Below are 56,815 nucleotides of genomic sequence, written 5' to 3' on the forward strand. Positions count from 1 at the left end.
TCCCGATCGGTTTCGTCATCATTGGCAACGCGCGGACGGCGCGGCTGACGCTCTTTGCGTTCAGCACGCTCCGGGCGCTCGGCGCGTTCCGGGCGTTCAGCACGCTCGGGCCGCTCTGCCCGTTCCGCACGCTCGCCCTGGTCCTGACGCGGGTCCTGCCGTGCCGGGCGATCCTGACCGTCCCGATCCCGCCCACGATCGCGGCGCGGGCGCTCGTCCTGATTGCGATTGTCCTGCTGACGGAAGTCCTGATGGCGCGGCGCGAACTCGTCGCCGTCCTCGCTGCCGTCGATCAGCTCGTCATTGTCGAAGCTGCTGTCCTGATCGCCATCGTCGTTGCGACGAAAGCGCCCCTGCTGCTCCTCCTGCCGTGCACGGTTGTCGGCGAGGACGCGAAAATAGTGATCGGCGAACTGCAGATAATATTCCGCGTTCACCCGATCGCCGGACATCTGGGCGTCGCGCGCCAGATTGCGATATTTTTCGAGAAGCTGGGGCGCATTGCCCCGTGCGCGGCTGTCGATCCGGTTGCCCGAATCGCCGTTACCGCGATTGCCTCCGCCCCCTTGGCGCGGGTTATTCCGACCGCGACGGCGACCGGCCTGACGATTATTGATCAAAGGTTCGTCCCTATGCTCTCGACTAAAACCCGGCGTTCCCGATCAATGGCCCCAAGCGCTATACAACACATCGTTGGCGGAACGGTTTTGACACCGCTCTCGCCCCGCGCTTCGGCCAACGGCTCCAATTCCAGAACGCCGCCAAAACTGTGGGAGCAGACCACTCACGCAAGCGCTTCGCGCGTTTGCAACAGTGATCCTGAAACTGGCAGATAGTCGTTCCCGTGCATCAAACCAAGCGAAAATCGTTGGGAGCCGTGAAAAAGCGCAGCCCTATGCCCTGGTGAGCACCAGCGCCCGCGCCCGCCCGGCCAGATCGCGGCGCACCGCGACATGGAAGCCGGCTTCCCGAAACAGTGCGCCGGCCGTCTCCTCCTGGTCGAAACCGATCTCGAAGATCGCTGCGCCTCCTGCGGCGAGGCGGTCGCCCGTCTGCGCGGCGAGCCGCCGATAATCGTCCAGCCCATCGGCTCCTGCGAACAGGGCGCTGGCTGGCTCATGATCGCGCACCTGCCGGGGCAGCATGGCGGACGTGCTGATGTAAGGCGGGTTGCAGAGAATGAGGTCGAAGCACTCCTCGATCCCGTCGGCCCAGTCCCCCGCGCGGATCTCCGCCCGCGCCTCCATCCCGCAAAGCCGGACATTCGCCCGTGCGATCTCGATCGCAGCCGCAGAGGCATCGACGCCGACACCGCTCGCCTCCCGCCAGACATCCAGCGCCGCCAGCAGCAGCGCCCCCGAGCCGGTGCCGAGATCGAGGATGCGACCCGGCGCCCGCCTCCCCTCGAACTGCGCGATCGCCGCCTCGATCAGGGTCTCGCTGTCCGGTCGCGGCACTAGCACGCCCGGCGCGACCTTCAGGGTCAGCGTCCAGAAATCCCGCGTGCCGGTGATGTAGGCGATCGGCTCATGCGCCAGCCGCCGGGCGAGCAGCGCATCGGCGCCCTCGGGGCAGGAGAGCCGGGGCAGGGCAAGGATCATCTCCTCGCGGCTCATCGCTAGCGCATGGGCGGCGAGCAGTTCAGCATCGAGCCGGGGCGTATCGCTGACCGCGCCCAGAGCGGTCGTGGCGGCCCGCAGCCAATCGCCCAGCCCGCTCACAAGCTCGTGCTCCTGCGCAGGCAGGAGCCCAGGGCAAAGCAGCCCCCCGCTCCCGGCTTCATGGTCGACACACTCCCGCCGCTCACGCCGCCATGTCGAGTTGCGCCAGCCGCGCAGCCTCATCCTCGGCGATGAGCGCGGCGATCACCTCGTCCAGCCCGGGGCCTTCCAGAATTTCCGGCAGGCGATGCAGGGTCAGGTTGATGCGGTGATCGGTCACGCGGCCCTGCGGAAAATTATAGGTGCGGATGCGCTCCGAGCGATCGCCTGAGCCGACCATCGCCTTGCGGGCGCCCGCATGTTCCGCCTGCGTCCGCTCGCGTTCGGCTTCATAAAGGCGGGTGCGCAGCACCTTCATGGCCTTGGCCTTGTTCTTGTGCTGGGACTTCTCGTCCTGCTGCGTCACGACGAGACCCGTCGGCAAATGCGTGATCCGCACGGCGCTGTCAGTCGTGTTCACATGCTGCCCGCCCGAGCCGGACGAGCGATAGACGTCGATCCGCAGGTCGGTCGCCTCGTTGATCTGCACGTCGACATCCTCGGCCTCGGGCAGCACGGCCACGGTCGCCGCCGAGGTATGGATGCGCCCGCCGCTCTCCGTCACCGGCACGCGCTGCACGCGATGGACGCCGCTCTCGAACTTCATGCGCGCGAACACCCCAGTGCCGGTCACGCTGGCGATTACTTCCTTGAAACCGCCCGCCTCGGACGCGCTGGCCGAGATGATCTCGACGCGCCAGCCCTGCGTCTCGGCATAGCGCTGATACATGCGGAACAGATCGCCCGCGAACAGCGCGGCTTCATCTCCACCCGTGCCGGCGCGAATCTCCAGCATGGCCGGACGGGCATCCGCCGCATCCTTGGGCAGTAGCGCCACGGCCAGCGCATGTTCGGCCTGCGGAAGCCGCGCGCGCAGGCTCTCCAGTTCCTCCTGCGCCATCGCCTTCATTTCGGGATCGGCGAGCATCGCCTCCAGCTCACCCTGCTCGGCGCGCAACGCCACAACCGCCCGCGCGGCCTGCACCACCGGCTCCAGCTCGGCATAGTCCTTGGAGAGCCGCACGAACTCCGCCGGATCAAGATCCGGCCGCGCCATCTGCGCCTGCACCTCCTCCTGCCGCCGGAGGATCGCAGCGATGCGATCGGGGGAGATTTGCATCAGCACAGTCTCATAAGCCCCTCCCCTTCAGGGGAGGGGGAAGGGGTGGGGCTGCCGCGCAGCGGCACCACCGAAACGCAATGGAGCAGGAACGCGCTCGCGCGCGTCACCCACCCCAACCCCTCCCTTGAAAGGGAGGGGCTAAAATAGAAAATATGGCGATCTGAGCAATCGCACATCATCGTCGATTCCAACTTGGTCGAAGTTTAAACCCGTCGAAAATCCCATGGAGTTTACCCGCCAACTCGGGATCATCACTACGCACCAGCCGCGCGCCTCCTGAGTCATGACCATCGCGCACGTCGTAAGAAATGAGGAGCACCGGCGAGAGCTTTTGCCCCCGATCGTATCTTTTGCGGGGACTACCAGAAACCAACGCCTCGGCTCTGAAGCCCTGTCGGCGGTATTCGGCTGCCAAGGCAACTGCATCTAGTTCACGCGCGGCATTTTCTGCCACGACAACTACGTCCAAAGTACCACTTTGGACGTCACCCAGCAGCATCCCCAGCCGCTCAATCCCCGCCGCCCAACCGACCGCCGGGGTCGCCGGCCCGCCCAGCGTCTCGATCAGCCCGTCATAACGTCCGCCGCCCAGCACCGTCCCCTGCGCGCCCAGCCGATCCGTGACGAACTCGAACGCGGTGTGCCGATAATAATCCAGCCCGCGCACCAGCCGGGCATTGCGGGTCCACGCCACGCCGGCCGCCTTCAGCCCGTCGGTCACCTTCTCGAAGAAGGCCTGCGCCTCCTCGGTCAGATAGGCGTCGATATCCGGCGCGTCCGCCACGATCGCCTGATCGCGCGGGTCCTTGCTGTCGAGGATGCGCATCGGGTTCTTTTCGAGCCGGGTCAGGCTGTCTTCGCTCAGGCTCGCCTTGTGCCCCTCGAAATGCGCGACCAGCGCAGCGCGCCAGGCATCGCGGCTTGCGGCATCGCCCAGCGTGTTGAGCGTCAGCGTCACGCCCTCGCTGATGCCCAGCTCCTTGAGCAACTGATCGGCGAAGATCAGCAGCTCGGCATCGGCCAGCGGCTCGGCCGCGCCGATGATCTCGGCATCGATCTGGTGGAACTGGCGATAGCGCCCCTTTTGCGGCCGCTCATAGCGGAACAGCGGCCCGTGCGTCGCAACCTTCAGCGGCGCATATTGCTGCCAGCCCTCGGTGATATAGGCCCGCGCGATGCCGGCGGTGAACTCCGGACGCAGCGTGAGCGAATCCCCGCCGCGATCCTCGAAGCTGTACATCTCCTTGGAGACGACATCGGTGGTTTCGCCCAGCGAGCGGGAGAAGACCGCCGTCTGTTCGAATACCGGTACTTCGATCCGCCGGAAGCCATAGAGTTTGCGGACTTTCTCGAACGTTTCGACCACATGCGCGAAGCGGTCCGCGCTGTCGCCGATCATATCCTGAGTGCCGCGAACGGGCCGGGGTGTCTCGATTTTCGCCATGGCCGCGCCTCTAGCGGGAATCGCGCTTTAAGGAAACCGGCTTGCAAGGGCAGCTTGTTCTCTTTATGTTCCAAAGCGGACTTGAGGAGACGATGATGAGCGACAGCTTCGAAGGCGGTTGTCAATGCGGCGCGGTGCGTTACCGGGCAACAGGAACGCCCGAGCATGTGGCGCTCTGCCATTGCGCGGACTGCCGCAAATCATCCGGCGCGCCGATGGTGCTCTGGGCCGCCTTTGCGGAAAAGGCGGTGACGGTGCTGACTGGCAATGTCAGCGATTATCATTCCTCCCCGTCCGTGACCCGGAGCTTCTGCCCCGTCTGCGGCACGGGCCTGTTCTTCACAAATCCGGAGGCGCTGCCCGGGCTGATCGACATCCAGGCCGCCACGTTCGACGATCCCGAGGCGCTGCCGCCGCAAGTGCAGATCCAGACCGCCGAGCGGCCGCACTGGATGATCACGCTGGATGCCCTGCCGAGCTTCGCGCGCTTTCCTGGCGAATAAGGTTCGCCCCATCCACTTCACCTGAAGCGCGACGAGGCGGAGGGTTTGACACGGATCAACGCCGCCCCTGCCGAAAGCGGCCATTCACTCGACTTGTTGAGAGATCAATCAAGGAGAGTCGGATGGCCCACTACCCCAATACGCCCGGCATGACAGGCGTGCTGCGCCCGTTGCGCATCGAAGGCGACATTCTGGATATGGAAGTCGAGGGAGAAATCCCCGCGCAACTCAATGGCACCTTCCATCGCGTCCACCCCGATGCGCAATTCCCGCCGATGTTCGAGAACGACCAGTTCTTCAATGGCGACGGCATGGTCAGCCTGTTCCACTTCCATGATGGCAAGGTCGATTTCCGCCAGCGCTACGCGCAGACCGACAAGTGGAAGGCCGAGCGGGCCGCCGGCAAGTCGCTGTTCGGCATGTATCGCAATCCGCTGACCGATGACGAGAGCGTTAAGGGCATGATCCGCGGCACGGCCAACACCAACGTCATGGTCCATGCCGGCAAGCTTTATGCGATGAAGGAGGACAGCCCCTGCCTCATCATGGATCCGCTCAGCCTGGAAACCGAGGGCTACACGAATTTTGACGGCAAGATCAAAAACCAGACCTTCTCCGGCCATGGCAAGATCGACCCCGTCACCGGCAATTTCTGCAACCATGGCTATGCCGCGACCGGCGTGCTGACCGATGATGTCAGCTATTTCGAGATCGACCCGCAGGGCAATGTGCTGTTCGAGACCTTCTTCAAGGTGCCCTATTATTGCATGATGCACGACTTCGGCCTGACGCAGGATTATGTGATCTTCCACATCGTGCCGATCACCGGCAATTGGGATCGGCTGAAGGCCGGCAAGCCGCATTTCGGCTTCGACAAGACGCTCCCGGTCTACCTTGGCGTGCTGAAGCGCGGCGCTGATGGCTCCGACATTCGCTGGTTCAAGCGCGACAACTGTTTCGCCAGCCATGTCATGAACGCCTATCAGGATGGCACCAAGATTCACTTCGACACCTGCGAGGCGAAAGGGAACAGCTTCCCCTTCTTCCCGGATATCCATGACGACAGCTTCGATCCGGTCGCGGCGCGTCCCTTCCTGACCCGCTGGACGGTCGACCTGGCCTCCAACGGTGAAGAATTCGCCAGCATCGAGAAGCTCACCGACTGGATCGACGAATTTCCCCGCATCGACGAGCGCTTCGTCGGCCAGCCCTATCGCCACGGCTGGGGCCTTGTCATGGACCCGGACATGCCGATGGACTTCCTGCGCGGGCGCGCCAGCGGCTTCAAGATGAACAAGATCGGCCATTGGGATCTCGTTGCCCGCACCGAGGACTGCTGGTGGGCGGGGCCGGAATCGATCATCCAGGAACCCTGCTTCGTGCCGCGCTCGGCCGATGCGCCGGAGGGCGATGGCTACATCATCGCGCTCGTGGACAATCTCATCACCAACTATTCCGACCTGGTGGTGCTCGACGCGCTCAACTTGCCCGCCGGGCCGATCGCCCGCGCCAAGCTGCCGATCCGCATCCGCTCGGGCCTGCATGGCAATTGGGCGGACGCCAGCAAGCTGCCGCGCGCAGCCTAAAGACCAAGCGTAGGATATCGACCGAGGGGGTGGACGCGTTGCCACCCCCTTGTCATGCTGGGCGCATCTATTTCCCCGGAGTGCCATGATGCGCCGTTGCCTTTTGCCTGCCCTACTCCTGCTGACCCTGCCCGCGAGCGCCCTTCTCGCCCAGGATGCCGCCGCGCCGCCGCCGCGCTCGGCCCCCGCCGCGCTGCCGATCCTGAGCACCGTGCCGCAAGCGCGGGACATCGCCTGGACCAGCGGCACGCTCAAGCTGGAGGTGGACGCGACGGATGTGGACCGGCGCATCATCACCATTCGCGAGACCATCCCCATGTCAACCGGCGGCCCGCTGACCCTGCTGCTGCCGGAATGGCTGCCGGGCCACCACGCCCCACGCGGGCAGATCGAGAAGATCGCCGGCCTTAGCTTCACGACCGCGGACGGCCGGCCGTTGCGCTGGAAGCGCGACCCGCTCAACGTCTACGCCTTTCACCTCTCCGTGCCGGACGGGGCAGGCGCCGTAATCGCCAACTTCCAGTTTCTGGCGCCCACCGCGGGCAATCAGGGCCGGATCGTGATGACCGACTCGCTGCTCAACCTGCAGTGGGACAGCGTCTCGCTTTATCCGGCCGGCTTCTACACCCGCCGCATCCCGATTCAGGCCAGCGTGACGCTACCGGAAGGCTGGACCGCGGCGACTGCGCTGGCCAGTGAGCGCGACGGCAAGACGGTCCGCTACGAGGAGACCGATTATGAAACGCTGGTCGATTCGCCGATCTTCGCAGGGCTCCACAGCCGCGAGATCGCGCTGGCGCCAGACGTGCGGCTGAGCGTCTTTGCCGATACGCCGGAAGAGCTCAAAGCCACCGAGCCGCAGATCAATCTGCACCGCCGCCTTGTCGATGAAGCCGTCGCGCTGTTCGGCGCGCGCCATTATGATCGCTATAATTTCCTGCTCTCCATCTCGGACAAGCTGGGCGGCATCGGCCTGGAGCATCACCGGCTCAGCGAAAATGGCGTCTCGCTGGGCTACTTCACGCAGTGGGAGGCTGCGCTGGGCGACCGCGACCTGCTCGCGCACGAATTCACCCATAGCTGGAACGGCAAATATCGCCGCCCGGAGATGCTCTGGACCCCCGATTTCGCGACCCCCATGCAGGACGATCTGCTCTGGGTGTATGAAGGACAGACCCAGTTCTGGGGCTATGTGCTCTCCGCCCGCTCGGGACTGCTGAGCAAGGCCGAGACGCTCGATGCGCTGGCCGCCATCGCGGCGCGGCTCGACGCGACCAGAGGCCGCACCTGGCGCCCAGTGATCGACACCACATACGATCCGATCATCGCGGCCCGCCGCCCCAAGGCCTGGACGAGCTGGCAGCGCTCGGAAGATTATTATAATGAAGGCCTGATGATCTGGCTGGAAGTGGACGCCATCATCCGCCGCGAAACCGCTGGCGCGCGCGGCATCGATGATTTCGCCAAGGCCTTCTTCGGCGTGAACGATCGCGACTGGGGCGTGCTGACCTACAATCGCCAGGATGTGATCGACACGCTGAACGGCGTCGTCGCTTATGATTGGGACGGGCTACTGCGCGAGCGGATAGAGCAGACCAATAGCGAGGTCACCAAGGCTGGGTTCGACCTAGGCGGCTACAAGCTGACCTACGGCCTTATCACCAACTCGACGATTCGGGCCGCCGAGACCGTGGGCAAATATGTCGACCAGAGCTTCGGCCCCGGGCTGATCGTCGGGGAAGATGGTGTCGTGCGCTCCGTCATCTGGGATAGCCCCGCCTTCAAGGCCGCCATCGCGGTCGGCGATTCGATCACGGCGGTTGGCGACACCGAGTTTTCCGCCGATGTCTTCCGCGAGGGGGTCCGGGCAACGGCCCAAAAACATCCGCTCGTCCTGACCCTGAGGCGGGACAAAAGATATCGCACGATCACGCTCGATTATTCCGGCGGCCTGCGCTATCCGCGCCTCGAAAAATCACAAGAGGGTTCAACCAGTCTCGACCGACTGCTGACAGCGCGGACCGGCGAGACTTCCGTCAATTAACCTGTGGGTGCGAAAAACCATGAACATCGATATGATTCCTGTCGGCAGCAATCCGCCGGAAAGCCTCAATGTCGTCATCGAGGTGCCGACCGGTGGCGAGCCGGTGAAATATGAGTTCGACAAGGCATCGGGCGCCCTGTTCGTCGATCGCATCCTGCACACGCCGATGCGCTACCCCGCAAATTACGGTTTCGTGCCGCACACGCTCTCGCCCGATGGCGATCCGCTCGATGCGCTGGTCGTGGCCCGCTCGCCCTTCATCCCCGGCTCGGTGGTGCGCGCCCGCCCCATCGCCGTTCTCAATCTCGAGGATGAGCATGGTGGTGACGAGAAGCTGCTCTGCGTTCCCGACGACGCGACCTTCCCTTATTACGCCAATGTGACCGAGAAGGAGCATCTGCCCGACATCGTGTTCAAGCAGGTCGAGCACTTCTTCACGCACTATAAGGATCTTGAGGCCGAGAAGTGGGTGCGTGTCGGCACCTGGGGCAACAGCGCGGAAGCTCGCCAGATCACGCTGGAAGCCATTGAGCGCTACCAGCAGAACAAGGCCGCGAAGAGCGCCGCCTGATCGTTTGGCCCCGTGCACGGGGCCCGCAGATACAAAAGAGGCTCCCAGCGCACCGCCGGGAGCCTCTTTTTTATGATAATCATGTCGGAATGAGTTCAGCTCGCGGTCTTCACCTTCTCATAGGGAACGAACTTGCCCAGGCTGACGAACCCGCGCGGGAAGTGCCCGGCGCGATCCACCAGCCGTACGATATCGACATCGCACAGCTGCGAGCTGCTCGTCTTGGTGACGAGAATATCGTCATCGTCGAGCGACGAGGCGCCGCTCACCGGCCGGTTGACGTAAAGCTTGCCGCCGACTTCATAGATGATCGCCGTCTTGTCGATGATCTGCGTTGAGCGCACGCTGCTCAGGCTGATGCACCGGACCGGCTCTCCGGCGGTGCGCCCTTCCAGCGCCTTGGCGAGCTTGGCGTCAGCCTTGGCCTGCGCCTCTGCTGCGCGAGTCGATTGGGCAGCGGCGGGCACCGTAGCGACCATCGCGACCCCGATAATGCCTGTGAACAGGCGAGACATGAAACGCATCCTGCGTCCTTTCCGGTTTCCCATTTCCCGCGCCCGATTGCCGCTCTACCCTCTTCTGCCTGAATGGGCCATGAGCGCCCCTTCCCGCGCGGTGAAAAAACAGCATTTCGCTTCCGTTCGTCGCCCCCTTTTCCTATAGGCTGGGGCATGACGGACAATAGCAATACGACCCCCGCTCAGAACGCAAATGATTACGGCGCCGACAGCATCAAGGTGCTCAAGGGCCTGGACGCCGTGCGCAAGCGCCCCGGCATGTACATCGGCGATACCGATGACGGCTCCGGCCTGCATCACATGGTCTTCGAGGTGAGCGACAACGCCATTGACGAGGCGCTGGCCGGACATTGCGATCTGGTGCTGATCGAGCTGAACCCGGACGGTTCCGTTTCGGTCGAGGATAATGGTCGCGGCATCCCGACGGACATTCACCGCGAGGAAGGCGTTTCGGCGGCCGAGGTCATCATGACCCAGCTCCACGCCGGCGGGAAGTTCGAGAACACCTCCGACGACAATGCCTATAAAGTGTCCGGCGGCCTGCACGGCGTCGGCGTCTCCGTCGTCAACGCGCTGTCCGAGTGGCTGGAGCTAACCGTGTGGCGCGAAGGCAAGGAGCACTGGATGCGCTTCCGTTATGGCAATGCGGAAGGCCCGCTCGTCGTGCGCGGCGATGCGCCTGTGGTCGACGGCAAGCCCAAAAAGGGCACGCGCGTCACCTTCCTCGCCTCGACCGACACGTTCAAGAACGTCACCGAGTTCGATTTCGACAAGCTGGAACATCGCTATCGCGAGCTTGCCTTCTTGAACTCAGGCGTGCGCATCCTGCTGCGCGACAAGCGCCATGAAGAGGTGAAGGAGCACGACCTGTTCTACGAGGGCGGCATCGCGGCCTTCGTGAAATATCTTGATCGCAACAAGAACGCGCTGATGCCCGACCCCATCGCCATCTCGGCCGACCGGGACGGCATCGGCATCGATGTGGCCCTGGAGTGGAACGACAGCTATTACGAAAACGTCCTCTGCTTCACCAACAACATCCCGCAGCGGGACGGCGGCACTCATCTGGCCGCCTTCCGCGCCGCGCTGACCCGCACGCTCAACAGCTATGGCGACAAGTCCGGCCTGCTCAAGAAGGAGAAGGTCAGTCTTACCGGTGAGGACATGCGCGAGGGGCTGACCGCCATTGTCTCGGTCAAGCTGCCCGATCCCAAGTTCAGCAGCCAGACCAAGGACAAGCTGGTCTCCTCCGAGGTGCGCCAGCCGCTTGAAAGCCTGATGGCCGACAAGATGCAGGAGTGGCTCGAGGAAAATCCCGGCCACGCCAAGTCGATCATCCAGAAGGTCGTCGATGCCGCCGCCGCGCGCGAGGCTGCCAAGAAGGCCCGCGAACTGACTCGCCGCAAGGGCGTGATGGACATCGCCTCCCTGCCCGGCAAGCTCGCCGACTGTCAGGAGCGCGATCCCGCCAAGTCCGAACTGTTCCTCGTCGAGGGCGATTCGGCCGGTGGCTCCGCCAAGCAGGGCCGCGACCGGCATTTCCAGGCGATCCTGCCCCTGCGCGGCAAGATCCTCAATGTCGAGCGGGCCCGGTTCGACCGGATGCTGGCTAGCCGCGAGATCGGCACGCTCATCCAGGCGATGGGCACCGGCATTCGCGACGACTTCAACCTGGAGAAGCTGCGCTACCACAAGATCGTCATCATGACGGACGCCGACGTGGACGGCGCGCACATCCGCACGCTGCTGCTGACCTTCTTCTACCGGCAGATGCCGCAGATCATCGAGGCAGGCCATCTCTACATCGCCCAGCCGCCGCTCTACAAAGCCACGCGCGGGCGCAGCGAAGTCTACCTGAAGGACGAGGCCGCGCTCGACCAGTATCTGGTCGACAATGGCGTCGATACACTGGTGCTGGAGACGGAAACCGGCACCCGCTCGGGTCAGGACCTGCGCGACCTCATCGACCATGCCCGGCGCAGCCGCGCGCTGATGCGCTATGTGCCGCGTCGCTATGACGGTGCGATCGTCGAGGCGCTGGCGCTGGCCGGCGCGCTGGCCTTCGATCTCTCCGACGATGCCCGCGCGCAGGCCCTCGCCCGCGCGGCGGAATGGCTGGACCGGACCGACGAGGAAGGCCGCTGGACCGGCCGCCTCTCGGCCGAGGGCGGCTATCATCTCGAGCGGCTGGTGCGCGGCGTGACCGATCACCACATCATCGAGCCGGCCTTCCTCAATTCCGCCGAAGCCCGCAAACTGGACACGCTGACCAAGGAGCAGGCGAGCCTCTACGCCAGCCCAAGCCATCTGCTCGCCGCACGCGCGGCCGCCGCGCAGGCGCAGGCCGAGAACGAGGCGGAAGACAGCGACGGCGAAGAGACCGCCGCACCCACCGCTGCGCAGGCCCGCGGCGTGCGGATCACCCGCCCGTCCGAGCTACTCGACGCCGTGCTGGCCGCCGGCCGCAAGGGCCTCTCGATCCAGCGCTATAAGGGCCTTGGCGAGATGAACGCCGACCAGCTATGGGAAACCACGCTCGACCCCAATGTGCGCTCGATGCTCCGCGTCGAGATCGAGCAGGCGGACGTCGCCGACGAGATCTTCACGCGCCTGATGGGCGACATCGTCGAACCACGCCGCGAGTTCATCCAGGACAACGCCCTCAACGTCGCCAATCTCGACGTTTGAGGCGCCCTCACTAACCAGCTTGGAATGAGGCACCCTCGGTCCGCTCGATATCGAGTCGGCTGAGGGTGTCAATCAGTGTGCCGCGCCCGGATCGACGGCCCTTTTCGGCCGGGGGGCGAACCATACTGCTGCGGCAGCGAACACGAAGGCGGCTGCGGACAGCAGGAACATGTGGTTGATCGCAACCGTCAGGCTTTCCTGCTGGACGGTCTGCTCGATCACCCCGCGTACCTGATCCAGCGAAAAGCCGGCGCCTTGCAGCGCCTCGCGCGTCGCCTCGCTGTTCATGGCGCCGACCATCTCGCTGCGTGCTGTCACGGCACTATTGGCCCACATGGTCGTCGCGACGGAAGTGCCGATGGCACCCGCCATCGTGCGCAGGAAGCTCATCACGCCCGCCGCCGACGCGGTCTCGTCCGGGTCCACCGCCGAAAGCGCGATGGTGGTGAGCGGAATGAAGAAGAAGGGCATACCAATGCCCTGCATCAGCTGCGGGAAGGCCAGCGTCCAGAAGTCGGCGCCCGACGTCCAGTGCGCCCGCAGCAGCGACGTGAGCCCGAGCCACAGGATGCCGAATGTCACCAAAATGCGCGGATCGACCTTGTTGGTGAGCTTGCCGACAATCGGCGACATGATGACGGCAGCCACGCCCATAAAGGCGGTCACATAGCCCGCATCGGTGGCGGTATAGCCAAGGTCGGTCTGCAGCCACTGGGGGATGAGCACCACCGCCGAGAACATCGTCCCGAAGGCAAGCGACAGGCTGAGCACCGCCGCTGAAAAGCCGCGATGCCGGAACACCCGCAGATTGACGATCGGTTGCGCCTCGGTCAGCTCCCAGGCGAGGAACAGCGCGAAGCCGATCAACGCGATGATCGCCAGGATCACGATCTTGCTGTCCCCAAACCAGTCATGCTCGCGGCCGATGTCGAGGATGATCTGCAGCGCGCCGATCCACAGGATCAGCAGCGCCAGCCCGATCGTGTCGACACGCATCTTCTCGGTTCTGGTCTCCGCGTGGCGCAGGAAGCGGGTCGCGCCATAAGCGCAGAGCGCGGCAACCGGAATATTGATGAAGAAAATCCAGTGCCAGGACCAGCTATCGCTGATGGTTCCGCCCAGGATAGGGCCGAGGATCGGCGCGATAACGGTGGTCATCGCCCACAGGCCCATTGCCTGCCCGCGCAGATGCTTGGGGAAGATGCGCATCAGCAAGGTCTGGCTGAGCGGCATTAGCGGCCCACCGCACAGCCCCTGGCCGATGCGGAAGGCGACCAGCATCCCGAGGCTGCTCGAAAGGCCGCAGAGCACCGAGAAGATGCCAAAGCCAATCATGCCGAAGGTAAAGGTGCGCACGGTGCCGAAGCGCCCCGCAAGCCAGCCGGTCAGCGGCACGCAGATCGCTTCCGCGACCGCATAGGATGTGATGATCCATGTGCCCTGCGAGGCCGAGATGCCGAGCGAGCCGGCAATGTGCGCCACCGAGACATTGGCGATCGTCGTGTCCAGCACGATCATGAAATTGCTGAGCGCGAGCACCGCGCCGGCAATCACCAGCGCAGCGCCCGAGAGCGGCGTGAAATCGTCCGCCTTGCTGGCCATGTCTGTGCCCTTCCTATCCGGTCGCGCTCAACGCGCCGATGTATCGACCTCGGCGGTCATCGAGAGCCCAACCCGCAGCGGATGCGCGGCCAGCTCCTTGGCGTCGAGCGCGACGCGCACCGGCAGGCGCTGCACCACCTTGATCCAGTTGCCGGTCGCATTCTGGGCGGGGATCAGCGCGAAGGCCGATCCGGTGCCACCCGAAAAGCCGACGACGCGGCCATGATATTCGACGTTGCTGCCGTACAGGTCGGAGACCAGCGTCACCGGCTGGCCCGGCTTCACCTTGGTGAGCTGGCTTTCCTTGAAATTGGCATCGACATACACCTGACCGACCGGGACCACGCGCATCACCGTCGCGCCCGGCGCGATGCGCTGGCCCACCTGCACGGTCCGGTTGGCGATGACGCCATCGATGGGTGCGCGGATGACGGTTCGCTCAAGATCGAGCTCGGCCTGACGCACTTTTGCCTTTGCGGCGAGCACATCCGGATTGGTCTCCACGGTGCTGCCCTGGATCAACGCATCATTGGCGGCGAGATTGCCCGCGGCAACCCCGCGCGAGGCGTTGGCCTGCGCCATGGCGGCCTTGGCCTGCTCCAGCGCGGCACGCGCGCTGGCCAGCGCGTTGGTCGCCGCCGTCAGCTCATCACCGGAGACTGCGCCATTGGCGGAGAGCGCCTTGCGCCGGCTATAATCGACCTGCGCCTTCTCGAACGAGGCCTGCGCCGCGACGAGTTGGGCCTGCGTGCTGCGGATGTCCGCGCCCCGGGCGAGAACCTGATCGGACAGCGCGTTACTTGTCGCGCTCGCCTGCCCGAACTGGCGGCGCGCCTTGGCCAATTCGGCCTGCGCGGTCGCGAGGGCAATCTGCGCATCGCGATCATCGAGCCGGACAAGGATGTCGCCCGCCTTCACGCTGTCCGTGTCCGTCTTGAGCACGGCCGCCACCTGTCCGCCGACCATGGGGGTAATCTGCGCGGTATCTGCGCCGACATAGGCATTGTCGGTCTCGACATAGTGGCTGCCGATGGCGGCATACCATCCGCCATAACCGATGCCCGCGAGCAGAACCGCGCCGGCAATCGCCAGCAAAGCCGTCTTGCGCCGACTGCGGGAGGGCGCAGCGTCCGACGTTTGCGTTGCAGTAGCGGCGGGGAAGTGAGGGTCAGCTTCAGCCATGGGTAGCATCCTTGGTGGGCGTCGTTTGGGCAGCCGTGCCCGTATCGGTAAATCCGCCGCCGAGCGCACGGACGAGTGCGACGTCGAGCGTGAAGGCCCGCGCCTGAAGATCGGCCACGGTGCGCTTGGCCTGCAGCGCACGGTCCTGCGCGGTCAGCACATCGAGAAAGGTGGAGAGCCCACCCTCGTAACGCTGCGTGGCAATCGCATAAGCCGCTTCGAAATCCGCGAGCGACTTGCGCGATTGCTCAAGCTGAACGGCAAGCGCGCGCTGGCTGACGACGGCATCTGCGACGGCGCGATAGGCGTCGGTCACTGTCCGGTCGTAGCTCGCCACGGCCTCGTCATAGCCGGCGCGGGCGCCTTTATACTGCCCTTGCAGCGCGCCGCCGCGAAAGATCGGCAGGGTGATCGCCGGACCAACGCTGCCATAGTCGGAGCCGCTCTTGAACAGGTTGGATAGCCCAAGCGACTGAAAGCCGAAGATCGCGGACAGGTTGATAGCGGGATAGAAATCGGCGCGGGCAACCTTGATGCGGCTCGCCTCGGCCTCTACCCGCACCCGCGCGGCGGCAATGTCGGGCCGGCGACCGACCAGATCGGTGGTGACATTCTCGGGAATGCCCCGCGCCGCGATGGTCACCGCCGGCGGCATGATCGCCAGACCGCGATCGGGGCCGGCGCCGAGCAGGGCCGCCAGCCGATTGCGAGCCAGCCCGATCTGCTCATCCGTCGCGGCGAGATCGCTGCGGGCGGCCGGAACGGCAGCGCTGGCCTGCTTGAGCTCTGCCTGGGTATCGAGGCCGGAGGTCACGCGATCGCTCACCAGGCCCTGCGTCTTCTCGCGCACCTCCAGCGCCGTCTGCAGAACCGCCCGCTGCGCGAACAGCCGCGCCAGATCGGCATAGGCATCCGCGACATTGGTGGAGAGCATCAGTGCCGCCTGCTGATAATCGAGCTGCGCCGCCTCGGCATCCGAGCGGGCAGCGGCATAGGCCGCGCGATTGCGACCCCAGAGGTCAAGATCGAAGCCGAGCGCGGCGTGGACATTGCCCGAGCTGTTCCAGCCCTGCGGCACGAAGGCCGGCGGAATGCCGTTATTATAGCTTTGCTTGGCAGCGGAGCCGCCGGCCGACACATCGAGCGAGGGCAAGCGGGCCGCGCCGGACTGCTGGGCGATCGCCTCGGCCCGGCGGACGCGCGCTAACGCGACCGCGAGATCCGGCGATCCGGCCAGCGCCTCCTGAATCAGCCCGTCGAGCTGCGGGTCGCCATAGCTGGTCCACCAATCCGCCTTGACCCAAGGCGCGCCTGGGGCGGTCGGAGTCAGGCTCTGGCTCGCCGCGTAATGGTCGGCCGGCGCGATGGCCGGTGCCGGCCCCATATGGGGGACGGCCGCGCAGCCGGGGAGAGCCAGCATCGCGAGCAGGGCACCAGCGCGTCGGGACAGGAAAGTCGTGGCCATGAGTCGAAAAACCGTACTGTTGGGTACAGTCAGCGCTCTGATCCTCAATGACGGGGTTGTCAACAGAAAACTGTACTGTATAGTACGGTTATGGAGCAGGATACTGAAACACTCGCCGTCACGCGCCGGGAAAGCCGCAAGCAGGACCGCCGGCAGGCCATTGTCGATGCTGCGCGCACCTCATTTCTGGAGCATGGTTATGCCGGCACGTCGATGTCCGGCCTGCTCAAGACGCTTGGCGGCTCCAAAGCGACGTTGTGGGGCTATTTCCGATCCAAGGAAGACCTGTTCGCCGCCGTCGTTGAGGAAGTCAGCCTGCAGTTTCGCGCCGAGATTCAGGATGTGCTGGCAACGAAAGCCGATCTTGAGTGCACGCTCATCGCCTTCTGTCGCGCCTTCCTGCGCAAGATCACGTCACCCGATGGGCAGGCCACCTGGCGGCTGGTCGTTGCGGAGAGTGGGCGCTTTCCCGAGGTCGGCAAGATTTTCCATGAGCGGGCCGCCCGGCCCGTCCAAGGCGCATTGCAGGCTTTCTTTGCCCGGCAAGTCGCCAGCGGCGCGCTGATCGAGGAAGACCCCGCAGTCATGGTCGAAGCCCTGATGGGCCTGTGCATCGGCCAGCACATGCGGGCGATCTGGGGATTCGAGCGACTGAACGACGCCGAGATTGACGTCTATGCGCTGCGCTTCACGCACATCTTCATGCGGGCCTACGCGCGGGGCACCTGAGATCCAGGCGGCGCATCGTCGCCCCCGCGCGGCCCGCCGCCTCATTGTCTCCAACACATCCTCTCCTATGTGCAGAAGACAGGAGAAATTCGATGCGCATCGGGACAGTTAGGGAAATCAAGAACCACGAATATCGTGTCGGTCTCACCCCGGAGAGCGTGCGCGAACTGGTGGCGCATGGCCATGAGGTCTGGGTCGAACAGGCCGCGGGTCTAGGCATCGGCAGCAGCGATGAGGACTATCGCGCCGCCGGAGCGATCATCCAGCCCGATGCGCGGACGGTGTTCGAGCAGTGCGAGATGATCGTCAAGGTCAAGGAGCCGCAGGCGGAGGAGCGCGCAATGCTTCGGCCCGGGCAGATTCTCTACACCTATCTCCATCTCGCCCCCGATGCCGCCCAGACGGCCGATCTCGTTCGCTCCGGTGTGACGGCCATCGCCTATGAAACGGTGACCGGCCCACAGGGCACGCTGCCCTTGCTCAAACCGATGAGCCAGGTGGCCGGGCGGATGAGCATACAGGCCGGCGCGACCGCGCTTGAGAAGGCGCATGGCGGGCGCGGCGTTCTGCTCGGCGGCGTGCCGGGCGTCCTGCCGGCCAAGGTGGTCATTCTCGGAGGCGGCGTGGTCGGCTTCAATGCCGCGCAAATGGCCACAGGATTGGGCGCCGACGTGACGATCCTCGACCGCAATCCGGATGTTCTGGAGCGTCTCGGCACCCACTTCGAGGGGCGCGCGAAGACCCGCTTCTCCGGCCGGGCGGCGCTTGCGGAAAGCCTTGTGGATGCGGATCTGGTGATCGGCGCGGTGCTGGTGCCCGGTGCCACCGCGCCGAAGCTGGTCTCACGCGACATGCTCTCATCCATGAAGAGCGGCGCGGTGCTCGTCGATGTCGCGATCGATCAGGGCGGCTGTTTCGAGACCAGCCGGCCCACCACCCATGCCGAGCCGACCTTCATCGTGGACGGCATCGTGCATTATTGCGTCGCCAACATGCCCGGTGCCGTCGCGCGGACGAGCACCTACGCGCTGAACAACGTCACCCTGCCCCATGCGCTCAGCATCGCCGATCTCGGCTGGCGCGCCGCGCTTGCCCGCGACCCGCATCTGGCCAATGGCCTCAATGTCCATGCCGGCAAGGTCACCTGCCCCGCCGTCGCGGAGGCGCTGGGTTATGAGGTGGAACCGGTGAAAGCCGTGCTCGGGTCCTAAATCCCGGGAACCGCCGGCCCCTCGCCAAAGGGCATCAACGGGCTGACCCCCAGCACATCGGCCAGCGGTCTGCCATCGCTGAGCCGCCGGAACAGCGCATAGGCAGTCCAGCGCGCGCGACTATCGATATTCGGCGCGCCGCGCCCTGCCAGATGATCGCTGATCCGAACAGTGCGCGTCTCCAGCGAGATGCGCGTCAGCCCGGTCCGGTTCTCCACCCCGACATGAGCGTGCTGTGCCGAAAAGGCGATGATCTCGCCCGGCGCGATCAGCACCGGCGTGCCCTGGGCGGCATCGATGGGGACGAGCGGGCGCGGCGCCATGCGCCCGCGATCGGCTGAGGCGCTGCCGGTGCGCCGCCGGGCCATCGCCTCGGAGAGATCGAAATCGACGCTGTCATTGGGGATCGGCCGGTCGAACAATTCGGGCAGAAACGCGAAGGTGCGCCCGCTTGTGATCGGCCAGACCGGCGCCCACCAGTTGACCTGCGCCGCCAGATTGGTGCCCCAACTATCGCGATGAAAGCCGACCGTCGCTGTGCTGCGCGCGCTGTGCGGCTGGTTATCCGGCGGCACGGGCGGCTGGAAGCGCAGCAGCAGCCGATCCCGAGCCACGTCGTCGGCCTGCAATCCCACCGCCTCGAACAGCGCGCGCCATAAGTGCTTGGCTTGCGCGTCATTGGAGAAGGCGCGCTGCACGGCGTCCAGCGTCTCGGCCAGCGCCACCCTGTCCAGCGCCTCGTGAATGCGCTCCGGATCGTGGGGCGCGAGGTGCTGCTCCACGAAGGCGCGAGCATGATCCGCCAGCGCGCGCATCGCCGGCAGCGCCCGGAAACGGACGATATCGCCGCGATAGAGCTGGTCATGCAGCGCATCGACCGATACCGCCGGAGCCGCGTAGATATCCGCCGCAGCGGCCATGCTCAGCTGCGCACCTGCCGGCCTTCGATGGGATAGGCCGGATCGGTATAGCCATGGGTGGAGGCATAACCGGGCGCCACCAGTCCGTCGGCAAAGGCCTCGTCCTCTGGGCCCATCGGCACGCTCAGTGCATCCAGATAGGCATCCCACTGCGCCTCGGTGCGCGGGCCGGCAATTGCGGCGCTGACGAACCGGTTGCGCAGCACCCAAGCCAGCGCGAAGGCGACGGTGCTCACGCCCTTGGCAGCGGCATGGGCATTGACCGCCTCGGCAATGGCCAGCGATTCGGTGCGCCACTCGGTCTGCTTGAGACGGATGTCGCCCCGCGCGGCGCGAGAGTCCGCCGGCGGCGGCCCGTCACCGGCATATTTGCCGCTCAGCACCCCCCGGGCCAGCGGGCTGTAGGGCACCACGCCCAGGCCATAATGGCCAGCGGCGGGCATCTGCTCCACCTCAACGAGGCGATCGACCATATTATAGAGCGGCTGACTGGCAATCGGCCGATCCATGCCAATGGCGTCCGCCGCGCGGCAGATCTCGGCAATGCGCCAGCCGCGAAAGTTCGACACGCCATAATAACGCAGCTTCCCCTGCGCGATCAGATCGTCGATCGCCCGCAGCCCTTCCTCGAAGGGCGCATGAGGATCGGCCTTATGGAAATAAAGGAGGTCGATATAGTCGGTGCCCAGCCGCTTAAGGCTCGCCTCGACATCCTGCACGATCCATTTGCGCGATTGCCCGCCCTCATTCGGCCCCTTCCCGAAGGCATGGCCGAATTTGGTGGCGACGATCCAATGATGCCGATGGTCGCGGATCGCCCGGCCCACCACTTCCTCAGACTGGCCGTCATTATAGCCATCGGCGGTGTCGAGAAAATTGATGCCCTGGTCGCGTGCCTTGTGGATGATCCGCGTCGCCGTGGGCTCGTCGGTCGCGCCGCCGAACATCATGGTGCCGAGGCAAAGCGGCGAGACCTTGAGGGCGCTGCGCCCCAGATAGCGATAGTCCATAGTCCCTCTCCTCTCCCTCCTGACACGATCGTGCGATTGGCAATCGCTACCATGCTAAGCAATCGCCGTCAGCCTTGAGGACAGCGCATCCATTCAAATTTCCACCTTCGGCCATTAGCCTCCGCTCGATGATGCCCGGCAAGGGCGCACAGAACAGAGGGAGAGTGCGATGCGTGATGCAATTATAGCTGCAGGCCTGCTGGCCATGGCCGGACTGAGCGGGGCGAGCCTGGCGGAGACGCCAAAAGCGCCGCTCACCGTCGAGCAACGGCTGCAGCGGGTGGAGGATGAGCTGGCGATCCGGCGCATCATCGTCGATTATGCCGCCACGCAGGATGCCCGCGACTATGCCGCCTATGCAAATCTGTTTGCCACCGACGGCGAATGGGCGAACGGCAAGGCCGTCCACAAGGGGCGCGGGGCAATCCGGCAGTTGCTCATCAACCTCTACGGCACGCCGCCCGCGGGCTTCGTGAACAACGAGAACTATCACCTCACGTCCAATATCCAGATCGACATCGACGGCAACCGGGCGACCGCGCACTCGCGCCACCTGCTCATCTGGCGCGGCCCGAATGGCGAGCCGGTGCCGGCGCTCGCGGGCCGCTATGAGGACGAATTCATCCGCGAGAATGGCGAATGGAAGATCCGGCGCCGCGTCGATTATCCGGTGATGCCCACAGCCGAGGAATGGATGAAGGTCGTCCGCGCGCGTCAGGCCGCGCAATGATCGCGCTGCGCTCCATCGCCGCGATCGCGCTGCTCGCCGGCGCGGCTCTTCCGGCCAGCGCCCAGCGCGACGAAACCGCCGATCGCGCCGCCATCCACGCGCTGCTCGTCGCTTATGGCAGCACGCTCGATGCGCGCGACTTCGCGGGGTTCGGGCGACTGTTCGGTAAGGATGGCGTCTATGCCGCCGGCGGTGGCGCAGAAGCGCGGGGGCAGGCTGCCGGCGAGATGATGCGCAAGGTCTTCGCCGGCAATGCCATGGGCTTTGCAGAGCCGAATTATCACCTGTTCTTCAACGAGGTCGTGACCTTCACCGGCGCGGACAGCGCGAGGGCGACGTCCATGTCGCTCTACGTCGTGCCGGATGAGCGGAACCGGCCCACGCCCATGCTCATGGCCGCCTATGAGGACGATCTGGTGCGGGAGGACGGCCGCTGGGTCTTCGCGCGCCGGTCTGTGAAGGGGCTCATGCCTGCACGCCGACCTTAGCGAAGATTGGGCGGCGCAGGAGGAAGCTGCTGTTCCTCGCGGAAAAGCAAATGTTCATCGCAATCCTATTGTCAATATAATCGATTGAGTTAAGTTGGCGCCTCCGACCCGGCACAACAGGAGGAACGGCCGATGTCCACACCCACGACCCATTCCGCCGCCCAGAGCGGGGACGATCCCCATGGCAGCGCGCTTTCTCTGATTCGGCAGCATCTTGACCGCCTCAAATTCGGCGCCGTGCATTTGACTGTGCACGAAGGCCGCCTCGTCCAGATCGAGGTGACCGAGAAGACCAGGCTGACCGCCTAACCCTTTCCGTCGGGCCGCCTGGCCGCCCGCGCGATAACAGACCCATAGCATGATGCTGACCGGACCACTGGAGGCATCCCTTTTTTTCCGAACAAGGGGATTTCACCATGGTCAACAGACCGCTTCTTTCGCTGAGCGCGCTCGCCGCAGCTCTTCTCTTTCATGGCACCGCGCAAGCGGACGAAACCGCGGGCCCAGCGCCCGCTACCGGCTCCCGCAGCACGGCCGCAGCGCATGAAGACCGCAGCGCCCCGCAGGATATCGTCGTGACGGCGCGCCGGCGCTCCGAAACCTCGCAGGAAATTCCGATTGCCGTCTCCGTGGTCGGCGGCGCCCAGCTCGACAGCACCGGGGCCTTCAACGTCGGCCGTCTCCAGCAGCTTGCGCCAACGCTGCAATTCTATTCCTCGAACCCGCGCAACACGGCCGTGAACATCCGCGGCATCGGCGTGCCGTTCGGCCTCACCAGCGACGGCTTCGAGCAGGGGGTCGGCATCTATGTCGACGACGTTTATTATTCACGTGTCGCCTCGGCCACCTTCGACTTTCTCGACGTTGCGCAGATCGAAGTGCTGCGCGGACCGCAGGGCACGCTTTACGGCAAGAATACCACAGCTGGCGCCATCAACATCACCACCAACCAGCCGACCTTCGACTTTGAGGGCAAGGCGGAGGTCAGCGTGGGCAGCCTGAACTTCAAGCAGGCCAAGGCCGCCATTTCCGGCCCGCTCTCAGATACACTGGCTGCGCGTATCGCCGTCTCCAGCACCAGCCGGCGCGGCACGATCTACAATGTCACGACCGACCGGTGGATTCAGAGCCAGGACAATATCGGCCTGCGCGGGCAATTGCTCTGGAAGCCGACCGACACGTTCAGCGCCACCCTTGTGGGCGACTATAGCGAGCAGGATGCAGCCTGCTGCGGCTCGGTGTTCGTGCGCACCGGCGCCACCCAGCGCCCGCTCAATCGCCAGTTCGCCGCCTTAGCTGCCGCGCAGAACTATGCGCCACCCAGCCTCAATGGCTTTGACCGCCTGACCGATCTCGATGCCAGCCTCAATGCCGGCAACGTCATCGGCGGCGTCGCCCTGCGGCTGAAGTGGGATGTCGGCCCTGGCACGCTGACTTCCGTGACTGCCTGGCGCAGCTGGAACTGGAAACCGGAGAACGACCGCGATTTCACCGGCCTGCCGATCGTCACGCTCTCCCAGAACCCTTCCCAGCAGGATCAGTACACGCAGGAGCTGCGCTATAATTACAGCGGCAAGCAGTTCGATTTCGTTCTGGGCGCCTTTGCCTTCAACCAGCGGATCGACACGCAGGGAACCGAGCAGCATGGCGCGGCATCCAGCCGCTGGACGCTGAACCCGACCAGTGCGCTCGCCAGCAACCCGGCGGTGCTGAATGGGCTGACCGCGCGCAACACGCAATATCTCAAGAGCACCAGCCTGGCGCTGTTCGGCCAGCTGGCCTGGAAGGCCACCGACGCGCTGACTATCCAGCCGGGCCTTCGCCTCAACTATGACAAGAAGGAAGGCTTCTATCAACGCCGCGTCTTCGATGGGCAGGGTGTGGAAATCTTCGCGACGGACACGGGCACTGTGCGTGCGGCGCAGCTCGGTGTCTTCACCCCGCAGCTCAGCGCGCCGGAGGCCAGCGACTGGAACTTCAGCTACGACCTCACAGTGAGCTACCGCGTCGCCCCGGACATCCTGACCTATGCGACCTATGCCAAGACCTTCAAGACGGTCGGCATCAACCAGAACGGCCTGCCAACGGATGCCGCCGGCAACCCGATCCTCGCCGCCGGGCAGATCCGGCCCGAGCAGGTCCAGCATTTCGAGGCCGGCATCAAGGCGCAGTTCTGGGATCGCCGCGCGACGCTCAACCTCTCAGCCTTCCGCACCGACATTAAGGACTATCAGGCCACGGTGAACAACGGCCAGTTCGGGGTGCTGCGCGGTTACCTCGCCAATGCCGACAAGGTCCGCACTCAGGGCGTGGAGGTCGACTTCTCGGTGCGCCCGAGCCAGCGCTTCAATGCCTATGTGAATGGCGCCTACACGGACGCGACCTATCGGCGCTTCGTCGACGCGCCCTGCCCGCCGGAGCTTTCGGGCGGCACGGCGGCCGGGAGCAATGCGCCGAGCGCGCCGAGCGCGCCGGGCACGCCCGGGGGCTTGAGCCCGGCCAATTGCGACATCTCCGGCCAGCGCCTGCCGGGCGTCTCCAAATGGGCGCTCTCCTTCGGCGCGGAAGGCAATGTGCCGGCAACGCTGCTGGGCCAGACCGGCGAGGTGTATCTCGGCTACGACGGCAGCTATCGTTCCAACTTCTCGTCCAACGCCTCGCCCTCGGCCTATACCTGGATCGATGGCTACAGCCTGTCGAACGTCCGGCTGGGCTTCCGGACGGATGCCGGCCTCGACATCTTCGGATGGGTGCGAAATGCCTTTAACGAGAATTATTACGAGCAGCTGTTCGTCGGCCCCGGCAATACCGGCCTGATCGCCGGCCTGCCCGGCGACCCGCGCACCTGGGGGGCGACGGTGAAGGTCTCGTTCTGAAGACATGCGGGCGGGGGACTAAAACCTCCCGCCCTAATGCGCGCCCGTCCCCCGTTCGTGTCGAGCGAAGTCGAGACACCAGAGCGCAGCGCTGGGCGTGTCTCGACTTCAGCCTAACGGCTGAAGTTTATCCTGAGCGCCCGCCCTGCGGGCAGTCGAAGGGCTCGACACGAACGGGGTGTTGGAACGGACGCTTTTAGAGGGAGTGCAACCTCGCCCTCAAATCCCCGCCAGTTGCGCCCCAGTCGACCAGTTCCCATGCAACCCCTGCCGGATGCGCACCGGCAGCTTGGCCCGCGCGATCGGTCCTTCGTCGACATGCTGGGCATCGAAGAAGCACAGCTCCGAATAATTGGTCACATGATTGTCGACCAGCGCGATGACATAGCCCTCGCCTTCCGGCGCATCCGCTGATTTGGGTACGAAGCAGGGCTCCTGGATGCCGCATTGCGGCCCAGGCCACCAGATCTTGGTGCTCCCGGTCGCCAGATCGATATGAGCCAGACTGTTGATCATGCCGACAAACGGACCGCCCGGCCCTTCATAGGGCTTCTCCCGATCCATCACGAGCATCCAGCCATGGCGATAGGCCTGCGTGGCGTAGCGGTCATCGATCCGGGGGAACTCGTCGGCGAGATTGGTCAGCTTCTCGATGCTTTCGAACTCGTCGCTGTTGGACGCCATGTCGACGCTCCAGCGGCTGAGATAGCCCAGGCCCGCAATCGGATCGAACGGCGCGCCGTGGATATCGGGGAAGAAGGGGAAGCTGTTGTTGGCCGCCACCGGATGATCGAAGTAAATCCGCGTGCCCTCGTTGAAGGCATTCATCACATGCCCCACGAAGCAGTTGGATGGCGCCTTGAACCAGCGCATGTCCGCGGCCGTGGCGCCCGCCTGTCGCGGAAGCACGGCAAGCCAGACCGGCTGGGTGGTATCGAACCCGAAATAGGGCAGGCGCTTTTCCAGCCGCTCCATGCTGGTGAGCAGCGGCATGACCGAGAAGACCGCATAATCTTCCGTCACGCCGAAATCATGCATCATGCACAGATATTTGTTCTGGAAGGGAATCTCGAACAGCAACTCACCGGTTGGCGAGATTTCCATATAGCTCATGTCATGGGTCATCGGCCCTTTGGACATGTAGGAGAAGGCACACATATTGCCGGTGGCCGGGTCGATCTTCGGGTGGGCGCAGAAGGTCTTGCTGTCGATCCGCCCGCCGAAATCGGTGTAGCCATGGGTCTCCAGCGTGTTCGGGTCCATGAGCAGGCAGGGGCTGTCCTCCTTCATGGCGTAGAGCTTGCCGGCATGGACCAGCACATTGGTATTGGCGGTGCCGCGAATCTGCCCCTCGACGCTCGGATCGTCGGTCAGGTGATTGCGGTACATGCCGAACAGCGACTTGCCGGCCTTGTTCTCCAGCTTCCACTTGTCGGTCTGCGCATAACGCTGGCGGAAATCGACCTTGCCGTCCTTGACCCGGAACATGCTGACCATGCCGTCGCCATTGAAGAACTGGTCGTCCTCGAACTTGGGCGCGAACTGATTGTCCGGGTGGACGCGGTGGAAGGCGCCATCCAGATCGGCGGGGACTTCCCCCTCGATCTCGACGTCGTGAATGTCGCCCTGCAAACGGAGCGGGCGAAGTGTACCGGTGAAACCGAACGTGTTGGGGAAATGGGCCATGCGTCGCTCTCCTCGATTCTCTCTCTCGCGCCTGATCTACCGGCCCGCGCATCCGCAGAAATTGATCGAGCGCAACACGCGCCTGGATCATCTCGTCGCCTGATTGGACAGGCTGGCAACCGCGCCCTCGCAGCCCTGTTTTTGCGAAACAGCTCGTTAACCAGGCGCCGCTAATGTCGCGGCGCGCATCGTCGCGCGGACGGGGAACCTGCAATCATGCGACATGGGATCGCTTTCGGCTCAGTGATGGCGCTGCTGACGCTGGCCGGCTGCGGGGGTGGCGGCGGCGCGCTTAACTCGACGCCCACACCCGCACCGGCTCCCACACCGACACCGACTCCAACCCCGGCACCCACGCCCGCGCCGACCCCCAGCACGGTCAATTACGACACCAGCGAATACCGCAACTCTTCCGGCCTGCCTTATCATGGCGCGATTACTGCCTATCAGGCGGGCGCCAGCGGCGCGGGCGTGACGGTCGGCGTGGTGGACAGCGGCCTGTCGGATCCGACCGGCGAGTTCACCGGCCGGATTAGCGCCGCCTCCGCGGACTTTGCCGGCAATAGCAGCTACACGGATGTGGAGGGCCATGGCACGGCGGTCTCGGCGGTGCTTGCTGCAGGGCGCAACAACCGGCGCGTGATGGGGATGGCCTGGGGCGCGACCGTGATGGCGCTGCGGACCGACGACCAGTCCGACTGCGATGCCGATAGCTGCAAGCACAGCACCACGGCCATTGCCAACGCCATCGACCATGCCCGGATCAATGGCACGCGGATCATCAACGTCTCGCTCGGCGGTGGCGCGGCCCCCAATTATCTGCTGCAGGCGGTGAAGCGCGCCACCCAGGCCGGCATCATCATCGTCATTTCCGCCGGCAATAACGAGGACGGCCAGCCCATGATGGCCGCGCCGGACGAGCTGGCGCAATCCTTTGCCAACCCGGCCTATAGCAACGGCCTCGTCATCATCGCGCCATCCGTGAACAGCAATGATACGGTGAGCAGCTTCTCGGCCGGTGTCGCCGGCTTCGAGAGCGTGAGCATCGCCGCGCTGGGCAGTCGCGTCCTGTCCTTCGATCACACCGGCACTGATTATCTCTATTCCGGGACATCATTCGCCGCGCCGCAGGTGGCCGGCGCCGCTGCGCTGCTGGCGGATGCCTTCCCCAATCTCACCAGCGCGCAGATCGTTGCGCTGCTCAAGAACAGCGCACGCGATGTCGGCGCGCCGGGCGCGGATGCGCGCTATGGCGTGGGCATATTGGATATTGCCAAGGCCTTCCAGCCTGTCGGCGCGCTCAGCATGGCCGGCACACAGATCGCGCTCTCACCCCTTTCGACCAGCATACTGTCCGCACCGATGGGCGACGCCGCGCCTGCCGCGCTGGATGCGGTTGCGCTGGACGATTATCAGCGCGCCTATCGGGTGGACCTGACCCCGCGCTTCGCTCGCCCTGCACCGCGCCGGGAGTTCGCCGCCGCGCTCGACACCGCCCAGCGCCATCTCAACCTCGGGACGCAGTCGCTCAGCCTGTCGCTCAATCTCCGCCCGACGGTCGAGGCCGCCACCACCCGCGACCCCTTCGCGTTCCGTCAGTCGGACGAGGCCCGCACCCGGCTGCTCTCCGGCACGCTGAGCGCGCAGATCGCGCCCCACGCGCGCGTGATGTTGGGCCTGCGGACAGGCATCGCCGCCCTGGAACAGCGCCTCGCCGACCGTGCCGGCCCCAGCTTCCTGATGGCGGATCATGGCTTCGATACCGATCATGCCGACCGGCAGGCGCAAGCCGCCCTCACCGTCTCGCAGCAGCTGTCACCGGCGCTGACCGTTACCGGCGGGTTCGAGCGGGGCGATATGCAACGTGCCGCTCTCGCGGATGCCGAGCAGTGGCGCGCCACGCCCTATCATGCGGCGTCGCTCTCGTTCGATTATCAGCGCGGGGCGATCGGCCTCACTGCCGGGACGACGCTGCTGGACGAACAGGCCACGCTGCTCGGCGCCCGCTTCTCCGCCAATTTCGGCGCGCAGTCAGCGCGCAGCCTGTTTACACGGCTGGGGGCGCGCGCCGACCTGCCCGCCGCTGTCCGCCTCTCGGCCAACTGGCAGCGCGGCTGGACCCGCGCCGCGGCCGGCGGAACCTTGCGCGAAGGCGGATCGCTGGTCAGCCAAAGCTGGTCGGCCGATCTGGCCCGTGGCGATCTCTTCGCGGCCGGCGATCTGCTGGGCCTGCGCATTTCCCAGCCGCTGCGCGTCATCGCCAGCCGCTTCACGCTGATCGTACCGCAGACCTGGGACTGGGAGCAGCAAATGGCGACCGACGCGCGCGTGCCGCTCAACCTCGTGCCGCGCGGCCGCCAGCGCGATTATGAGCTGAGCTATGGGCGCGGCATCGGCCCCGGCTGGCTCGGCGCCAACCTCTTCCTGCGCGAGCAGGGCGGCAACATCGCGGCCACACCCGACGAGCTGGGCATGGCTCTGCGTTGGTCGGTAGGGTTCTGAGGCTCGAGTGCTGCCGAATGGTGGGCTGGCAAACCGAGAGCCCGCCTGTTCCCGTCATTCCCGCGAACGCGGGAATGACGGGAGGGAATAATTGCCCGCCTTCAAACGGTGAAGCTTTCGCCGCAGCCGCAGGCGCCCTTGGCGTTGGGATTGTTGAACACGAAGCCGGCGGTGAAATCGTCTTCCACCCAGTCCATGGTCGAGCCGATCAGGTAGAGCACCGAGGCGGCATCGATGAAGAACAGGCCGCCGGGCGTCTCGATCCGCTCATCGAACGGCGCGACCTCGCTCACATAGTCGACGGAATAGGCCAGCCCCGAGCAGCCGCGGCGCGGCGTGGAGAGCTTGACGCCCATCGTGCCCTCAGGCGCCTTGGCCATCAGGTCCGCAACACGCTGCTCGGCGGCCGGCGTCAGCGTGACGGCGGCAGGCAGAGGGCGCTTGGTGGTGGTCGTGGTCATCAGTCTCACTCTCACTCAATGTCCGTGCAGTCTTCAAAAGAAGAACCCTTCGACAAGCTCAGGGCGAACGGACAAGAATTGTTCCCAACTCGCCAAAAGGTCTCCTTTTGGCGAAGCGTTACAGCATCCCCAGTTCCAGCTTGGCTTCGTCGCTCATCTTCTGCGGGTCCCATGGCGGGTCCCACACGAGGTTGACGTCCACCAGCCCGACGCCGGGCACCGATCCCACGCGCATTTCCACTTCGCCGGGCATCGATTCCGCGACCGGGCAATGCGGCGTCGTGAGCGTCATGGTCACGGCGACATGATTGTCCGCGCCCACCTCAACCCCGTAGATCAGCCCCAGATCGTAGATGTTCACCGGGATTTCCGGATCGAAGATGCTCTTGAGCGCATCGATCACCGCATCATAGGTCGCGCCGCCCGGCTCACCTGCGGGCGCATCGCTGGGCTTCTGGGCGAGAAAGCCCTCCAGATAGTCGCGCTTGCGGGCGACCTTGTCCGAGGCGTTTTCCGCAACGCCGGAAGCATCCTCCACCACATCGCTCACGCGAGCGCGCGGCGGCGGAGCGACGCCTTCGACTTCCTCGGTCCTGATTCTGCTCTCGTCATTCATCCGAATATCGTCCTGACCCGATCGAGGCCACGCAGCAGCGCCTCGATATCGCTTTCATCATTGTAAATCCCGAAGCTGGCCCTCGCCGTCGCCTCGACGCCGAGATGCGCCATGAGCGGCTGTGCGCAGTGATGGCCCGCGCGGATCGCCACGCCGCTCTCATCCAAGATAGTGCCGATGTCGTGGGGATGAACCCCCTCCATCACGAAAGAGACGATTCCCGCCGCATCCTCCGGCCCGAGCAGGCGGATGGTGTTGATGCCGCGCAGCGCCTCACGCGCGCGGGCGACCAGTGCATCCTCATGGGCAGCCATGCGATCGAGCCCGATCGCCTCGACATAATCGATTGCCGCCGCCAGCCCGATCGTCTCGATGATCGCAGGCGTCCCGGCCTCGAACCGCGCTGGGGGCGGTGCATAAGTGGTGCGGGCAAAGGTCACCTTGTCGATCATCGCACCGCCGCCATGATAAGGCGGCATGGCCTCGAGGATTGCGCCCCGCGCCCACAGCACGCCGATGCCGGTTGGGCCGTACAACTTGTGGCCGGAGAAGAGATAGAAATCGCAGCCCAGCGCCTGCACGTCGATGGCGAGACGCGGTGCGGCCTGACAGCCATCGACCAGCAGCAGCGCCCCGGCGCCATGGGCAATCTCCGCCGCGCGCCGCACGTCCAGCACGCTGCCGAGCACATTGGAGACATGCGCAAGTGCCACGAGCTTGTGCTCCGGGCGGATCATCGCCGCCATGGCATCCAGATCGATGCGGCCATCCGGCGTCAGCGGTACCACATCGATCTGCGCGCCGGTCCGCTCGGCAATCAGCTGCCAGGGCACGATATTGCTGTGATGCTCCAGCGTCGAGAGCAGGATACGGTCGCCGGCCTTGAGATTGGCGCCGCCCCAGCTCTGCGCGACGAGATTGATCCCCTCGGTCGCGCCGCGCACGAAGACGATCTCATTCTCGCTCGGCGCGTTGATAAAGCGCGCCACGCGACGACGCGCGGCCTCGAAAGCCAGCGTCATGTCCGCCGACCGCGCGTAGACGCCGCGATGGACCGTCGCATAGTCCGCACCCATTGCCCGTATGGTGGCATCGATCACCGCCTGCGGCTTCTGTGCCGTGGCGGCGGTATCAAGATAGTGCCAGGGCTTGCCGTCAGTGGTGACGAGGCCGGGGAAATCGGCGCGACGGCTGAGGAGCGCGTTCATGGTTGCGGCGGAGGGTGTCTCGACTTCGCTCGACACGAACGGGGTCTTGGTCGTCATCACGCTGACATCTCCGAACAGAACGCGCGAGCGCGAACCCGAGGCCGGAATAACCCGATCACGCCCACCCTCCCGTTCGTGTCGAGCGAAGTCGAGACACACCCAGCACGGCCCCTTCCCGCGCTCCTGCGAAGGCAGGAGCCCAGGGCGGTAAGGGCAGTCGGTTCCGCCCTAGGCTCCTGCCTTCGCAGGAGCACGGGGGCGGCAGAGGCCTGCGACCCATTCAGAAGAGCAGCACGCCCCGTCATCCCAGTGCCTCCAACCGGGCCCGCGCCACCGTCGCGAACCGCTCGCGCTCGGCCTCCTCGGCCATGTCGTCGAACAGCCCGGCGATGAAGGCTTCGAGCAGCAGCGCCTTGGCGCTCGCCGGATCGATCCCGCGCGAGGCCATGTAGAACAAGGCAGCGGCATCGAGCTGGCCAATGCTGGCGCCATGGGCGCACTTCACGTCATCGGCGAAGATCTCCAGCTCCGGCTTGGCATTGGCCGTTGCGGTACGGCCGAGCAGCATCGCCTTGAAGCTCTGCGCGGCATCGGTCTTCTGCGCATCACGCGCGACACGGATCTGCCCGAGATAATTGGTCGTCGCCTTGCCCGACGCGATCGCCCGCACGGTCTGTGCACTGGTCGCTTCCGGCTCGGCATGGTTGAGCGTCGTCACCAGTTCGATGGTCTGCGCGGCGCCGCCGATCAACGCCGCCTTCAGCTCGAAATGCGCATGGCGGGCGAGCGTTACGTCGAAGGTGACCCGCCCCAGCGTGCCGCCGCTGTTCAGCAGATGGACGTTGAGCGTCCCGCCCGCGCCGATCTCGACCAGATGATCGCGCACGATGCTCTCGCCGTCCGCGCCATCCTGCAGCAGCGCCAGCGTGCGCACCTCACCGGGAGCGACGACGATCCGCTCGGGAGCGCCCACGGGCCAGACCTGCGCCGCGGCATCGAGGTCGCTATAGCGCCAGGCCTCGTCGCGGCGCGTGGGGAGCGTTGCCGATGCCATCATGCGCCGCCTCCCGCACGCTCGGTCGACAGATACGCGCGAATGCGCGCGACCAACGAGGGCCGGGCCTTGTCCACACAGGCGCGCACCTCGTCCTGCGACGCCTTGCCCTTGCGCACGCATTGCGTGGTGGCCTTGCACAGCGCCGCATCGAGCTTGCGCACGCCAGTCGATTCACTCAATCCACAGTGATATTTGCCCGCTGCGTCACGCGTGACGCCCACCTGGACGCCGCGCAGGCGCTGCGCGATGACGGTGATGTCCTCGTCGGTCGCGCCCTCATTCGGCACCGGCGGCGCAGCGACGGCGCTCTGGGCAAGCACCAAGGCGGCAATCAGACTCATGCCGCGACCACCTCGGCATAGCCGTCCTTCTCCAGCGCCAGCGCCAGTTCCGGTCCACCCGATTTCACGATGCGGCCGGCCGCGAGCACGTGCACGAAGTCCGGCTGCACATAATCGAGCAGGCGCTGATAATGGGTGATGAGCAGCACGGCTTTGTCCGGCGCGCGCATGATCGCGTTGATGCCGGCGCCCACGGTCTTGAGCGCATCGATATCGAGGCCGGAATCGGTCTCGTCGAGGATGGCCAGCTTCGGGTCCAATATGCCCATATGGACCATCTCGGCGCGCTTCTTTTCGCCGCCGGAAAAGCCCACATTCACCGGGCGCTTGAGCATCTCCATGTCCATGCCGAGCAGCGCCGCCTTCTCGCGCGCCAGCCGCAGGAAATCGGCGGCGGAGAGCGGCTCTTCCCCGCGGACGCGGCGCTGGCTGTTCAGCGCCTCGCGCAGGAACTGGACATTGGAGACGCCGGGGATCTCGACCGGATATTGGAAGCCGAGGAACAAGCCGGCTGCGGCGCGCTCATGCGGTTCCATGTCGAGCAGATCGGCACCGTTGAACGAGACGCTGCCCTGCGTGGCTTCATAACCGGGCCGACCGCCAAGCGTATAGGCCAGCGTGGACTTGCCCGCGCCGTTCGGCCCCATGATCGCGTGGATTTCCCCCGCATTGATCGAGAGGCTGAGGCCCTTGAGGATGGCCTTGCCGTCGATTTCGGTGTGGAGATTGTCGATGGTCAGCATCAGCGCGCGCCTTCCTGCTCGTGCTGGCGGATGAGCGTGCGGGCCGTCCAGAAGGCCATGTCACGCACATCGCCGGGAGCAGGGAACAGCGTGTCGATGTGCCGCTTGATCGGCATATAGGGCCACCAGTCGGCGCCAGGCTCCGGTGCGCCCTTCTCCAGCAAGCCCACGACGAACTCGCTCACCGGCCCCATGCGCGCGAGATTGGGCGCCTTGGCCTTGTGGAACGCCTTGTCCGTGCGCAGCCGCTCGGTGAACGTCGCATCGCCCTTGGCCAGCGCCTCGCGGCACTGCGCCTGATAAGCATCGAGATCGCCGAAATCCTTGACGGCACGCGGCTGAAGCTCGCCCTCTTCCAGTTCGTAATCCTCGGTCAGGATGCGGATCGCCGCCGTCCATGACTGGCCGTTGCCGACATCTTCCGCGAAATCGGCGAGGGCATCCTGGATATCGTCTTCGTCGCTCAAAAGTCTCGTTCCTGTAAAAGCCCGCTCAGGGAGAGGGTGTTTAATGTTTATCGCCCCGGACGTGATCCGGGGTCCAGCTGCCGTTCGGCGCCGCGTCGTAAGAAGCGGGATGCCGGAGCAGGTCCGGCATGACGTGGGAGGACAAGGCAGAGGTCACCCCACCGAACCTTCCAGCGAAATCCCCAGCAGCTTCTGTGCTTCCACCGCGAATTCCATCGGCAATTGCTGGAGCACATCCTTCGCGAAGCCGTTGACGATCAGGCTGACCGCCGCTTCCTGATCCAGTCCGCGCTGCAGGGCGTAGAAGAGCTGATCGTCGCTGATCTTGCTGGTCGTCGCCTCATGCTCGACGATGGCGCTCGGGTTCTTCACCTCGATATAGGGCACGGTGTGGGCGCCGCACTGGTCACCCAGCAGCAGCGAATCGCACTGGGTGAAGTTGCGCGCGCCTTCGGCATTGGCGCTCATCCGCACAAGGCCACGATAGGTGCCATTGGATTTGCCCGCGCTGATGCCTTTGGAGACGATCGTCGAACGGGTGTTCCTGCCGTTGTGGATCATCTTGGTGCCGGTATCGGCCTGCTGGCGATTGTTGGTCACAGCCACCGAGTAGAACTCGCCGACGCTGTTCTCGCCGTTCAGCACGCAGCTGGGATATTTCCACGTGATCGCGCTGCCGGTTTCCACCTGAGTCCAGCTCACCTTGCTATTGCGCCCCTGGCAGAGCGCGCGCTTGGTGACGAAATTGTAGATGCCGCCCTTGCCCTCAGCATCGCCGGGATACCAGTTCTGCACCGTGGAATATTTGATCTCGGCATCGTCGAGCGCGACCAGCTCGACCACGGCAGCGTGGAGCTGATTCTCGTCGCGCTGCGGGGCGGTGCACCCTTCCAGATAGGAGACGTAGCTGCCCTTGTCCGCGACGATCAGCGTGCGCTCGAACTGGCCGGTATTCTCGGCATTGATGCGGAAATAGGTGGAGAGCTCCATCGGGCAGCGCACGCCCTCGGGAATGTAGACGAAGGTGCCATCCGAGAAGACCGCGCAGTTCAACGTGGCGAAGTAATTGTCATGCATCGGCACGACCTTGCCCAGCCACTTCTTCACCAGCTCGGGGAACTCGCGGATCGCCTCGCTGATCGAGCGGAAGATGACGCCGGCTTCCTCCAGTTCCTTGCGGAAGGTGGTCGCAACGGAAACGCTGTCGAACACGGCATCCACAGCGACCCGGCGCGCGCCCGCGACATTGGCGAGCACCTTCTGCTCCTCGATGGGGATGCCGAGCTTCTCGTAAGTCCGGCGGATTTCCGGATCGAGCTCGTCCAGGCTGCCCAGCTCGACCTTCTTCTTGGGCGCCGCATAATAATAGGCGTCCTGATAATCGATCGGCGGCACGTTGAGCTTCGCCCAGTCCGGCGAGTCCATCGTCAGCCAGTGGCGATAGGCCTTGAGGCGCCACTCCAACATCCATTCCGGCTCGTTCTTCTTGGCCGAGATGAAGCGGACGGTGTCCTCGCTCAGGCCCTTGGGCGCGAACTCCTGCTCGATGTCCGAACTGAAGCCCCACTCATAGTCGCTCACCTTCTTGGCGGCGGCGAGCGCATCTTCATTCTTGGGACGGGTATCGACCGGGGCAGTCATTGCACGGACTCCATGGCGGTTGCGCTTGCAGGGCCAGTCAGGCCCGGGGGCGAGAAAGCCGCAACCGGCAGCGTTTCAGGGGAAGCGATGAGATGAGCCAGCGTCACATGCGCCAGCGCATCGCGGACCAGCGCGTTGACGCCGATCCAGTGCGGGCGGATGTCACAGGGCTGCGAGAGGGCGCAGCATTCCGCCCCGTGCGGCTCGAGGCAGCCAGTGAGCGCGATCGGGCCATCGACCGCCTCGATGATGTCGGCCAGCGTGATCGCCGCCGCCGGGCGCGCCAGCTTGATGCCTCCGCCGCTGCCGCGCGTGGCCTTGATCAGCCCGGCCCGGCCGAGCAGGCTCGCAAGCTTCTGCCCCGTCGGCACCGGAATGCCGGCCTTGGCCGAGAGGCTCGCCGCATTCGCCCGCGCGCCACCGCACTGCGAGGCGGCGGTCCGCATCATCAGCACGGCATAATCGGCAAGGCTCGACAGGCGCATGTTTGCAAACGACTCTCAAATCGGAGTAAATCGGTCTGATTGCGCAAATGGGCCGACGCTCGGCGGAAATCAAGCCCGAAAGCAGAGCAATTCGCAGCGCGGGCGCTTCTGTTGCCTTACGCCATCAGGGGCGGGCAGGCGACAGCGGCTGGCGAGTCAGCTGATCTGGCTCAACCTGGCGATCCCGTCCTTCAGCTCAGCGCGCTTCATCGAGAGGCGAATCACGATGCTGGCCCGCTCGCGCAGCTCGGTGGGCGTGAGGCCCGTGAAATGCTTGATCTCGCGGATGAAATGCGACTGGTCATAGAACGCATCGCCGCTCACTTCCGCCCATTCCAGATCTTCGCGCGCCAGAACCTGGGCACAGCGCAGCGCCCGATACTTTCGCGCCAGATATTTGGGCGGCGCGCCGTACAGGCGGTTGCACCAGCGCGCGAGCTGGCGCGCGGAAAGGCCCGTCGTCTCCTGCAGCACCTCGACCCGGGGCGACTGCTCGTCTGCCAGCCAGCGGTCCACAACCTCGATGAATCTGCGCTCTGCATCCGGGACGGGATGAAGGTGATCGCGGATGAAAGCCCAGAAGATATCTTCCGCGTTGCCAGGATCATCGATCCTCCGCAGCGCTGACAGCATATCGGTCCAGCCAGGGCCGAACCGCGCAGCGAGATCGACCACATCATCGGATGCCGCATCCGCATCGCCGGCCCGCAGCGCCGCCCAGCCCAGCGGCAGAACGGAAACGCCAAACACCTGTAGCGGCCCATGCACATCGAAATGCGTTGCCGCGCTGGTCGCGCCGAGCAGGCAGCATTCAGGGGTCTCCGCCCGGTGCCCGTCCACGAACCGATAGGCACCCGAACCAGCGAGCATGAAGCGAATTTGCGCGAAGTCCGCACGGGTATGGTCCGCCACGCGCGGCTGGTCCGCCGTGAACAGATACATCGCGCCAAAATAGTGGGCCAGATCGACAGGCGGAACGAAGTAGCTGAGCGCTACCATGTCCGCAGTATCGGCAACGGAGAATCTGTGACGCACGCGCGACCCTGACCACTCTCCAGGGAAAGACGAGCCGAAATGTTCGATCGGAAGGACTGGCAGTTCGGCAGGGCCAAGGCCACGCCATCGCGTGCTCCACCCTGACCGACCTTTCGCACAAATCGCTGATGCGGCAAATAAAAAAGCGGCCCGGCAGGCAATATCACCCGCCAGACCGCTAAAGTTCAAGGTCTCTGAGCCAAATGACAAAGAGCCCTTCGGGTCGCAGTCTCGCCGTAACGCGATTCGTTCATCTTGGATTGGACGGAATCGTCATGATAATGCGAATCGCAGCCCGGTGGGGTTCCACGCCACGGCTCCGTCGCGCTGCCCTTTGACCGCTTGACTGAGCGCTGGCATAGCGCGCGGCATGTACCAGAAGCTCCGCCCTCTCCTGTTCGCGCTCGATGCGGAGCGCGCCCATGGCCTCGCCCTTGCCGCGCTGCGCCTGCCGCTCCCCCCTGCGCCGAAGCCGGACCCAATTCTGGCCCAACGCCTGTTCGGACTGGACTTCGCCAGTCCGGTTGGCCTCGCTGCCGGGTTCGACAAGAATGGCGACGTGATTGACCGGGTCGGCGCGCTGGGCTTCGGCTTTGGAGAACTGGGGACGCTGACCCCACGCCCACAGGTCGGCAATCCACGCCCGCGCATTTTCCGGCTGGTCGAGGATGGCGGCATCATCAACCGGCTGGGGTTCAACAATGGCGGGCAACCGGCGGCCTGCGCCCGGCTCGGTCGACGCGGCAAGCCACGGGGGCTGATCATCGGCATCAACATCGGCGCCAACAAGGATACCGAGGACCGCATTGCCGATTATGAGGAAGGCGTGCGGGCCATGAGCCCCCATTGCCATTACCTCACCGTCAATGTGTCCTCGCCCAACACGCCGGGCCTGCGCGCCCTGCAGGACAGGGGCGCGCTCGACGCCCTGCTCGGCCGCGTGATGGCCGCGCGTGCAGAGGACGGACCGCCGATGCTCCTCAAGATCGCACCCGATCTCGAGCCGGCGGACATCGACGACATCGCGGAACTGGCTTTGCAGCACCGCATCGACGGACTGATCGTAACGAACACCACGATCAGCCGCCCGGCCTCCCTCCGCTCCGCCAATGCCGGGGAATCGGGTGGCCTGTCCGGCGCACCGCTGCATGATATGGCCCTTGGCCGCCTGCGCGATTTCCGCCAGCGCCTGGGCGACCGGCTGCCGTTGATCGGCGCCGGTGGCATCCGTACCGCCGAGCAGGCCTATGCCCGCATCCGCGCCGGCGCGAGCCTCATCCAGCTCTATTCGGCGATGGTCTATGAGGGGCCGTATCTGCCCGCGCGCATCAATGCCGGGCTCGCCGATCTCTTGCGCCGGGATGGGTTCACGTCGATCAGCCAGGCCGTCGGGGTCGACACGCGCTGAGGAATTGGCGGCCTCAACGGATCGACATTGCCTTTGCGCTGTTTTTGCGATGAGGTCGCGCCAGACGAACTGAACGGAATTCGCCCATCATGGATGCCAGCCCGCCACCCCGCAAGATCGAGGATCACGCCTTTCTCGCGCTGGTCATCCTCATCACGGTCGCCTTCGCGTTCATTCTGGAGCCTTATTTCCAGGCGATCCTGTGGGGCGTGATCATCGCTATCCTGTTCCAGCCGGTGCATCGCGAGATTCGCGACATCATGCCGCGCTGGCCCAGCGCCGCTGCCGGCCTCACATTGCTGCTCATTATCGCGCTGGTGATCGTGCCCGCGCTGCTGCTCACCATCGCGCTGATTCAGGAAGCGAGCGTTTTCTACGCGCGCATCCAGTCCGGCGAGATCAACTTCGCGCAATTGTTCGATGATCTGCGCGCCAGCATGCCCGCTTGGTCCGAAAGCTGGCTCCAGCGTTACGGGCTCGACAATTTCAATGCCGCGCAAGAGCGGCTGCGCGAAGCGGCGGCAGACAGCTTCCAGTTCGTGGCAGCGCAGGCCGTCAACATCGGCCAGAGTGCGTTCAGCCTGTTCATCGCGTTCACCGTCATGCTCTATCTCACTTATTTCCTGCTGCGCGATGGCGAGACTCTGATGGAGAGCGTGATCAAGCGGACGCCGCTGCGCGATGGCCCGCGCCGGGAATTGCTCCGCCAGTTCGTACTGGTGATCCGCGCGACCGTGAAAGGCAGCATTATCGTCGCCATCGTGCAGGGCTTCATCGGCGGGGTCGTGTTCTGGCTGCTGGGCGTCGAAGGCGCCTTGCTGTGGGGCGTGATGATGGGCTTCTTCTCGCTGTTGCCCGCCGTGGGCACCGGCATCGTCTGGGTGCCGGTCGCGGTCTACCTGCTGGTCAGCGGCGCGCTGGCCCAAGCGCTCATCCTCATCTTCTGCGGCATCTTCGTGATCGGGATGGTGGATAATCTGCTGCGGCCGATCCTCGTCGGGCGGGATACCAGGATGCCGGACTATCTGGTGCTCATCACCACGCTGGGCGGGCTGCAACTGTTCGGCTTCAGCGGGCTGGTGATCGGTCCGGTCATCGCTGCCCTGTTCATCGCCACCTGGAACATCGTGGCCGGGATGCGCGGGCAGGATGAGGCCGCGCTCCCCATCACGGAGCCAGACGACCTGCCGGATGCCGCTTCCGTCCCGGTCGGCGAGGTGGAAGCGCGCTTGCGCACGGATACGGCAGGCACGCAGAAGCCGGCTTCGTCGCCACAAGGCGGTTGACGCTGTCCCGGATCAGGGCTAATGGCCCGGCCTTCGCGCGCCTGCGGCTTCCGCCTGGCGAGTCGGGCCGCGCGCCCAAAAACAGTTTCGAGTTCGAGGAATTTCATGGCCAATACGCCGCAGGCAAAGAAGCGCATTCGTCGCAACGCACGTCGCGCCGAGATCAACGGTAGCCGCATGAGCCGCATCCGCACCCTCGTGAAGAAGGTGGAAGCAGCGGTCGCAGCGGGTGACAAGTCGGCGGCGCAGGCAGCCCTTTCCGCCGCACAGCCCGAGCTGTCGCGTGGCGTGGCCCGTGGCGTGCTCCACAAGAACACCGCCTCGCGCAAGTTCAGCCGCCTGACCAAGAGCGTGGCCGGCCTGGCCTGAGCGCTCTCGCGGATTTCGAGACAAGAACGGCGTCGGACTTTCCGGCGCCTTTTTTGTTGTCCGGACGAGCGGCTGGCCCCGCCCGTCCCTCATGATCAGCCGCGGTTCTCGCGCGCCCGTCAGTCCTGCCCGGCGATCTTGATCTTCTTCCCAAGCAGCGTGCGCACATAGATGCGCTGGACCATCACGAAGACCACCACCGTCAGCGGCGCAGCCAGCAGCATGCCCATGAAGCCGAACAGAAGCCCGGCCGCCACTACCGCGAAGAGCAGCACGGCGGGCGGCACGTCCACGGCCTGTTTCTGAATCATCGGCTGCAGGAAATTGCCCTGCAATTGCTGGATGATGAGGAACACCAGAGTCGTCCACAGGGCAGTCATCGGCGACACGGTGAAGGCGAGCAACACGGCCGGCACGCCCGCGATGATCGGGCCGATCATCGGGATCACATCCAGCAGACCCGCAATGATGCCAAGGCCGCCTGCTGCGGGCACGCCCAGCGCCGCAAGCCCGGCCCAGGTCAACGCCGCCACGACCACCGACGAGACGGCCTGTCCCATCATCCAGCCCCGCAAGCCGCGCACCGCATCATCGAGTGCCTCCCCCAGCGGCCCTTCGGCTCGCCAGGGCATCAGCAAGATGAGACCGCGCCGATAGACGGCGGGATCGCTGGCGATGAAAATGGCGCCAACGAACAGCAGCACCAGATTGGCGATGCCATTGCCCGCCGTGAGCGCATAACCGCCGGCCTGAGAGAGAAGATTGGAGAGGTCGCCCTGCCCCTGCTCGATCAGGTCGCGGGTGGCGTCGCCGAGGCCAAACCGCTCCAGCAGCGCCTGCACCTGATCGATGGCGGGCGGAATGCTGTCCCGGATGGTGTCGAATTCGCCCACGATCTGCGTGCCGAACAGCGTGAAAGCGCCGGTGATGACCGCGAGCAGCGTCACCACCGCGAGTGCCAGTCCCAGTCCGCGCGGCAGCTTTGGGATGCGGCAGATGACGCGGGTTATGGCATCGAGAATGGCCGCCAACACCAAAGCCGCGAAGACCAGCAGCAGCAGGCCGGACATTTTGACGAACAGCCACGCAGTGCCCACGACCGCCAGAATGATCACGGTCGCCATGGCCATCCGCGCGCCCGGACCTTGCCGTTCGCGCGGTGCCTGATCCGCCTCGCGCTGCTGAACTGTCATGACATCCCCCTTATCGTTCGCCGCCAGCTTAGTGCCTCGCGGTGTCTGCGCAATGTGCCGTTGGGCTCCGCTCACCAGCCGAAGCGCGATGCCCCGCTTGCCAAAGGGCCAGCCGAAACGGTCTGCAGGCGTCGGTAACGCGCTTCTATCAGGCTGAACATGCCAAAGCCGAGCAAGCCGATGGCAATCAGGATGTCCCACGGATTAGTCAGCCAGGCGAGCGCGTCCGACATGCCCCCGGCCTCGCTCGCCTGAGAATCCAGCCCCGCAGAGACCAGAAAGCCGCCGGTGATCAGGAAGATCGCCCCACGCGCCGCATAGCCCAGTCGACCGGTCCATTGTGCCCAGGCCTTGCGCGCGATCTGCGGTTCCAGATGCTTCAAGTAGCTGCACTTGGCGGCCTTGAAGAGCTGATACAGCCCCGTACAGATCAGGATCAGGCCGCCGATGATGAGCAGGATAAAGCCACCGGGCAGTTGGAGGGCGCTCTGTGCGCCTTCCTCCGTCCCGCCGCCCGAGCCACCGGAGGTGCCCTGCATCAACCGGATCGCCTGCCACGCCAGAAACAGGTGGATCAGGCCGCTCGCCGCCGCGCCCACGCGGCTGATCTTGCCCTTGGTATCGTCATCATGCTGCTCGATGTTGAAGGCGGCATCCGACAGCCGCCAGAGCCCATAGCCGATCAATCCCGCCGCCATCAGGCCGAGGAGTATCATGCCGCCACCATCGCCGAGATATTCAAGCGCGCCCGACGGGTCCTCGGCCCGCCCGGCCCGCAACACGAGAAAGGCAATGACGATGTATAGCGCGCCACGGGTCGCGAAGCCGGCGCGCGCGAGCATCGTCAGTCTGGCTCCGGTATCCATGTGCGCATCTCCCTGTTCACCGACGCTAACGATCAGGGCGCAGCGACGTTCCGCGCCGATGCGTCGATCGGATCAGGTCCGCTCGATCGGGAAAGGTCGCTCATGAGGGAGGCCTTGGACCATGCAACGGTCAGGCGGTGGTGGTACGTTTGTCCATGGGTGACACGTCGACCGAATTGAAGGTCTTCTGGGAATGGCCGCCGACGAACACGCCGTCGATGGGCGAGATGTCCGAATAATCCCGGCCCATGCCGACAACGAGATGATCGCCATTGGCGAGCACGCCGTTGGTGGGATCGATCCCCACCCAGCCGCGCAGCGGGCCACACCACAAGGCCACCCAGGCGTGCATCGCATCCGCGCCGACCAGTCGCGCCTGCCCCGGCGGCGGATCGGTGCGCAGATAGCCGCTCACATAGCCCGCGGGCAAACCGGCGGCGCGCAGGGCGACGATGAGGATGTGCGCGAAATCCTGGCAGACGCCGCGCCGGATCGAGAAGGCCTCGGCCACCGGCGTATCGGCCTCGGTCGCCTTGGTGTCGTAATGGAAACTCGCCTGAATGTGCCGGGCCAGCGCCAGTGCCGCGCTCAGGCAGTCCGCATCGGGCGCCAGGTGCGGCCGCGCCCAGGCGGCGATCTGCGGCACGAGTGGTAGCAAGCGGGATGGGAAGATATAGGTCACGGGGGACATCGGCCCGACATCCATGACGGCTAGCGCCGCCTGCGCCACCTTCGTCACGCTCATCTGGGCGCCAAGCAGATCCAGCTCGGCCTCGCTCACATCGGCAATGAAGGTGGAGCGCACTTCCAGCGAGGCCACCGGCTTGAGCATCTCGATGCGGGTGAGGTTGAACGGATAGGCACCGACGCGCTCCTGGCGCACGTCGGGCACAGGATCGACGATGAGGCGATAGTCCCGCACCTGCTGACCCGGCCATGCGATGGGCGCGAGCCGCAAATTGAAATGCGCCAGCCGCACGGGCGGATCATAATCGACGCGGATGATGTGGCTGACCCGATATCTCATCGCCTGTTATACATCCGCCTCATCTATGCCAGCCGCGTCATGCCGGAGGCGCGCGGCGCATCCTCGCCCTTGAGGAAGAAGCGATCATCGATCCGGTCGGAGAGATCGAGCAGCGCCGTCTCGATGACCTCCAGATCGCGCGCCGTGAGCATCTCGGCCGAGGCGGCATGCAGACGGGCAGAGAGCGCCAGGGCGAGTTGCACCGGCGGCTCGGGCATCCCGTCGTCGCGCAGCGTCGGCAGGGCGCGGAGATGATCGAGAATCGCATCGACCTGAAAAGCCAGCGACCGCGGATTGCCCGGCTCCAGCAGCAGCATGTCGCGCACCGGCGCCAGCGCCAGACCGGAGAGGTAGCGGGTCCGATAGCTGATCTGGCAATCGCACAGATCCAGAAACAGATTGAGATCGTGCCCATTGGCATCGTCTCCGGCAAAGGTGCGCGCCAGCCGGCACAGATGGATCGCGCGTTCGAGCCGCCGGCCCAGCTCCAGGAAACGCCAGCCCGCACCGCGCACCATATTCTCGGCAGACAGGCCGGAGAGCGCCGCGCAACGATCCAGCAGCCGCGCGACATGCGCCATGAGCTGCGACTCGCGCGCTTCGCTCACCCGGTCGATCTGGCGGCTGAGCAGGCGCCAGAAGTCCACCGCCAGCCGCTCGCGAAGGCCGCGACCGATCGCTTCGGCCGCCTCGAACAGGGATTGGACGCTACCCGGCATCTCCGGATCGCTGAGTGCATGGACGCAAAGCTTGCCGGTGCCTTCACCCAGCTTGTCCTTGCGGGCGCTGCCCCAGGCAACCAGCGTATCGGCCACGCGGCCGAGCGTCGGGCGGTCGAGCGCGGAGGCTGCCTCGCCTTCGATACTGCCGCCGATCAGCACGCGGATCATCCGCAGCACCATTTCGCCACGCTCCAGATAGCGCGCGAGCCAGAAGAAATTATCCGCAGCCTTGCTGGGCAGCGTGCCCGCGACCCGGCGAATGGCGACTGGCGCACCGCTGTCGAGCGTGACCACTGCCGTCTGCGGTTCATCAGCGACAATACAGACGTCGGCGGACATGTCGCCCTGCCCCATCAGCACCGCCCGCATGTCATCATGCGCTGCGAGCCGCGCAAACCCGCCCGGCATCGCCCGCCACTGGCCATGCGCGTCGCGGGCGAGGAAGGCGCGCAGGATGAACGGGCGGGGCAGCAGCACGCCATCGACCAGCGCCGGCGTGGTGGACAATTGCACCAGCTCCTGCCCGATATAATCCATCGGGCGCTGCTCCAGCTCGGCGAGGAACGCGGCATTCTCGGCAGGGCTGAGGCGCGAGGCCAGGCGCGCGCGGCCATGGGGGATCGCCGGCACCGGCAAGCCGAAGGCAGAGCCGATGGCCAACCGGTCCGCCTGCTCGCGGACATGGGCGCGCTCCTTCGCCTGCCCGCACCACCATGTCGCGACATTGGGAATGCGCAGAGGCTCGCCGAGCAACTTGCGGCAGAGGCGCGGCAGGAAGGCGGCGAGCGCCGGCGTCTCCAGTACCCCGGCGCCGGGCCAGTTGGCGATGACGAGGCCGCCGTGGCGCATCGCCTCGAAAATATCTGGCACGCCGATGGTCGAGCGCGAATCGAATGCCAGCGGGTCGAGCAGGTCCGTGCCCATCCGCCGCCACAGCCCATCGACCCGCTTCACGCCCTCGACGGTGCGGACGTAAAGCTGCCCGTCGCGCACGGTGAGATCCTGCCCCTCGACCAGCAGGATGCCGAGATAGCGCGCGAGGTGCGCCTGCTCGGCATAGCTCTGATTGTAGCGCCCCTGCGTCAGCAGCGCGATGCGCGGATCGGGCCGGGCACAGATGGCGGCGAGGCCTTGCCGGAAATCGGAGAAGAAGGGTGCCAGCCGCACGAAATTGACGATGCCGAGCGCATCGTCCGTCGCGCGCGTCATCGCGAGGCGGTTTTCCAGCGCATAGCCGGCGCCGACGGGCGTGCGCACATAATCCGCCAGCACCCGCCATTCGCCATCCGGCCCGCGCGCCAGATCGACCGCGTAGAATTGCAGCCGGTGGCCGCGCGGCGGCGGCAGGCCGCGCATCTGCCGCCAATAATCCGGCGCCCCGGCCACGATCGCCGCCGGCAGTTCGCCGCTGGCGACAAGGCTGCACGCGCCATAGAGGTCATCGAGCACATGCTCGAGCAGATCGGCCCGCTGCGCCAGACCCGCCTCGATGCCCTGCCACTGCGTCGCGTGGATCAGCATCGGCACGGGACTGAGCGGCCAGACGCGCTCCTCGACCTCACCGGTCAGGCGAAAGGCCATGCCGAGATCGACAACCTGCTGATCGGCCCGGGCCTGCAGACCGGCGAAGCCGCCCCGCGCGGCGCTGGCAATGGCACCGAACATCGCTTCCCAGCGATGCGCCATGGCAGGATCGCCCTGCGCCGCGAGCATGAGGTCACCGCGCCCGGCTTCCCGCGCATAGCGCGCGAGGGCCTGGCCGATGTCCTCTTCCCCGGCAGTCATGGCAAGCGACGCATTCAAAGGGTCGCGGGCCGTCGCAGATCGAGCGTCAATGGAAATTCCCCCGTTTTCTCATCCGGCGGCAGCGCCATGGAGCCCGGCGTATGGCCATGATCCTGGAACCGAGCCTTGCGCCGCGCCTCCGCCTCATAGGCATTCACCGGCACGTCGTCATAATTGCGTCCGCCCGGATGCGCCACATGATAGACGCAGCCGCCGAGCGACCGGCCGCTCCACGCGTCGAACACATCGAAGGTCAGCGGTGCGTTGACCGGCAGGCGGGGATGGAGACAGTCTGACGGCGCCCACGCCTTGTACCGCACGCCGGCCACCGCCTCGCCCGCCACGCCAGTGGCTGCCAATGGCACCCGACGCCCGTTGCAGGCGACGACATGCCGCCCCTCGACCAGCCCGGAGACGCGCACCTGAAGCCGCTCGGTTGAGCTGTCCACATAGCGCACGGTGCCGCCGATCGCGCCGGTTTCACCCAGCACATGCCAAGGCTCCAGCGCATGGGAAATCTCCAGTTCCAGCCCGCCGGCCCGTACCGCGCCATGGACAGGAAAGCGGAACTGCTTCTGCGCCTCGAACCAGTTGGGGTCGAAATCATAGCCCGCCCGGCGCAGATCGCCGAGCACGTCGAGAAAATCCTCCCAGACGAAATGGGACAGCATGAAGCGATCGTGCAGGCGCGTGCCCCAGCGCACGAGATTGCCCTCCTGCGGCGCGCGCCAAAACCAGGCGGTGAGCGCGCGCAGCAGCAATTGCTGGGCCAGGCTCATCCGCGCATCCGGCGGCATCTCGAAGCCTCGGAACTCGACCAGCCCCAGCCGCCCGGTCGGCCCATCGGGCGAGAACATCTTGTCGATGCAGATCTCGGTGCGGTGCGTGTTGCCGGTCACGTCAACCAGCAGGTTGCGGAACAGCCGGTCGACCAGCCAGGGGGGTGGCGTGGCGCCTTCCCCCGGCCCTGATTTAAAGGGATGGGGCACCTGCGCCAGCGCCACCTCCAGCTCGTACAGCCCGTCATGCCGCGCCTCGTCGATGCGGGGTGCCTGGCTGGTGGGGCCGATGAACAGGCCCGAGAAGAGATAGCTGAGCGAGGGATGGCGCTGCCAGTAGAGCACGAAGCTCTTGAGCAGGTCTGGCCGGCGGATGAACGGCGAATCGGTGAGGCTCGGCCCGCCGAGCACGAGATGATTGCCGCCGCCCGTGCCCACCGCGCGCCCATCGACCATGAACTTGTCGGCCGTGAGCTTGAGCGACCGCGCGACATCGTAGAGCGTTTCGGTCAGTTCGTCCGTCTCGCCCCATGTCGCGACCGGCTGCACATTGACCTCGATGACGCCCGGGTCGGGCGTGATCTTGAGCACCTGCAGGCGCGGGTCGGGCGGCGGGGCATAGCCCTCGATCCGCACTTCGACGCGCATGGCGCAGGCTGCGGCCTCCACCTGCGCGATCAGCTCTAGATAATCCTCCAACTCGCGCACCGGCGGCAGGAAGACGGAGAGATAATGCGCCTTGGGCTCGACGGTGATCGCGGTGCGCACCGCGCCCTCGATGATCTCCTGCTCCACCCGCTCCTGCGCTGCCGCGCCGCCGGCCTCCGCGCGGGAGGCAACCATCTGCTCGCGCACATCCGGCCGGCGCGCCCGCTCCGCGCGCTGGACATGATAATCCGCCAGCGGCTCGCGCGGTTCGCTCGTGTCGCGCGGGTGGATATAGGGGAAGTCGGCCGGCGGCACGAAGGGCAGCGAGCCCAGCGGCAAGCGATAGCCTAGCGAGCTGTCACCCGGCACGGCATGGAGCTTGCCTCGGCGCACCGCCCAGACCTCGCTCTGCCAGCGGGGCTTAGTCTGCGCGGCCTGCCAGCGCTGGATGGGCAAGGCATAGCCGACGGGCTCGACCAGCCCCATCGCAAACGCCTTCTTCATCCGCTCGCGCGCCTCGACATCGCTGAGCTTGTTATCGTCTGGCGTCACATTGACGGGCAAATCTTCCGCCTTGCGCGCCCACTCCTGCTCATCCTCATAGACCGGCGCGACATAATCGGGCTGAACCTCAAGGCCTGCGGCGATAGTCGCCAGAAAGCGCGCGGCAAGCGCCGGCGTCGCGAGCGGCTTGCCCTCGGCCTCTTCCCGCGCGATCAGCATCGGGTCGCGCCACACCGGCACGCCATCCTTGCGCCAGTAGACCGCATAGGCCCAGCGCGGCAGGCTCTCGCCCGGATACCATTTGCCCTGACCGTGGTGGAGCATCCCGCCGGGCGCGAATTTCTCCCGCAGCGCTCGCACGAGCTTGTCCGCATAGCCCTGCTTGGTCGGGCCGACGGCGCCGCCGTTCCACTCATCCTCCTGCCCGCCATTCTCGGCCACGAAGGTCGGTTCACCGCCGGTGGTCAGCCGCACATCCTGCGCGACGAGGTCGGCGTCGACCTGTTCGCCCAGCGCCTGCACGGCGGCCCAGCGCTCATCGGTGAACGGCTTGGTGATCCGCACCGCCTCGGCAATGCGCGAGACGCGCATCTCGAAGCGGAAGTCCACTTCCGCCGGCTCGGCCAGTCCCTCAATGGGCGAAGCCGAGCGATAATGGGGCGATGCACAGAGCGGGATATGCCCCTCGCCGGCGAACATGCCGGAAGTGGCATCCAGCGCGATCCAGCCAGCGCCCGGCACATAAACTTCCGCCCAGGCGTGGAGATCGACCACGTCGCGCGTCACGCCCTTGGGGCCTTCCACTGGCTCGACATCCGCAACGAGCTGGATCGAATAGCCCGAGACGAACCGCGCCGCGAAACCCAGCCGCCGCACCAGTTGCACCAGCAGCCAGGCGCTATCCCGGCAGGAACCGGTGCCGATCTGCAATGTCTCTTCCGGGGTCTGCACCCCGGTTTCCATGCGGATGACATAGCCGATACGCTGTTCGAGCTGGCGATTGATCTCCACCAGAAAATCGATGGTGCGGCCCTGATGGCCCGCATGCTGCGCCACCAGCGCCTCGAACAGAGGCCCCTGCGCCTCGACCTCGAAATAGGCAGCCAGATCCGTCTTCAGCGCCTCGTCATAGGCGAACGGATACTCCTCGGCATAAGGCTCGACGAAGAAATCGAACGGATTGATGACGTCGAGATCGGCGAGCAGATCCACTTCCACCACGAAACGGTCGACCGGATCGGGAAAGACCAGCCGCGCCTGCCAATTGCCGTGTGGGTCCTGCTGCCAGTTGATGAAATGGCCCTCGGGTTCGATCCGCAGGGCATAGTTCGGCACCTTGGTGCGGCTGTGCGGCGCGGGTCGAAGCCGGATGATCTGCGGCCCGAGACGGATCGGCCTGCTGTAGTGATAGGCCGTGCGATGATAGACTGCAGCTTTGAGCATCCGCGCAGTGAATGCGAATATTGTGCAATGCGCAATAGACAATGCACGCCCGGTGCGCCAACGGCTCGGCCCGGCCTTTCCAAAACGTTAAGAAACGGCGGTCAGGGATTGCACGAGCAGGACGGCGCGCAAGCTGGGCGCAACAGAGGAAGGCATGGCGGAACAGGATTTCAGGCGGCAGGAGTATATTTCCGGGGCGCTTATCGATTGGGAGCGGCGCGGCGCGGACCATGGCGTCATCCTGACGCTGCATATCGCCGAAAGCGGCATGCGCGGCGGCCATCACCGGGTCTCGACGGCACTCAACGACCGCCAGTTGCGCGCGCTGACCCGCGATCTCATGCGGGCAGCTCGTGCGCGTGGCCTCAGCATCGAATCGCGCACGCCGCTGCGCACGCGAATCTGGCGACGCCTCAAGTCGATCGTGAACTGAGCGGCGGTCAGCCCGCCCGGTCGATCAGCTTGCGAAATGCGTCGAGGAAGCTGCGGAAAAAATCCTCCGTCTTCTTGTCCGTCAGCCGGCCGTCATTCTCGAATAGCTTGGCCGCATTGCCGACATAAGCCTCGGGCTGCTGGAGGATCGGCGTATCCTGAAACACCAGCATCTGGCGCAGATGATGATTGGCGCCGAACCCGCCGAGCGCTCCGGGCGAGACGGTCATGATCGCCGCCGGCTTACCCATCCACACGCTCTGGCCGTAGGGCCGCGAGCCAACGTCGATAGCGTTTTTGAGCACGCCCGGCACCGAGCGGTTATATTCGGGCGTGACGAACAGCAGCGCGTCGGCCGGGGCGATCTCCTTGCGAAAGCGCGTCCACGCCCCGGGCGGGCTGTCGGTCTCCGCATCTTCATCATAATGCGGCAAATCGCCGATCTCGACGATCCGCAGCGCCATATCGCCATCGGCGAGGCGTGCCAGCTCCAGCGCTGCCTTGCGGTTATACGAGTCCTTGCGCAGACTGCCCACGATTACCGCGACATCGATCTTCCCGCTCATCACTGACCCTTTCATCTGGTTGCCATCCGGCGCGGCCAAGGCGCAGCCGTCTCACCTTCCTGAACGGCCCGACGAGGCACGCGTTCCCTGACACCTTCCCTGCAAGCTGCGCCTGCCGATCAGGAATCGCAACCGAACCGTTGCTCAAGCATTTCATCGCCCGGAACAAACAGAAGGAAGACGATCATGAAACAGCGCGGCACATTGATTCTGCTGCTCGGCGCGGCCCTCGCACTCCAGGCTTGCGCGACTGTCAAAGGCGCCGGCAAGGACATTGAATCGGTTGGTCAGGCCGGGCAGGAAGTGATCGACGGCAACTAAGCGAGAGTGACACGGGCGGCCTTGATACGGCCGCCCGATCCTTCAAGAGCCCGCCCGCCGACTATCAACGTCCCCAGCATCACAATTTGACGGCGGCATTGCCCCCATCCGCCCACAGCGCCGAGCCAGTCACAAAGCTCGCCATGTCGCTGGCCAGAAATAGCGCCGCCTGCGCGATTTCTTCCGGTTGGGCGATCCGCTTCATCGCGTGAAGACTTGCCGCCCAGGCCTGCTGATCGCCATCGCCTGCCATCCCGGTCGCTGTCCCGCCCGGCAATAAGGCATTAGCGCGGATCCTCTGCGCGCCATAATCGGCCGTAATGCCACGCACGAGACCAAGCAGCCCCGCCTTCGCCGTCCCATAGGCCGACATGCCCGGCAAGCCGGCGCTGTTGCCCACGAAGCTGCCGGTGAAGACAAGCGCGCCGCCGCCTTGTTCGAGCATGGCCGGAATCTGCGCGCGGGCGCCGAGGAAAGCCGCCGTCAGGTTGACCGCCAGCGCCTGCGACCAATCCTGCGGCGTGAGGTCTGCCAGCGGCTGCATCGTCCCGACAAGCCCGGCATTGTTGAACGCGATATGCAGCCCCCCGAAGGTCTCACAGGCGACCGCGACGGCTCGGCGGTGCGTCCCCTCCTCGCACACGTCGCCCGCGACGATGGCCGCCCGACCACCCTGCGCTCTGATGGACTCGGCCACGCTCTCAAGCGCCGCCTCGCGTCGGGAAACCAGCACGAGGGCCGCGCCCTGTTGCGCGAACAGCAGCGCAGCGGCGCGCCCGATCCCCGAACTCGCGCCAGTGATGATGGCGACTTTGCGATCCAGTAATGTCATGATCCAGCTCCATAAGTGGAGCCGGTCAGCTAGACGGAAGGCCGAACGGACGCGTCCCGTTTCTTGTGGTCAAACCCCTCCCGCGCGGCTCAGTCCTGCGCGGAAGGCTCGTCCCCATAATACAGCTCGCCGATGCGGATTTCCTCACGGCCTTGGGCGACCCGGTGCGCGTTGGTGTCGCGCAGCGAGAAGACGCAGCCGCAATATTCCTGCTGATAGAAGCGCTCGCGCTTGCTGATCTCGATCATCCGCGCCGCGCCGCCACCCTTGCGCCAGTTGAACGTCCAATATTTGATGCCGGGATAATGCGCCGCCGCGCGCTCCCCGCAATCGTTGATCTGGTTCATGTTCTTCCAGCGCGAAATGCCGAGCGAGGAGGTGATGACCGGAAAGCCATGCTCATGCGCGTAAAGCGCCGTGCGCTCGAACCGCATGTCGAAGCACATGGTGCAGCGCGCGCCGCGCTCGGGCTCATTCTCCATGCCCTTGGCGCGCTTGAACCAGTTCACCGTGTCATAGTCGGCATCCACGAAGGGAATATTGTGCTGCTCGGCAAAGCGGATATTCTCCTCCTTGCGCAGCAGATATTCCTCCTTGGGGTGGATGTTCGGATTGTAGAAGAAGATGGTGTAATCGATGCCGCTCGCGGTCATCGCTTCCATCACCTCGCCCGAGCAGGGCGCGCAACAGCTGTGCAGCAGCACCTTCTTCTCGCCATCGGGCGGCGTGATGACCGGGCGTTCGTAATCGAGGCTATTGGGGTTCGTCATGGCGCGCGCCCATAGCAGATCGCCGGGCGCGCGTCACCCGCTGTGCGGTGGGCGAGCGGACTGATCTATGCCTTAACCCCGATCACGGTTCGGCCTTCCCCCACGCCGTTCGGGCTGAGCTTGTCGAAGCCCCGTTCTTCTACCCTCGAGGCTGAGCAGAGAAGGACCGCCCTTGGACGGGCTCGGACGAACGGAGATCTTATGTCTCCTAATCCGCCCGACCGACCGACCTTCCTCTAAAAGGTCGAGGTCGTGGCACCGCCGTCGATAGTGAGGCTCTGCCCCGTGGTGTAGTTGGCAAACTCGCTGCAGAACATCGCCACGAACGCCCCGACATCCTCCGCATTGCCGAAGCGCCCGCTGGCGATCCGCCAGTCCCGCACGAACTCGGCGACCTCATCCTCATAGGTCGTGCCCTTGGCCTTCGCGCGGGCATTGAACTGGTCCTCGACTGTCGCGGTGTGGTGCATGCCCGGCAGCAGGTTGTTGATGACGACATTGTGCTTGGCGACCACCTTCGAGACGGCGACGCTGTAGTTCACCAGCGCCGCCCGCGTGCTGCCCGAGAGCGCCCGGATTTCGCCAGGATATTTCGCCGCCACCGTAGCGATATTCACCACCCGGCCCCATCGGCGCTCCACCATGCCATCGAGCACGCGGCGCATGAACTCGATGGGCGAGAGCAGCGAAATTTCGATGGCGCTCTGCCATTGCTCACCGGTGATCGCGCGATAGTCCGGCGTCATCGGCGGCGGGGCGCAGGTGCCGACGAGAATGTCCGGCTCCGGGCAGGCCGCCAGAATGCGCTCGCGCCCCTCGGCGCTGGCATGATCGGCGACGATTGGCAGGACCCGCGCGCCGGTCTCATCGGCAATCTCCTGCGCCGCGCGCATCAGCCGGTCCTCGCCCCGCGCCGAGATGAACACGTCCACGCCCTCGCGGGCCAGCGCCATCGCCGCGCTCTTGCCCATGCCGGCGCTGGCGCCATTGACGATCGCCTTGCGGCCCCTGATGCCCAGATCCATGGCTTGCCTCTCCTGTGTTTCTCGTTCGGCCCAGCCTAGCGTCGGCGAGCGGCTGACACCATCACACTCTCGTCATTCCCGCGGACGCGGGAATCCAGAGGCGCGATGGCAATGCGGCTGGGTTCTGGATTCCCGCGTTCGCGGGAATGACGGCTCAAGTTATTGGCGCTGCCCTCAACCCAAAGGCCGCCCACTTGCCGTTTCCGCCGGCATCGCTTGCGTCACGTCCCAATGCTCAACGATCATCCCGTCCTCGATGCGGAAGATGTTCATGACCGCGCTGCCGCCATCCTCCGGCCCCATCCGTCCGATGATCTGCACGGTGGCATAATCGCCATCCACCAGCACCCGCCGGACCTGAATCTCCGTGCCCGCCTTGGAGAAGACCGGCTCCAGCCATTTGAGCGCATTCTCGCGGCCGTCGGCGATGATCGGGTTGTGCTGGATATAATCCTCATGGACATATCGCTCAAAGGCTCGGCGGGGATCGCGCTGTTCATAGAGGATCGTCACGAAGTCGATCATCAACGCCCGGTTACGCGCCGTCAGCGCGACATGATCGGCGCTCCCGGCCTGTGCCGGATCGACGACCGCGCCCTGCGCGATCGCCCGATCCACCGGAAACAGCCCTGCAGAGGACTCCGCCATGTTCAGAGCACCGCCCAATAGTTGAACACGGACTTGGTCTTCTGCCGATCCGTCTTGCCGATGAACACGGTCCGGCTGAGCCAGCCATGCGGCCCTTCCGGTGCATCGAACTGCGGCGTCACCCGCATATAATATTCGGAGGGGTCGACCGGCTCATAATTCTGCAGGCGATCCAGCACTTCCTTGGGGCCATGGCGCACGCCGGTGTTGCGCAGCTGGATCAGCGTGCCGTCATCGGCCTCGATCAGGTAACGCGCATTGAAGTCGCAGGTCTGGTCCGGGCGGATGCTGGGCCAGTCCCCGCCGGTGTGGGGCACGATGCGTCCGTTGAGGCGCGGACCGGTGATGCGGCCACCGAGCACGCCGACATAGCCGCGCTCCAGCCCGTCCGTGGTCGGGCCGTAGCGAAAGCGGGGGCTCAGATCGATCTCGATGGTGAAGACATATTCCAGTTCAGGCGGTTGCATACCGGTTCCTTGCATGTGAGTGTGAACGGAAGGGATGGCGGCGCTCAAGCGAGCGGCGGTGGCTTGGCGTTGACCTTGCCGGAGACGAAATCGTCCTCGTCCGTCACCATGCGGACGCCATGGGTCTCGTATCGCAGCATCGAGGTGGCGAGAAAGCCGATGACGGCAAAGGCGGCGAGCGTGAGGAAGCCGGGCGTGATCGCGGCTTCCGTCGCCTGGGGCGAGAGCAGATTGCCGCTGCCGGCTATCAGCGCCAGAATGATGGGTCCGAGCAGCTTTCCGAAGCCGCTGACCATCTGGACGAGGCCGCCGCCCAGCCCGGCGAGGCGGACCGGGAATAATTCCGTCCCGTAAGGCGAGCTGTTGGAGGCCCCGCCATCGTAGAATAGCGATCCGCACATCAGGCACAGCAGGAACACGGGCACCCCGGCCACGAAATAAGGGTGCAGGAAGGCCGCCGCGCTGATCGTCACCGCCGTTCCGAACAGGCAGATGAGCGCGGAGCGCCAGCGACCGATGAAGTGCGGGGTGACCGTCCACAGCGCCCGGCCGGCGATGCCTGCGATGCTCACAAACACGAAATAGGCAGCCGCCTCGGCCGGCTGGATCTTGAGCAGCATGGTGAGCACCGTCGGTCCCCACAAGGCAACGCCGAAGCCCGCGATGCCGAGTCCCGAGCTGGTCGCCACGATCAGCCAGAAGCGGCCCGGATACAGCGCAATGTCGCGCAGGCGCGCACGGCGCACTTCCTTGGGTACGCGCGGCAGCGGGATCTGATCCTTGGGCAGATCGACATATTTGGCGAGCACATCATGCGCTTCGGTCGCGCGGCCCTGGGAGACCAGCCAGCGGACCGATTCCGGCACCAGAAAGTAAAGCGCGAAGGCGATGACCAGCGGGAAGAAACCGAGCAGGGCCAAGCCGCGCCAGCCGATGGTCGGCAGGAAATTGGCGACCAGCAACGAGGCCAGCAACACCCCGCCGGGCGCGATCAGGCCGCTCGCACTGGCGATCATGGTGCGCCAGCGCGTCGGCGCGATCTCTATCAGCAAGGTGATCTGCGTGCCGCCATAGCCCACCCCGACGATGAAGCGCAGGAACGCGAACAGCATCCAGCTCCCGTCCGGCACGAAGGCCGCGCAGCCGGCCGCCAGCGAATAGAGCACAATCCCGGAAATCAGTGCCGGCTTGCGCCCATAGCGGTCCGCGAACCAGGCGAAGGGCAGCGCACCCACCAATTGACCCACGCCCGCCGAGAGCAGCACGATGGAGACCTGGCCGAAGGTGAGGTTCCATTCCGGCCCGATGACGCTGACCAGAAAGCCGATGATGTAGAAATCGAAAAACTCGAACAGACCCTGCGTCATCAACAGGACGACGAGCAGCCAGTAGCGCGGCTTGAGCCGGGCCGATTCAAAGATGTCGATGCCATCCTGCTCGGGCAGGGCCGTCGCTGCGGCAGTCATACGCGACCACCCGCGTCCGCAGCCGGGCAGACAAGGATGCTCATCCTCAGGGCGCGCCTCTCCACATCTCTCGAGAGCGATATCAATCCAGACAGTGAGAATATGTTATCCATCTCGCTCATGCTCTCATCAGTTGGCCGTGGTGATGCGGGAGTAGATCGGGGTTTCCGGCGGCGCCCCGGTCTGCTGCCGGGCGTATGCCTTGCTCTGCAGATCGATCAGATGGGCGTGGATCGCCTGCACGTCGGCGCGCGTCAGCAGATCGTCCCAGCGCGGCATTCCGTTGGGCAGCAGCAGCCCTTCCAGCACGATCTGCTCGAACGCCTGATGCGCGCCCTCGCTCATGCGGGTCAGGCTCGGCAGCGGCGCGCGCGGCATGTTGGAATGGCAGATGGAACAGTTTTTCGAGAAGAGCACCCGTCCCTTCGCCAACCGATCGGCATCGGTGCCGGAGATCTGCAGGGGCGGCGCCGGGATCGGCCCCTCCGGCGGAAGATCCGGCGGGATCGGCACCGGCCCACCATCCAGCCGAAAGACCAGGATGCGATTGGCGTTCCCCTTGGCATAGGCCGCGGAATAATCGGGGACCAGTCCCCAGCCGCCCCCGCCCCAGCCGGTCTGCACCGCGATATATTGCACGCCCTTCACCCGGTAGGTCATGGGGGCGGCAAGGATCGAGCGACCGGTGTCGATCGTGCGCAGCACCTTGCCTGTATCCGAATCCAGGATGACCAGCTTGCCGGACAGCGTGCCGAAGATGGTGAGGCCGCTCTGGGTCGTGAGTACGCCACTGCGGTCCTGCCAGCCATCCTCGCGCGGATAGCTCCAGATCGTCCTGCCGGTCACCGGATCGACGGCGCGCACATCGGCCGCCCAGGGCTTGTCCTTCACCCATTGCCATTGCGGCAGATCGGTGATGGTCTTCTGCACATCCTTGGGCAGACCGGGGAGCGCCGCTTCCAGAAAGGGCGTGAAGATCGATTCCGTGCCCGCGTTCAGCGCCAGATTGCGGCGCGGCATCGTCAGATTGGCGGGCGGCACCATGATGAGATTACCCATGTCGAGAAAATGGGCGACGTACATCTTGCGCTGCGGATCATAAGCCGCGCCATACCAGTTGCGCGCGCCGGGCGGGGCCGGGAAGACCAGCTTGGGGCCGGCGTTGATGTCCGAATATTCCGGTGTGGCGATCGGCTTGCCGGTCTTGAGGTCCCAGCCCGATGCCCAGCTTGTGCGCACCATTCTGTGCACGGCGAGCGGCTTGCCCGTCTCCCGGTCCAGCATGAAGAAGAAGCCGTTCTTGGGCGTGTGCAGCAGCACGGGGCGCTCGGCCCCGTTCACGACCATGCGCGTCAGGATCATGGGCTGGACGGAGGTGAAATCCCAGTTGTCGCCCGGCGTCTCCTGAAAATGCCATTTCATCGCGCCCGTCTTGCGGTCGAGTGCGACCAGCGAACTCAGGTAGAGATTGTCCCCGCCGCCCGGCGAACGGATCGCCTGCGCATAAGGCCCGCCATTGCCGACGCCGATGATGACCTGATCGAATTCGGGATCGTAGGTGATCGC

The 56,815-nt window shown here is 65.3% G+C and carries 51 protein-coding genes (2 of these 51 running past the window's edge); 17 read left to right on the forward strand and 34 right to left on the reverse strand.

Going from position 1 to position 56,815, the window contains the following annotated elements; genetic code table 11:
• The 4 genes from M2332_RS09080 to hisS all read right to left on the reverse strand — a co-directional run.
• On the reverse strand, positions 1–620 hold the 5' portion of the coding sequence (locus M2332_RS09080; protein ID WP_264573803.1) for a DUF4167 domain-containing protein. 166 nt of this gene lie to the left of the window's left edge; 620 of the gene's 786 nt are visible here — the first part of the coding sequence; its start codon is at positions 618–620; the stop codon falls past the left edge of the window.
• 273 nt (positions 621–893) lie between these two features.
• Complete coding sequence (prmC, locus tag M2332_RS09085) at positions 894–1,721, reverse strand: peptide chain release factor N(5)-glutamine methyltransferase (RefSeq protein ID WP_264573804.1); 828 nt, start codon at positions 1,719–1,721, stop codon at positions 894–896.
• 82 nt (positions 1,722–1,803) lie between these two features.
• Complete coding sequence (gene prfA, locus M2332_RS09090) at positions 1,804–2,883, reverse strand: peptide chain release factor 1 (RefSeq protein ID WP_264574935.1); 1,080 nt, start codon at positions 2,881–2,883, stop codon at positions 1,804–1,806.
• A gap of 175 nt (positions 2,884–3,058) precedes the next feature.
• Complete coding sequence (gene hisS / locus M2332_RS09095) at positions 3,059–4,327, reverse strand: histidine--tRNA ligase (protein ID WP_264573805.1); 1,269 nt, start codon at positions 4,325–4,327, stop codon at positions 3,059–3,061.
• 95 nt (positions 4,328–4,422) lie between these two features.
• Here hisS and M2332_RS09100 point away from each other — a divergent pair, with 95 nt between their 5' ends.
• The 4 genes from M2332_RS09100 to ppa all read left to right on the forward strand — a co-directional run bounded on the left by M2332_RS09100 (position 4,423) and on the right by ppa (position 9,031).
• Positions 4,423–4,830 carry a GFA family protein gene (locus M2332_RS09100; protein WP_264573806.1) on the forward strand — a complete coding sequence of 136 codons (408 nt, stop codon included), beginning with the start codon at positions 4,423–4,425 and terminating at the stop codon, positions 4,828–4,830.
• 122 nt (positions 4,831–4,952) lie between these two features.
• The gene (locus tag M2332_RS09105; RefSeq protein ID WP_181558430.1) at positions 4,953–6,416 is read left to right on the forward strand and encodes a carotenoid oxygenase family protein; all 1,464 of its coding nucleotides are present in this window, start codon (positions 4,953–4,955) and stop codon (positions 6,414–6,416) included.
• An 88-nt stretch (positions 6,417–6,504) separates the two neighbouring features.
• On the forward strand, positions 6,505–8,460 hold the full coding sequence (locus tag M2332_RS09110; protein WP_264574936.1) for a M61 family metallopeptidase: 1,956 nt from the start codon (positions 6,505–6,507) through the stop codon (positions 8,458–8,460).
• A gap of 19 nt (positions 8,461–8,479) precedes the next feature.
• Positions 8,480–9,031: an inorganic diphosphatase gene (gene ppa, locus M2332_RS09115; RefSeq protein ID WP_181558429.1), complete on the forward strand. Its 552-nt coding sequence runs from the start codon at positions 8,480–8,482 to the stop codon at positions 9,029–9,031.
• Positions 9,032–9,126: 95 nt separating this feature from the next.
• Here the strand turns inward: ppa and M2332_RS09120 are convergent, their stop codons facing one another.
• The gene (locus M2332_RS09120; protein ID WP_181561271.1) at positions 9,127–9,546 is read right to left on the reverse strand and encodes a hypothetical protein; all 420 of its coding nucleotides are present in this window, start codon (positions 9,544–9,546) and stop codon (positions 9,127–9,129) included.
• Between the two features lie 156 nt (positions 9,547–9,702).
• Between M2332_RS09120 and gyrB the strand changes: the two genes are divergently transcribed.
• Positions 9,703–12,237: a DNA topoisomerase (ATP-hydrolyzing) subunit B gene (gene gyrB, locus M2332_RS09125; protein ID WP_264573807.1), complete on the forward strand. Its 2,535-nt coding sequence runs from the start codon at positions 9,703–9,705 to the stop codon at positions 12,235–12,237.
• Between the two features lie 72 nt (positions 12,238–12,309).
• On the opposite strand, the gene M2332_RS09130 is transcribed toward gyrB, so the two are convergent.
• From M2332_RS09130 to M2332_RS09140, 3 genes are read right to left on the reverse strand one after another with little or no spacing between them, the layout of a single operon-like run.
• Positions 12,310–13,839, reverse strand: a complete 1,530-nt coding sequence (locus M2332_RS09130) for a DHA2 family efflux MFS transporter permease subunit (RefSeq protein WP_264573808.1) — start codon at positions 13,837–13,839, stop codon at positions 12,310–12,312.
• A gap of 27 nt (positions 13,840–13,866) precedes the next feature.
• Positions 13,867–15,021 carry an HlyD family efflux transporter periplasmic adaptor subunit gene (locus M2332_RS09135; RefSeq protein ID WP_264573809.1) on the reverse strand — a complete coding sequence of 385 codons (1,155 nt, stop codon included), beginning with the start codon at positions 15,019–15,021 and terminating at the stop codon, positions 13,867–13,869.
• Positions 15,014–16,486, reverse strand: coding sequence for an efflux transporter outer membrane subunit (locus tag M2332_RS09140; RefSeq protein WP_264573810.1), 1,473 nt, complete (start codon positions 16,484–16,486; stop codon positions 15,014–15,016). The genes M2332_RS09135 and M2332_RS09140 overlap by 8 nt, the downstream gene beginning before the upstream one ends.
• Positions 16,487–16,576: 90 nt before the next feature.
• Here M2332_RS09140 and M2332_RS09145 point away from each other — a divergent pair, with 90 nt between their 5' ends.
• Both M2332_RS09145 and ald read left to right on the forward strand, forming a co-directional pair.
• The gene (locus M2332_RS09145; protein WP_181558424.1) at positions 16,577–17,215 is read left to right on the forward strand and encodes a TetR/AcrR family transcriptional regulator; all 639 of its coding nucleotides are present in this window, start codon (positions 16,577–16,579) and stop codon (positions 17,213–17,215) included.
• 92 nt (positions 17,216–17,307) lie between these two features.
• The gene (gene ald, locus M2332_RS09150) at positions 17,308–18,426 is read left to right on the forward strand and encodes an alanine dehydrogenase (protein WP_264573811.1); all 1,119 of its coding nucleotides are present in this window, start codon (positions 17,308–17,310) and stop codon (positions 18,424–18,426) included.
• On the opposite strand, the gene M2332_RS09155 is transcribed toward ald, so the two are convergent.
• Complete coding sequence (locus M2332_RS09155) at positions 18,423–19,346, reverse strand: hypothetical protein (RefSeq protein WP_264573812.1); 924 nt, start codon at positions 19,344–19,346, stop codon at positions 18,423–18,425. The two genes, ald and M2332_RS09155, sit on opposite strands and share 4 nt — an antisense overlap.
• A 2-nt stretch (positions 19,347–19,348) precedes the next feature.
• Positions 19,349–20,356, reverse strand: coding sequence for an aldo/keto reductase (locus M2332_RS09160; protein WP_264573813.1), 1,008 nt, complete (start codon positions 20,354–20,356; stop codon positions 19,349–19,351).
• A gap of 169 nt (positions 20,357–20,525) precedes the next feature.
• Here M2332_RS09160 and M2332_RS09165 point away from each other — a divergent pair, with 169 nt between their 5' ends.
• From M2332_RS09165 to M2332_RS09180, 4 genes are all read left to right on the forward strand, one after another.
• Positions 20,526–21,086: a nuclear transport factor 2 family protein gene (locus M2332_RS09165; protein WP_264573814.1), complete on the forward strand. Its 561-nt coding sequence runs from the start codon at positions 20,526–20,528 to the stop codon at positions 21,084–21,086.
• Positions 21,083–21,574 (forward strand): nuclear transport factor 2 family protein, encoded by a 492-nt coding sequence (locus M2332_RS09170; protein ID WP_264573815.1) that lies wholly within the window; start codon positions 21,083–21,085, stop codon positions 21,572–21,574. Before M2332_RS09165 ends, M2332_RS09170 begins: the two co-directional genes overlap by 4 nt.
• A 132-nt stretch (positions 21,575–21,706) precedes the next feature.
• Complete coding sequence (locus M2332_RS09175; RefSeq protein WP_264573816.1) at positions 21,707–21,883, forward strand: YezD family protein; 177 nt, start codon at positions 21,707–21,709, stop codon at positions 21,881–21,883.
• A 107-nt stretch (positions 21,884–21,990) separates the two neighbouring features.
• A complete protein-coding gene (locus tag M2332_RS09180; RefSeq protein WP_264573817.1) occupies positions 21,991–24,450 on the forward strand; it encodes a TonB-dependent receptor in 2,460 nt (819 codons plus the stop codon).
• A 219-nt stretch (positions 24,451–24,669) separates the two neighbouring features.
• Here the strand turns inward: M2332_RS09180 and M2332_RS09185 are convergent, their stop codons facing one another.
• Entirely contained in the window at positions 24,670–26,136 is a 1,467-nt protein-coding gene (locus tag M2332_RS09185; protein WP_264573818.1) for a carotenoid oxygenase family protein, read from the reverse strand.
• 246 nt (positions 26,137–26,382) lie between these two features.
• Here M2332_RS09185 and M2332_RS09190 point away from each other — a divergent pair, with 246 nt between their 5' ends.
• The gene (locus M2332_RS09190; protein ID WP_264573819.1) at positions 26,383–28,638 is read left to right on the forward strand and encodes a S8 family serine peptidase; all 2,256 of its coding nucleotides are present in this window, start codon (positions 26,383–26,385) and stop codon (positions 28,636–28,638) included.
• A gap of 101 nt (positions 28,639–28,739) precedes the next feature.
• Here M2332_RS09190 and M2332_RS09195 read toward each other — a convergent pair whose 3' ends face one another.
• The 10 genes from M2332_RS09195 to M2332_RS09240 all read right to left on the reverse strand — a co-directional run bounded on the left by M2332_RS09195 (position 28,740) and on the right by M2332_RS09240 (position 36,692).
• Entirely contained in the window at positions 28,740–29,099 is a 360-nt protein-coding gene (locus M2332_RS09195) for a HesB/IscA family protein (RefSeq protein WP_181558414.1), read from the reverse strand.
• 118 nt (positions 29,100–29,217) lie between these two features.
• The gene (locus M2332_RS09200; protein ID WP_264573820.1) at positions 29,218–29,715 is read right to left on the reverse strand and encodes an SUF system Fe-S cluster assembly protein; all 498 of its coding nucleotides are present in this window, start codon (positions 29,713–29,715) and stop codon (positions 29,218–29,220) included.
• Positions 29,712–30,923 (reverse strand): cysteine desulfurase, encoded by a 1,212-nt coding sequence (locus M2332_RS09205; protein WP_264574937.1) that lies wholly within the window; start codon positions 30,921–30,923, stop codon positions 29,712–29,714. Before M2332_RS09205 ends, M2332_RS09200 begins: the two co-directional genes overlap by 4 nt.
• Positions 30,924–31,224: 301 nt before the next feature.
• The gene (locus M2332_RS09210) at positions 31,225–31,977 is read right to left on the reverse strand and encodes a SufD family Fe-S cluster assembly protein (protein WP_264574938.1); all 753 of its coding nucleotides are present in this window, start codon (positions 31,975–31,977) and stop codon (positions 31,225–31,227) included.
• The gene (locus tag M2332_RS09215) at positions 31,977–32,321 is read right to left on the reverse strand and encodes a hypothetical protein (protein WP_264573821.1); all 345 of its coding nucleotides are present in this window, start codon (positions 32,319–32,321) and stop codon (positions 31,977–31,979) included. Before M2332_RS09215 ends, M2332_RS09210 begins: the two co-directional genes overlap by 1 nt.
• Positions 32,318–33,064: a Fe-S cluster assembly ATPase SufC gene (gene sufC, locus M2332_RS09220; RefSeq protein ID WP_264571817.1), complete on the reverse strand. Its 747-nt coding sequence runs from the start codon at positions 33,062–33,064 to the stop codon at positions 32,318–32,320. Before sufC ends, M2332_RS09215 begins: the two co-directional genes overlap by 4 nt.
• The gene (locus M2332_RS09225) at positions 33,064–33,531 is read right to left on the reverse strand and encodes a hypothetical protein (protein WP_181558410.1); all 468 of its coding nucleotides are present in this window, start codon (positions 33,529–33,531) and stop codon (positions 33,064–33,066) included. The genes sufC and M2332_RS09225 overlap by 1 nt, the downstream gene beginning before the upstream one ends.
• A gap of 153 nt (positions 33,532–33,684) precedes the next feature.
• Complete coding sequence (sufB, locus tag M2332_RS09230) at positions 33,685–35,172, reverse strand: Fe-S cluster assembly protein SufB (RefSeq protein WP_264573822.1); 1,488 nt, start codon at positions 35,170–35,172, stop codon at positions 33,685–33,687.
• A complete protein-coding gene (locus tag M2332_RS09235; RefSeq protein WP_264573823.1) occupies positions 35,169–35,657 on the reverse strand; it encodes an RrF2 family transcriptional regulator in 489 nt (162 codons plus the stop codon). Before M2332_RS09235 ends, sufB begins: the two co-directional genes overlap by 4 nt.
• A 156-nt stretch (positions 35,658–35,813) precedes the next feature.
• Complete coding sequence (locus tag M2332_RS09240; RefSeq protein WP_264573824.1) at positions 35,814–36,692, reverse strand: AraC family transcriptional regulator; 879 nt, start codon at positions 36,690–36,692, stop codon at positions 35,814–35,816.
• Positions 36,693–37,062: 370 nt separating this feature from the next.
• Between M2332_RS09240 and M2332_RS09245 the strand changes: the two genes are divergently transcribed.
• The 3 genes from M2332_RS09245 to rpsT all read left to right on the forward strand — a co-directional run bounded on the left by M2332_RS09245 (position 37,063) and on the right by rpsT (position 39,755).
• Positions 37,063–38,100, forward strand: a complete 1,038-nt coding sequence (locus M2332_RS09245; protein ID WP_264573825.1) for a quinone-dependent dihydroorotate dehydrogenase — start codon at positions 37,063–37,065, stop codon at positions 38,098–38,100.
• Between the two features lie 89 nt (positions 38,101–38,189).
• The gene (locus M2332_RS09250; protein WP_264573826.1) at positions 38,190–39,386 is read left to right on the forward strand and encodes an AI-2E family transporter; all 1,197 of its coding nucleotides are present in this window, start codon (positions 38,190–38,192) and stop codon (positions 39,384–39,386) included.
• 105 nt (positions 39,387–39,491) lie between these two features.
• Entirely contained in the window at positions 39,492–39,755 is a 264-nt protein-coding gene (gene rpsT / locus M2332_RS09255) for a 30S ribosomal protein S20 (RefSeq protein WP_181558404.1), read from the forward strand.
• Between the two features lie 119 nt (positions 39,756–39,874).
• Here rpsT and M2332_RS09260 read toward each other — a convergent pair whose 3' ends face one another.
• The 5 genes from M2332_RS09260 to M2332_RS09280 all read right to left on the reverse strand — a co-directional run bounded on the left by M2332_RS09260 (position 39,875) and on the right by M2332_RS09280 (position 48,722).
• On the reverse strand, positions 39,875–40,948 hold the full coding sequence (locus tag M2332_RS09260; RefSeq protein WP_264573827.1) for an AI-2E family transporter: 1,074 nt from the start codon (positions 40,946–40,948) through the stop codon (positions 39,875–39,877).
• 71 nt (positions 40,949–41,019) lie between these two features.
• A complete protein-coding gene (locus M2332_RS09265) occupies positions 41,020–41,814 on the reverse strand; it encodes a DUF1206 domain-containing protein (RefSeq protein WP_264573828.1) in 795 nt (264 codons plus the stop codon).
• A gap of 130 nt (positions 41,815–41,944) precedes the next feature.
• Complete coding sequence (locus M2332_RS09270; protein WP_264573829.1) at positions 41,945–42,841, reverse strand: transglutaminase family protein; 897 nt, start codon at positions 42,839–42,841, stop codon at positions 41,945–41,947.
• Between the two features lie 23 nt (positions 42,842–42,864).
• The gene (locus M2332_RS09275) at positions 42,865–45,348 is read right to left on the reverse strand and encodes a circularly permuted type 2 ATP-grasp protein (RefSeq protein WP_264573830.1); all 2,484 of its coding nucleotides are present in this window, start codon (positions 45,346–45,348) and stop codon (positions 42,865–42,867) included.
• A 14-nt stretch (positions 45,349–45,362) separates the two neighbouring features.
• Positions 45,363–48,722 carry a DUF2126 domain-containing protein gene (locus M2332_RS09280; RefSeq protein ID WP_264573831.1) on the reverse strand — a complete coding sequence of 1,120 codons (3,360 nt, stop codon included), beginning with the start codon at positions 48,720–48,722 and terminating at the stop codon, positions 45,363–45,365.
• Positions 48,723–48,876: 154 nt separating this feature from the next.
• Between M2332_RS09280 and M2332_RS09285 the strand changes: the two genes are divergently transcribed.
• Entirely contained in the window at positions 48,877–49,155 is a 279-nt protein-coding gene (locus tag M2332_RS09285; RefSeq protein WP_181558398.1) for a hypothetical protein, read from the forward strand.
• 7 nt (positions 49,156–49,162) lie between these two features.
• On the opposite strand, the gene M2332_RS09290 is transcribed toward M2332_RS09285, so the two are convergent.
• Positions 49,163–49,720 carry an NADPH-dependent FMN reductase gene (locus M2332_RS09290; RefSeq protein ID WP_264573832.1) on the reverse strand — a complete coding sequence of 186 codons (558 nt, stop codon included), beginning with the start codon at positions 49,718–49,720 and terminating at the stop codon, positions 49,163–49,165.
• A 186-nt stretch (positions 49,721–49,906) separates the two neighbouring features.
• Here M2332_RS09290 and M2332_RS09295 point away from each other — a divergent pair, with 186 nt between their 5' ends.
• Complete coding sequence (locus tag M2332_RS09295) at positions 49,907–50,041, forward strand: entericidin A/B family lipoprotein (RefSeq protein ID WP_181558396.1); 135 nt, start codon at positions 49,907–49,909, stop codon at positions 50,039–50,041.
• Between the two features lie 79 nt (positions 50,042–50,120).
• On the opposite strand, the gene M2332_RS09300 is transcribed toward M2332_RS09295, so the two are convergent.
• The 7 genes from M2332_RS09300 to M2332_RS09330 form a co-directional block, all read right to left on the reverse strand.
• Positions 50,121–50,873, reverse strand: a complete 753-nt coding sequence (locus M2332_RS09300) for an SDR family oxidoreductase (RefSeq protein WP_264573833.1) — start codon at positions 50,871–50,873, stop codon at positions 50,121–50,123.
• Between the two features lie 89 nt (positions 50,874–50,962).
• The gene (locus tag M2332_RS09305; protein WP_264573834.1) at positions 50,963–51,643 is read right to left on the reverse strand and encodes an epoxyqueuosine reductase QueH; all 681 of its coding nucleotides are present in this window, start codon (positions 51,641–51,643) and stop codon (positions 50,963–50,965) included.
• 236 nt (positions 51,644–51,879) lie between these two features.
• Positions 51,880–52,668 carry an SDR family oxidoreductase gene (locus M2332_RS09310; RefSeq protein ID WP_264573835.1) on the reverse strand — a complete coding sequence of 263 codons (789 nt, stop codon included), beginning with the start codon at positions 52,666–52,668 and terminating at the stop codon, positions 51,880–51,882.
• Between the two features lie 174 nt (positions 52,669–52,842).
• Positions 52,843–53,316, reverse strand: a complete 474-nt coding sequence (locus M2332_RS09315) for a nuclear transport factor 2 family protein (protein ID WP_264573836.1) — start codon at positions 53,314–53,316, stop codon at positions 52,843–52,845.
• A gap of 2 nt (positions 53,317–53,318) precedes the next feature.
• On the reverse strand, positions 53,319–53,783 hold the full coding sequence (locus M2332_RS09320; RefSeq protein ID WP_181558391.1) for a DUF3237 domain-containing protein: 465 nt from the start codon (positions 53,781–53,783) through the stop codon (positions 53,319–53,321).
• A gap of 44 nt (positions 53,784–53,827) precedes the next feature.
• Complete coding sequence (locus tag M2332_RS09325; protein ID WP_264573837.1) at positions 53,828–55,249, reverse strand: MFS transporter; 1,422 nt, start codon at positions 55,247–55,249, stop codon at positions 53,828–53,830.
• 129 nt (positions 55,250–55,378) lie between these two features.
• Positions 55,379–56,815, reverse strand: the 3' portion of a protein-coding gene (locus M2332_RS09330) for a PQQ-dependent dehydrogenase, methanol/ethanol family (RefSeq protein WP_264573838.1). Its footprint extends 795 nt past the window's final position; 1,437 of the gene's 2,232 nt are visible here — the last part of the coding sequence; the start codon falls outside the window, past its right edge; the stop codon is at positions 55,379–55,381.

Source organism: Sphingobium sp. B11D3A (assembly GCF_025961695.1).
GTDB lineage: Bacteria > Pseudomonadota > Alphaproteobacteria > Sphingomonadales > Sphingomonadaceae > Sphingobium.

What these genes read in the sequence shown, in the direction of transcription:
- M2332_RS09160 (WP_264573813.1), bottom strand. Translation starts at nt 20,356, where the DNA reads ATGGACTATCGCTATCTGGGGCGCAGCGCCCTCAAGGTCTCGCCGCTT.
- sufB (WP_264573822.1), bottom strand. Translation starts at nt 35,172, where the DNA reads ATGACTGCCCCGGTCGATACCCGTCCCAAGAATGAAGATGCGCTCGCC.
- M2332_RS09325 (WP_264573837.1), bottom strand. Translation starts at nt 55,249, where the DNA reads ATGACTGCCGCAGCGACGGCCCTGCCCGAGCAGGATGGCATCGACATC.
- M2332_RS09265 (WP_264573828.1), bottom strand. Translation starts at nt 41,814, where the DNA reads ATGGATACCGGAGCCAGACTGACGATGCTCGCGCGCGCCGGCTTCGCG.
- M2332_RS09190 (WP_264573819.1), top strand. Translation starts at nt 26,383, where the DNA reads ATGGCGCTGCTGACGCTGGCCGGCTGCGGGGGTGGCGGCGGCGCGCTT.
- M2332_RS09130 (WP_264573808.1), bottom strand. Translation starts at nt 13,839, where the DNA reads ATGGCCAGCAAGGCGGACGATTTCACGCCGCTCTCGGGCGCTGCGCTG.
- M2332_RS09175 (WP_264573816.1), top strand. Translation starts at nt 21,707, where the DNA reads ATGTCCACACCCACGACCCATTCCGCCGCCCAGAGCGGGGACGATCCC.
- M2332_RS09315 (WP_264573836.1), bottom strand. Translation starts at nt 53,316, where the DNA reads ATGGCGGAGTCCTCTGCAGGGCTGTTTCCGGTGGATCGGGCGATCGCG.
- M2332_RS09120 (WP_181561271.1), bottom strand. Translation starts at nt 9,546, where the DNA reads ATGTCTCGCCTGTTCACAGGCATTATCGGGGTCGCGATGGTCGCTACG.
- ppa (WP_181558429.1), top strand. Translation starts at nt 8,480, where the DNA reads ATGAACATCGATATGATTCCTGTCGGCAGCAATCCGCCGGAAAGCCTC.
- M2332_RS09185 (WP_264573818.1), bottom strand. Translation starts at nt 26,136, where the DNA reads ATGGCCCATTTCCCCAACACGTTCGGTTTCACCGGTACACTTCGCCCG.
- M2332_RS09250 (WP_264573826.1), top strand. Translation starts at nt 38,190, where the DNA reads ATGGATGCCAGCCCGCCACCCCGCAAGATCGAGGATCACGCCTTTCTC.
- M2332_RS09135 (WP_264573809.1), bottom strand. Translation starts at nt 15,021, where the DNA reads ATGGCTGAAGCTGACCCTCACTTCCCCGCCGCTACTGCAACGCAAACG.
- M2332_RS09245 (WP_264573825.1), top strand. Translation starts at nt 37,063, where the DNA reads ATGTACCAGAAGCTCCGCCCTCTCCTGTTCGCGCTCGATGCGGAGCGC.
- M2332_RS09110 (WP_264574936.1), top strand. Translation starts at nt 6,505, where the DNA reads ATGCGCCGTTGCCTTTTGCCTGCCCTACTCCTGCTGACCCTGCCCGCG.
- M2332_RS09270 (WP_264573829.1), bottom strand. Translation starts at nt 42,841, where the DNA reads ATGAGATATCGGGTCAGCCACATCATCCGCGTCGATTATGATCCGCCC.
- M2332_RS09195 (WP_181558414.1), bottom strand. Translation starts at nt 29,099, where the DNA reads ATGACCACGACCACCACCAAGCGCCCTCTGCCTGCCGCCGTCACGCTG.
- M2332_RS09215 (WP_264573821.1), bottom strand. Translation starts at nt 32,321, where the DNA reads ATGAGTCTGATTGCCGCCTTGGTGCTTGCCCAGAGCGCCGTCGCTGCG.
- M2332_RS09320 (WP_181558391.1), bottom strand. Translation starts at nt 53,783, where the DNA reads ATGCAACCGCCTGAACTGGAATATGTCTTCACCATCGAGATCGATCTG.
- gyrB (WP_264573807.1), top strand. Translation starts at nt 9,703, where the DNA reads ATGACGGACAATAGCAATACGACCCCCGCTCAGAACGCAAATGATTAC.
- M2332_RS09275 (WP_264573830.1), bottom strand. Translation starts at nt 45,348, where the DNA reads ATGACTGCCGGGGAAGAGGACATCGGCCAGGCCCTCGCGCGCTATGCG.
- M2332_RS09145 (WP_181558424.1), top strand. Translation starts at nt 16,577, where the DNA reads ATGGAGCAGGATACTGAAACACTCGCCGTCACGCGCCGGGAAAGCCGC.
- M2332_RS09285 (WP_181558398.1), top strand. Translation starts at nt 48,877, where the DNA reads ATGGCGGAACAGGATTTCAGGCGGCAGGAGTATATTTCCGGGGCGCTT.
- M2332_RS09305 (WP_264573834.1), bottom strand. Translation starts at nt 51,643, where the DNA reads ATGACGAACCCCAATAGCCTCGATTACGAACGCCCGGTCATCACGCCG.
- M2332_RS09100 (WP_264573806.1), top strand. Translation starts at nt 4,423, where the DNA reads ATGAGCGACAGCTTCGAAGGCGGTTGTCAATGCGGCGCGGTGCGTTAC.
- M2332_RS09165 (WP_264573814.1), top strand. Translation starts at nt 20,526, where the DNA reads ATGCGTGATGCAATTATAGCTGCAGGCCTGCTGGCCATGGCCGGACTG.
- sufC (WP_264571817.1), bottom strand. Translation starts at nt 33,064, where the DNA reads ATGCTGACCATCGACAATCTCCACACCGAAATCGACGGCAAGGCCATC.
- M2332_RS09290 (WP_264573832.1), bottom strand. Translation starts at nt 49,720, where the DNA reads ATGAGCGGGAAGATCGATGTCGCGGTAATCGTGGGCAGTCTGCGCAAG.
- M2332_RS09200 (WP_264573820.1), bottom strand. Translation starts at nt 29,715, where the DNA reads ATGAATGACGAGAGCAGAATCAGGACCGAGGAAGTCGAAGGCGTCGCT.
- M2332_RS09295 (WP_181558396.1), top strand. Translation starts at nt 49,907, where the DNA reads ATGAAACAGCGCGGCACATTGATTCTGCTGCTCGGCGCGGCCCTCGCA.
- M2332_RS09205 (WP_264574937.1), bottom strand. Translation starts at nt 30,923, where the DNA reads ATGAACGCGCTCCTCAGCCGTCGCGCCGATTTCCCCGGCCTCGTCACC.
- M2332_RS09105 (WP_181558430.1), top strand. Translation starts at nt 4,953, where the DNA reads ATGGCCCACTACCCCAATACGCCCGGCATGACAGGCGTGCTGCGCCCG.
- M2332_RS09235 (WP_264573823.1), bottom strand. Translation starts at nt 35,657, where the DNA reads ATGCGCCTGTCGAGCCTTGCCGATTATGCCGTGCTGATGATGCGGACC.
- M2332_RS09260 (WP_264573827.1), bottom strand. Translation starts at nt 40,948, where the DNA reads ATGACAGTTCAGCAGCGCGAGGCGGATCAGGCACCGCGCGAACGGCAA.
- rpsT (WP_181558404.1), top strand. Translation starts at nt 39,492, where the DNA reads ATGGCCAATACGCCGCAGGCAAAGAAGCGCATTCGTCGCAACGCACGT.
- M2332_RS09310 (WP_264573835.1), bottom strand. Translation starts at nt 52,668, where the DNA reads ATGGATCTGGGCATCAGGGGCCGCAAGGCGATCGTCAATGGCGCCAGC.
- M2332_RS09210 (WP_264574938.1), bottom strand. Translation starts at nt 31,977, where the DNA reads ATGGCATCGGCAACGCTCCCCACGCGCCGCGACGAGGCCTGGCGCTAT.
- ald (WP_264573811.1), top strand. Translation starts at nt 17,308, where the DNA reads ATGCGCATCGGGACAGTTAGGGAAATCAAGAACCACGAATATCGTGTC.
- M2332_RS09140 (WP_264573810.1), bottom strand. Translation starts at nt 16,486, where the DNA reads ATGGCCACGACTTTCCTGTCCCGACGCGCTGGTGCCCTGCTCGCGATG.
- M2332_RS09280 (WP_264573831.1), bottom strand. Translation starts at nt 48,722, where the DNA reads ATGCTCAAAGCTGCAGTCTATCATCGCACGGCCTATCACTACAGCAGG.
- M2332_RS09155 (WP_264573812.1), bottom strand. Translation starts at nt 19,346, where the DNA reads ATGGCCGCTGCGGCGGATATCTACGCGGCTCCGGCGGTATCGGTCGAT.
- M2332_RS09300 (WP_264573833.1), bottom strand. Translation starts at nt 50,873, where the DNA reads ATGACATTACTGGATCGCAAAGTCGCCATCATCACTGGCGCGAGTTCG.
- M2332_RS09180 (WP_264573817.1), top strand. Translation starts at nt 21,991, where the DNA reads ATGGTCAACAGACCGCTTCTTTCGCTGAGCGCGCTCGCCGCAGCTCTT.
- M2332_RS09170 (WP_264573815.1), top strand. Translation starts at nt 21,083, where the DNA reads ATGATCGCGCTGCGCTCCATCGCCGCGATCGCGCTGCTCGCCGGCGCG.
- hisS (WP_264573805.1), bottom strand. Translation starts at nt 4,327, where the DNA reads ATGGCGAAAATCGAGACACCCCGGCCCGTTCGCGGCACTCAGGATATG.